The sequence below is a fragment of the Pseudomonas sp. GV105 genome, assembly GCF_003058185.1.
Classification (GTDB): Bacteria; Pseudomonadota; Gammaproteobacteria; order Pseudomonadales; family Pseudomonadaceae; genus Aquipseudomonas; species Aquipseudomonas veronii.
On record NZ_QBUF01000004.1, the window covers coordinates 340,581 to 398,251 of the forward strand.

Sequence of the window (57,671 nt, forward strand, 5' to 3'; positions counted from 1 at the left end):
CCAGGGCGTCTGCGCCACGGCGGCGGGCAGGCCTGGCAGGTTCACGCAGAGCATCAAGGTGCCCGACCACACCATGTAGCACGCCAGGGTCAGCGGGCTGTAGCGGTGGGCACAGTGTTTCTGGATGGCGAAATACACGCTCCATGACACCGCCGCCAGCAGGATCAACAGCCCACGCGGGTCGATGTCGCCCACGCCCTGCTCACCCCAGATCACCACCAGCACGCCAAGCAACCCCAGCAACACACAGCTCCAGCGCCAGACACTGACCCGCTCCCTCAAGCCAAAAAACGCGATCAGCACACTGAACAGCGGCGCCGACTGCGCCAATACACTGGACGCCGCCGCCGTGACCCATTGCTGCCCATAGTTGAGGCAAGTGTGATGCAGGAACACCCCGAAAAAACCCAGCACCAGCAACCACGGCACATCTCGCAGGCGCGGCCGACCGATATCCAGCACCAACGCGACGCCGCCCATAAACACCGAGGCAATCAAAAACCGCAGCAACGCCAGTTGACCCGGACTGTAGCTGCGCAGCCCCATGTGTACGCCAATCGGCGAATAGGCCCAGCAGAGGATCACGCTGGCGATGACTAGCGTAAGCTTTAGGCGTGACGGGGAATTCATCAACGGCATCCAGAAACAGAGAAGGAATGCCGCCAGTCTTGGCCGGGTCACGCCGTAGGACAATTAAGCGTTTCTGACTTCTGAAATCAGTGGAACTGAGCAATGGAAATGGCCCAACTGAAGATGGTGCGAGCCGTGGCGCAAACCGGCAGCGTGGCTCAGGCCGCGGCGCAATTGCATTGCGTGCCGTCGAACATCACCACGCGCATCAAACAGCTGGAAAGCGAATTGGGCACGCCGCTGTTCATCCGTGCCGGACGCGGGCTGGCGATCAGCGCCGCCGGTGAAATCTTCCTCGATTACTGCGAACGCATCCTGGCCCTGGTGGACGAATCCAAACGCGCGGTGGACGCCAACGCTATCCCGCGGGGCACCTTGCGGATCGGCGCGGTGGAGTCCTGCGCCAGCGGCCGCCTGCCACCGCTGCTGGCGGAATACCATCGACGCTACCCCGACGTCAGCCTCGAACTGGTGACCGGCGCCTGGGGCCAACTGCTCGACGACCTGCAACACCACCGCCTGGACGTGGCGCTGGTGGCCGCCGGCAACAAACGCTCCAAGCTCGAAAACAGCGTGGTCTACAGCGAACGCCTGGTGCTGATCGCCAGCGCCTGCAGCGCACCGATCAAGCGTGCCGAGGACCTGGCAGGGCGTACCCTGCTCGTCTGGCCGCCTGGCTGCCCTTATCGCGCCGCCTTGGAAAACTGGGTCAAGCCCCATGACTTCAAGCCGACCATCGCCAGCTATGCCAGTTGGGGCACGATCATCGGCTGCGTCAGCGCGGGGATCGGAGTGGCGCTGGCGCCGGAGGGCATTCTGGCGCGCTATGAGCAGGCCAATCAGCTGGCGTCATACCGGTTCGAAGAACTGGCGGCCGTGGATAACCTGCTGTTCTGGCACAAGGACACCCAGCGACATCTGGCCCGTGATGCATTCGCAGGGCTGCTGCGCGAAACCTTCGGCCAACCCTGAGCGAACATCAGCTTTTCGGGGCAGCCAATCGCGCGTACTGATCCTGGCTGATCCAGCCGATGAACGACCGATCCTGAGCATTGACGAACTCGACCTGGGCCCAGCCGTCCTTGAACGCCAGCACGCCGACCACATCCCCTTTGACGATATACGCACGCTTGGCCGCCTTGGCGCCCGGGGTCTTCAGCAAGTAGGCCTTGTCGGCGGACACGGTCACCAGGCCGATCCATGGCTTGTTGGCAGTCTGGCTCAGGTCCAGGCCGGTGGCGATTTCCGGCATCAACACACTGACGCAACCGGGATGCTGACGACCCTGTTCGACGGTCAGGGTCACGCCGTCGGACGAAGGCGCCACGCTGCCGGGGTAGGCATCGTCAAGCCAGGTGGTCAACGCGTCGGGCTGGCCCTGCAGGTAGAATGCGCAACCACGGGTCACGCCCTCGCCCAGTTCTTCGGCGTAGAAACCTTCGACCTGATGCTCGGGCGTCACCGCCAGCATCAACCCTTCGTACTTGCCCGAATGCAACACAGCGGAACCGGCGAATACCGGCGCCACGGCACACCACGACAACACACCCATCGCGAGATAACGGATCATCTTATTTTTTCCTCTCAAGTGCGTCGTAGGCTTTTTTCATGAGGTCATCATAGTTGCCGTAGTCCTCGCCGTTATAGTTACGGGCCATGGCGGTAAAGTCTTTGGCTTTCATGGCTTTCATCAATGCCGGGCTGTGGCTGCACAAGGCGAGGAAAGCCTTTAGTTGATTACCGGCATTAACTTTTAATGCGGCAACGAACTCAAATACGCTTGTGTAACCGCATGCCGCGAAATTGAACCCCATGATCTGAAACATGCCCCATGACGCCGACATCAAGGCAGCTTCCTGATTCAGCGCAAATGCGGTGGCCATGGTTTCCCAGGCCTTGATCTGATCCTTGTTATTGACCTGCCACTGCGGCCCGGCCTTTCTGACGTAGGGGTACGACAGCAGCGGGTGCGCCTGGTCGTAGATACGCTTGGTGTACTTGCGAAACTGGTGCCCCTCAAAGGCGATCACCGGCAACTTGGCCGGGCCGAACCCGGAACGCCCACCCGATTCCACGGTGGCAAAGGCCCTGATGATATTGACGGAAATACCATTGCCCAACTGCGTAGCGGCGTTCTGGAAGTCGCTATCGCTCAGGGTCATGCCCCCGTCGCACGTGGCCTGAAGTATCAACTGCCGATTGCGCCGCTCGGCCTCGACCATCGCGCGCATGCGGTCCAGGTACACATTGACCGTGGCCTGCACCGCATCGCCGCTGTTGCTGCCGAACACATTGAGAAAGCTCGGGATACGCATCGTCGGGAAGGCCTTTACCGGCACCTTCACCGCTTCCTCGATCAGGCTGTTGAACGTGCGGCCGGTGGGGTCGATCACGCCATCGGGATGGGCGTACTTGAGATGACGGAACTGATACTGGCTGATGCACTGCACCAATTGGCCGTCGCACTTGCCGTTTTCAGCCAACGGAAACCCCATCTTGGGGATGATCAAATTGAATAAATACTGAATGCACTGAACATCGGCGGGCAAGTTACGGGCTTTACCGGGCGCGCCAACTGAAGCACTGATAAGACGGGGTAACCCTTGCAGGCTTTTCATCACAGACATCCTTGTTAGTTAAAGAAGTGATAGCACTTCAATATCAAATCAGCACCATTGTCATACTCTGAAACAAGTGGCCGGCGGAAACTAACAAGGTGGTTTGAGGTTGTCCAGCAGGGCTTTTTAACGGTGTGAAATAGCCGTCATACGCTGCGCAGTAAAACAACGGCAGATGACTGAAAAGAAGCTGGAAGGATGTGAAACAGAAGAGGTACGGCAAGGAGGAGCGTTATGGAGGCAACCCCACCAGCCACACCCCGGCACACAATGTTCCCGCTGTGGCTGCTGCCTTCCGGCTCTGACCAGGTTCACGGGTAATCGTTGCGGGGGGACCGATGGGGTCACCATAACGACGCTGGCCTCTCGGCAAGCCGCGCCATTGTACCGATCTGATCGGAAGTTACAACCGTTAGTACGGGATTAAAAAATGAAGAGGTTCAAGCACTTGCCCTAACCGTCCGGATCTCTCCTTCATGCCTGTGCCTGCAGGGCCTCATCCGCCCTGCCGCCCTCTTCCTGGATGACCAGGTGAATGAAGTGCAGCTTGGCGATCACTGCCGGTGGCAGTACGAAGGGGTAGAAATCCGGCTGGCCCATGGCGCGGGACAGTTCGTTGAGCATGCCGGCCAGTTCGATCCAGGCGTTGACGAATGACAGGAACGCCGCGCCGCCGGGGTGTTCGGGGTCGTAGAGGGTGGCGCGGGGGAACGGCTGGTAATCCAGGTCCATTTCGCGGGCGCTCATGCCGAAGCCCAGGGCGGTGTCGACGGCGTCCATCATGTGCAGATAATGCGCCCAGGTTTCGGCCCAGTCTTCCCAGGGGTGCATGGTGGCGTAGGCGCTGACGCAGGTGTGGTGCCAATCCGCGCGCGGGCCGTTCTGGTAGTGCTGGTCGAGGGCGTCGGCGTAACTGGCGCGTTCGTCGCCGAACAGGTGGCGAAACGCTGGAAGCCAGTGGCTGTTGGCGATCAGCCGATCCCAATAGTAATGGCCGACTTCATGGCGAAAGTGGCCGAGCAAGGTGCGGTACGGCTCGCGCATCTGCACGCGGATTTTTTCGCGGTGGGCGTCGTCGGCTTCCTTGATGTCGAGGGTGATCAGGCCGTTGGCATGGCCGGTGGTCGGCGCATTGCCTTCCAGGTCGATGCCGACGAAGTCGAAGGCCAGGCCGTTGTCTTCGTCGACGCTTTTGGGCACGACCTGCAGGCCCAGGCTGATCAGTTGCGCCACCAGCCGGCGCTTGGCGGTCTCGACCTTGCCCCAGCGCTCGGGGTTTTCTGCGATCGACAGGTCGGGAATGGTGCGATTCAGGCTGCACGCCACGCACAGCGCGGCGGTGCTGTGGGCGGGAATCAGCCAGTTGCAGGCGGCCGGGCTGTCGAGGTTGGCGCAGCGGCGGAAAGCGCCGGCGTCGGGGTTGTCGTCCAACAGCCAAGTGTCGACGACCGGGCCCGCGTGCAATGAAGACAGGCGGCTTTGTTGCGGTGGGTAGCCGAGCAGCGCCGAGCAGGCCAGGCATTGGCTGTTGCGAAAGAACAACGACTGGCCACACCGGCACTGCCAGACCTTGCTGTTGCGCGAGGATTCGGCCATGAACGGTGCGGCGATGCGCGAACTGAGTTGCTCGAAGAAGCGGTACATGGCGATCTCTCCCGGGGTGACGAAGACTAGATCATTTCGCGCCCGGGATCGTTCCACTTTCTTCGAAGGGCCGCTTCGCAGCCCAGCGGGAGCAAGCGCCCGCGCCACAAGAAGTTGTCAGACAGTGATGTTGTGCCGAGCCAGAAAGTCCACGAAGGCGTCTTCGTCCAGAACCTTCAGGCCCAGTTCGCTGGCCTTGGCCAACTTCGAACCGGCACCCGGCCCGGCCACCACGCAATAGGTTTTCGCCGACACCGAACCGGCCACCTTGGCGCCGAGGCTTTCGAGCTTGTCCTTGGCCACGTCGCGGCTCATCCGCTCCAGCGAGCCGGTCAGCACCCAGGTGTGCCCCGCCTCCGGCAAACCTTCGATCACTTTTTTCGCGCTCTGCCAGTGCATGCCGAATTCCTCGAGTTGCTGCTCGATGGCCAGGGCACGCTGGGCGTGGTCGGGGTTATCGAAGAACTCGCGCACGGCCTTGGCCTGCTTCTCGGGCAGCGCCTGGCGCATATCGAGCCAGTCGGCCGTGATCACGCCTTCGAGGGAGCCGAACTTGTCCGCCAGTTTCTGCGCGGCGCCGGGGCCGACGCTGGGCACGTTGAGTTTGTCGAGCAAACCGCCGAGGGTGGTGCTGGCGGCGAACTCCGCGGCCAGGTCGCCTTGGTCCTGCAGTTGCAGGCCGCACTTGTCCGGCGCCAACAGCGCGCCGATCACGTCCTGGTTGTGGCGGTCTTCAAAGAAGCTGTGGATCTCGTGCGCCACTTCCAGGCCCACGTCCGGCAGGTACGTCAGCACTTCCGGCAAAGCGCGCTGCACGCGCTCCAGGGACGCCAGGGAGCGCGCCAGCACCTTGGCGGTCTCCTCGCCCACATCGGGAATGCCCAGGGCGTAGATGAAACGTGCCAGGGTCGGCGTCTTGCTGTGTTCGATGGCGCTGATCAGCTTCTTGCTGGAGACATCGGCGAAGCCTTCCAGGTCGATGATCTGTTCGTACTTGAGCATGTACAGATCCGCCGGCGAGGCGATGAGTTTTTCGTCGACCAATTGCTCGATGGTCTTGTCGCCCAGGCCGTCGATGTCCATCGCCCGGCGCGAGACGAAATGGATAATCGCCTGCTTGAGCTGCGCCCCGCAGGCCAGGCGACCGACGCAGCGGTACACCGCGCCTTCGCTGACGGTTTCCTTGCCCTTGCTGCGCTTGACCAGTTGCGTGCGCTCGACGTGGGAGCCGCACACCGGGCAGCTTTCCGGGATATGCACCGCGCGGGCGTGTGCCGGGCGGCGCTCGGTGACCACCGAGACGACCTGCGGGATCACGTCCCCGGCGCGGCGGATGATCACCGTGTCGCCGATCATCAGGCCCAGCCGCGCCACTTCATCCATGTTGTGCAGGGTGGCGTTGGACACGGTCACACCCGCGACCTTGACCGGTTTCAGACGCGCCACCGGGGTGACGGCGCCGGTGCGGCCGACCTGGAATTCCACGTCGAGCAGCTCGGTCAACTCTTCCATGGCCGGGAATTTGTGCGCGATCGCCCACCGCGGCTCGCGAGCGCGGAAACCCAGTTCGCGCTGGGAGGCAATGCTGTTGACCTTGAACACCACGCCGTCGATTTCATAGGGCAGGTTGCTACGCCGCTCGCCGATATCGCGGTAGTAGTCCAGGCATTCCTGGATGCCCTTGGCCAGTTTCAGCTCATGACTGATCGGCATGCCCCACTTCTGCAACTGCTGCAAATTGCCGATGTGGGTGTCGCTGATATCCGCCGTCACCTGGCCAATGCCATAGCAGCAGAACTCCAGCGGGCGGCTGGCGGTGATTTTCGAATCCAGCTGGCGCAGGCTGCCGGCGGCGGCGTTGCGCGGGTTGGCGAAGGTCTTGCCGCCGACTTCCAGCTGCGAGGCGTTCAGGCGCTCGAAACCGGCCTTGGACATGAACACCTCGCCGCGCACTTCCAGGGTCGCCGGCCAACCACTGCCGTGCAGCTTCAACGGGATATTGCGCACGGTACGCACATTCACGCTGATGTCTTCGCCGGTGGTGCCGTCGCCCCGGGTGGCGCCGCGCACCAGTTCGCCGTTCAGATACAGCAGGCTGACCGCCAGGCCATCCAACTTCGGCTCGCAGCTGTATTCCACCGCAGCACCGCCGCCAAACAGGTCGCCGGCCGGCAGGTCGAGGCCTTCGGTCACCCGGCGATCGAACTCGAGCATGGTGGTTTCATCGAAGGCGTTGCCCAGGCTGAGCATCGGAATCTCATGCTTGACCTGGGTGAACGCCGACAACGCCGCACCGCCGACCCGCTGCGTCGGCGAATCACGCGTGACCAGCTCCGGATGCTCGGCCTCCAGGGCCTTGAGTTCCTGGAACAAGCGATCGTACTCGGCGTCCGGGACGCTCGGCTCGTCGAGGACGTAATAACGGTAGTCGTGCTGATCCAGTTCAGCGCGCAATTCGAGGATGCGGGTGTGGGCGGCGGTCATGGGTGTTCTCTCATAAAGCAAAAGAGCAGCCGAAGCTGCTCAAATGTTGGTGCGCTTATTCTATCGACAACGCTTGAGGCCAAACCTCAGCGTTTCTGTGTCAGGGCGCGACGCTCGAACTCGACGATGCGCTGACGGTAGTGTTCGATGGTCTGGGCGGTCAGGACGCTGCGCTGATCGTCCTTCAGTTCGCCGTTGAGCTCCTGGGACAGCTTGCGCGCTGCGGCAACCATCACGTCGAAGGCCTGTTTCGGATGACGCGGACCCGGCAGGCCGAGGAAGAAGCTCACGGCCGGGGTGCTGAACAGGTCGATGTCGTCCAGGTCGAAGGTGCCCGGCTTGACCGCGTTGGCCATCGAGAACAGCACTTCGCCATTACCGGCCATGCTTTCGTGGCGGTGGAAGATATCCATCTCGCCAAAGCGCAGGCCGCTTTCCAGGATGTTCTGCAACAGTGCCGGGCCCTTGAAGCCAGCGGCGTCGCGGCAGATCACGCTGATCACCAGGACTTCTTCGGCGGCCGGCTGATCGTTCACCGACTGGCGCGGCGCACTCTTGGCCGGGCTCTCGTCAGGGAAATCGTCATCGCGGCTGCTGAAGCTCGGGCCGTCGTCCACGCCCAGGTTCAGGTCGCCCTGATGCGGCTCGGCGGCGGCGGCACTGCCACGTTTGCCACGCTTGGAGGACGGCTCGCGGGCTTCGCGCACAGGGGCGCTCATGGACGGCAAGTCATGTTCGTCCAGTTGCGGTTCCTTGTGGGTATCCAGCACACGGGGCGGCCCCAGCAGCTCGGCGCTGCCGTCGTCGTCGGGCAAGTTGGACAGGTTGCGGTCCAGACGGAACTTGAGCTTGCCCTTGCCGCCGCGCATACGGCGCCAGCCATCAAAAAGAATACCGGCAATGACAATAATGCCGATGACGATCAGCCACTCGCGCAGACCGATTTCCATGTAATCCCGTGCCTCTAATAAAAAATGCTGAAAAATAAGGGGTTTAGCACCGTGCAAACCGCTTTAAAACGTGGCGCCAACTCTATGTTCTGACTGACGTTTTGCCCACGCATACGAAAAATTGACATTAAACTAGCACGACCAAAGATAACTTTACACCGTCTGTCAAAATGCCTTGAACAAATATGCCAATTTGCCACTTTCGTCAGACCGGTAAACCGCCCTACATCGCGCTGATAATCTTCGTTGCCGGCATGGCTCAGGAATCCACCATCGCCATCGCCTCTTCGACATCCACCGCCACCAATCGCGAACAGCCCGGCTCGTGCATCGTCACCCCCATCAACTGATCCGCCATTTCCATGGCGATCTTGTTGTGGGTGATATAGATGAACTGCACGGTCTGGGACATCTCTTTGACCAGGCGTGCGTAACGTCCAACGTTAGCGTCATCCAGTGGCGCGTCAACTTCATCGAGCATGCAGAACGGCGCCGGGTTCAACTTGAAGATGGCAAACACCAGGGCCAATGCGGTCAGGGCTTTTTCGCCGCCGGACAACAAATGGATGGTGCTGTTCTTCTTGCCCGGAGGCCGCGCCATGATCGTTACCCCTGTATCGAGTAGATCTTCGCCCGTCAGTTCCAAGTAAGCGCTGCCGCCACCGAAAACTTTTGGGAATAACGCCTGTAAACCGCCGTTAATCTGATCAAAGGTATCTTTGAAGCGGTTGCGGGTTTCCTTGTCGATCTTGCGGATCACGTTTTCCAGGGTGTCCAGGGCTTCCACCAGATCGGCGTCCTGGGCGTCCAGATAACGTTTACGCTCGGACTGTTGCTGGTATTCGTCGATGGCAGCGAGGTTGATCGCACCGAGTCGCTGGATACGCGCGGCAATCCGCTCAAGTTCTTCTTCGGCGTCTTTCTCGTTGGCCTGGGCGGTCAGGGTGTTGAGCACGCCGTGCAGGTCGTAGCCGTCTTCGAGCAGTTGGTCCTGCAGGGTTTTGCGCCGCACGGTCAGGGCCTGCCATTCCATGCGCTGTTGCTCGAGCTGGCCGCGAATCAGTTGGGATTGCTGCTCGGCCTGGGTGCGGCGTTTTTCCGCGTCGCGCAGTTCGCGGTCGGCGTCTTCCAGGGCGATTTGCGCGGTCTTGAGTTCTTCGTCGACGGTCATGCGCTTGTCGAGCAGTTCTTCGAGCTTGAGCCGCAACTCTTCCAGGGGCGCTTCGCCCTCCTCCAGGTTGAGGCTCAGTTGCTCACGCTTTTCGGTCAGGCGCTCGGACTGCATCTCCAGGCGCTCCAGGGCCTGGCGCGTGGAATCGTGCTGGGCACGCAGGGAGCCGAGGCGCACCGCCAACTGGTGGGCGTGGTCCTTGTGCTGGCGCGCTTCCTGGCGGACGCGGTCGAGGCGTTCGCGCAGGCTGTCGCGCTGGGCCAGCAGCAATTCGCGCTGCTCGGTGTCGACGGCCATGCTGTCGAGGGCTTCCTGCAATTGCAGGCGCGCCTCGCCGATCTGTTCGTGTTCGAGGGCGCGCTGCTCGCCCATCTCGGCCACTTCTTCGTCGAGGCGAGTGCGGCGCAGGGTCAGTTGCTCGACCTTGGCCTTGCTCGCCGACAACTGGGCTTTCAATTCGCCCTGCTGGCGCGCTTCGTCCTGCAACAGGCGGCGCAGGTGTTCGCGGCCGGTCTCTTGCTGGCGCTGGGTGGCGCGCAGGGTCTGCAGTTCGGTTTCCAGGCTTTCCAGGGTGGCTTCGCGCTCTTCACGCTCGGCGATCAGCTTGACGATTTCCTGGCCACGGGCCAATACGCCACTTTCCGCCTCACTGGCGCGGCGCACCCGCAGGAAGTGGCGGCCGACCCAATAGCCGTCGCGGCTGATCAGGCTTTCGCCGGCGCCCAGTTGACCGCGCTGGGCCAGCGCCTGCTCCAGGGATTCCACCGGCTTGACCTGGCCCAGCCACGGCGCCAGGTCAAGTGCGGCCTCGACTTTATCCAGCAGGCTGCCCGGCACGCGCGCGCCATCGGCGGCGGGGCTGAGCAAGCGCAGATCGCCCTGGGCAAAACCGGCCAGGTCGAAGCCGGCAAAATCATCCACCAGCACCGCTTGCAGGTCGGCGCCGAGCACGGTTTCCACCGCCAACTCCCAACCGGCCTCGACCTTCAAGCCCTCCGCCAGACGCGGGCGTTCGGCCAAGTGCTGGTCACGCAGCCATTCGGCGGTGCCGGTGCCAGGGTCCAACGCGGCCTGCTGCAAGGCTTCGAGGGACGCCAGGCGCCCGTTGAGCCGCTGCAGATCGCCTTGGGCCTGTTGCTGGGCCTGGGTCGCCTGTTGCAGTTGCTGACGCAATTGCTCCAGGCGCTCCACTTGCTGTTCTTCGCTGGCTTCCAGCTCTTCGAGGGTCATTTCGCTTTCGGCGAGTTGCTCGCTCAGCTCCAGGATCGCCGCGTCTTCCGGGTCGGCGGCGAGCAGCACGCGCTCTTCCTGCAAGCGACGCTGGCGCTCGGCCAGGCGCTCCATGCTGGTTTCCAGTTGCTGGATGCGCGACTGCTGCACCTCGGCCTGGCGGCGCGGTTCGGCGGAGCGCAGGTTGAAGGTGTCCCACTGCTCCTGCCAGCCGTGCATGGTGGTCTCGGATTCTTCCAGAGTGGCGACGGCTTCTTCGGCAGCGGCGCTGGTGATTTCCTGTTCGGGGGTGAGCATGTCCAGCTCTTCGCCGAGGGTCAGCAGCAAGGTGCGGTCGTGGCCAAGGTGGGACTCGGTCTCCAGGCGCGCGCGCTCGGCTTCCTTCAGATCGTCCTGCAACTGGCGCAGACGTTGCTGGCCGTGCTGGATGCTCTGCTCAACCCGGGCGATGTCGCCGCCCACCGAATAGAAGCGGCCCTGCACCAGATTGAAGCGCTCGGACAGGTCATGATGCCCGTCGCGCAGGCGCTCGATGCTGGCGTCGGCGTTGCGTTGTTCGGCCACCAGGGCTTCGAAGCTGATTTCCTGGGTGCCGATGATCGCTTCACGCTGGCCGACCTGATCGTTCAGCGCCTGCCAGCGCAGGGCCGACAGTTGTGCCTTGAGCTGACGCTCTTCGCCCTTGTATTCCTGATACTTCTCGGCGGCCTGGGCCTGGCGGTGCAGGCGCTCCAACTGGCGCTCCAGCTCTTCGCGCAGGTCGGTCAGGCGGGCGAGGTTTTCATGGGTGCGGCGGATACGGTTTTCGGTCTCACGACGGCGCTCCTTGTACTTGGAGATGCCGGCAGCTTCTTCGATAAAGTTACGCAGGTCTTCGGGCTTGGCTTCGATCAGCTTGGAGATCATGCCCTGTTCGATGATCGAGTAGCTGCGCGGGCCAAGGCCGGTGCCGAGGAAGATATCGGTGATGTCCCGACGGCGACACTTGGTGCCGTTGAGGAAGTAACTGTTCTGGCTGTCGCGCGTCACTTTGCGGCGGATGGAAATTTCCGCGTAGGCCGCGTATTCGCCGACCAGGGTGCCGTCAGAGTTGTCGAACACCAGTTCGATGCTGGCCTGGCTCACCGGCTTGCGACTGGTGGAGCCGTTGAAGATGACGTCGGTCATCGACTCGCCACGCAGGTTTTTTGCCGAGCTCTCGCCCATCACCCAGCGCACGGCATCGATGATGTTCGACTTGCCGCAGCCATTGGGCCCGACCACCGCCGCCATGTTACTGGGGAAGTTCACCGTGGTCGGGTCGACGAAGGATTTGAACCCCGCCAGTTTGATGCACTTGAGCCGCACGCTTAGGCGTCCGCCAACGCAGCGATCACCAGCGAGCAACTGCGCTGGCCGTAGGCCGACAGCACCAGGCGAATCTGCGGCAAGTCACGGGCGAGCACGGCGGCGAGCAATTGCTCGAACAGCGCGAGGTATTCGCTCATGGAGGCCTTGCGTTGATCCAGGGCCAGGTAATAGGCGCGGTTCATCGCCGGCTGCAGGTTCTCGACGGTTTCCTGCAAATACGGATTGTTGGCGAAGGGGTACGCGGCACGCATCACATTGAAGCTTTCTGCGACGAAGGCGCGGATGTCCTGGCGTTCGAAATTGCTCACCAGGCGCTGCTGGATCTGCACGAACGGCGCCATGTCGGCCTGGGTCTGCCAGCCCTGCGCCACCGCATTGCCGAGCAGGATGTACAGCTCGGCCATCAACGTACACAGGCTCTGCACCTTGTGCGCGGTGAGTTCGGTAACGTGAGCGCCACGGCGCGGCAGGATCGCGATCAGGTGGCGACGTTCGAGGATCAGCAAGGCTTCACGCACGGAACCGCGGCTGACATTGAGTGCCAGCGTGACCTTCTGTTCCTGGATCCGTTCCCCAGGCTTGAGATCGCCGCGAATGATACGTTCGGCGAGGTGGTGAGCGATTTGCTCGGCGAGACTGTCCGGCGCCTTGAACGTCATGTTTTCCCTTCAAAATCTTCTATCGATACAAGCGCGCCAGTGTAGCGCAAATGCCCGCTGATGGCGCTCGGCCCACCTTCAAGAATTTGGCATGAAATAAGCAGCGATGAACCGCCAGAAGCCCCCAAAAACGCCGGTTCCAGAAGACTGGACCATAATTGATAGGGTTGTGACCGTATTTTCTTGACCTTTAGGTCAGAAAATCATTGACCGAAAAGTCAGACATGACTAGATTCGGCGCAAAGCGGTTAACAACAATAATGAGTCTGTGAGGCCTTCCGTGATCCAGTTTTTACTTAACCAGGAACTCCGTAGCGAGCACGCCCTGGACCCCAACCTGACCGTGCTCAACTACCTGCGCGAGCATGTGGGCAAACCCGGCACCAAGGAAGGCTGTGCCAGCGGCGATTGCGGCGCCTGCACCGTGGTGGTCGGCGAACTGCACAGCGATGAGCAGGGCGAGCGGATTCGCTATCGCAGCCTGAATGCGTGCCTGACGTTCGTGTCGTCGTTGCACGGCAAACAGTTGATCAGCGTCGAAGACCTCAAGCACCAGGGCCAACTGCACAGCGTGCAACAGGCGATGGTGGAGTGTCACGGTTCGCAATGCGGCTTCTGCACCCCCGGTTTTGTGATGTCGTTGTTCGCCCTGCAAAAAAACAGCGACGCGCCCGACCGCGACAAAGCCCATGAAGCCCTGGCCGGCAACCTGTGCCGCTGCACCGGCTATCGCCCGATCCTCGCCGCCGCCGAACAGGCCTGCTGCAACAAACCCCAGGATCAGTTCGACAGCCGCGAGGCCCAGACCATCGCCCGCCTCAAGGCTATCGCGCCGACGCACACCGCTGAACTCAACAGCGGCGACAAACGCTGCCTGGTGCCGCTGACCGTCGCCGACCTGGCCGACCTCTACGACGCCTACCCCCAGGCCCGCCTGCTGGCCGGTGGCACCGACCTGGCGCTGGAAGTCACGCAGTTCCACCGCACGCTGCCGGTGATGATCTACGTCGGCAATATCGACGAGATGAAGCGCATCGAGACGTTCGACGATCGCCTGGAAATCGGCGCTGCCGCCGCCCTCTCCGATTGCTACACCGCGTTGCGCCACGAATACCCGGACTTCGGCGAACTGCTGCAGCGCTTCGCCTCCCTGCAAATCCGCAACCAGGGCACCCTGGGCGGCAACATCGGCAACGCCTCGCCGATCGGCGATTCGCCGCCGCTGCTGATCGCCCTCGGCGCGCAGATCGTGCTGTGCAAGGGCAACGTCCGTCGCACCCTGGCGCTGGAAGATTACTTCATCGACTACCGCGTCACCGCACGCCAGGACAGCGAGTTCATCGAGAAGATCATCGTGCCCAAGGGCCACACGGGGTTCCGGGCGTACAAGGTATCCAAGCGCCTGGACGACGACATTTCCGCGGTGTGCGCGGCGTTCAACCTGAAGATCGACGACGGTGTGATCAGCGACGCCCGCGTCGCCTTCGGCGGTATGGCCGCCACGCCCAAACGCGCACAGCACTGCGAAACCGTGCTGATCGGCGCGCCCTGGAATGCCGCCACCGTGGAGCACGCCTGCGCCGCCCTGGCCGAGGATTTCACCCCGCTGTCGGACTTTCGCGCCAGCAAGGAATACCGCCTGCTCAGCGCGCAGAACCTGCTGCGCAAATACTTCATCGAGCTGCAAACGCCGCACATCGAAACTCGGGTGACCGCTTATGTCTAACCATCACGCCGTGGCAAAAACCCAGGCCGAACTGGCCGAGCTGTTTGCCCAGGATCTGACCTCCGGCGTCGGCCGCAGCGTCAAGCACGACAGCGCCGCCAAGCACGTATCCGGCGAAGCGCAGTACATCGACGACCGCCTGGAATTCCCCAACCAGTTGCACCTGTATGCGCGCCTGTCCGACCGCGCCCACGCCAAAATCCTCAACATCGATACCGCGCCCTGCTACGCCTTCGACGGCGTGCGTATCGTCATCACCCACGAAGACGTGCCGGGGCTCAAAGACATCGGCCCGCTGCTGCCGGGTGATCCGCTGCTGGCCATCGACACCGTGCAGTTCGTCGGCCAGGTGGTGCTGGCCGTGGCCGCCCGCGACCTGGAAACCGCGCGTAAAGCGGCGCTGGCCGCAGTGATCGAATACGAAGACCTGGAGCCGGTGCTCGACGTGGTCGAGGCCTACCGCAACCAGCATTTCGTGCTGGACAGCCACACCCATCAACGCGGCGATTCGGCAACGGCGCTGGCGGCCGCGAAGCATCGCATCCAGGGCACGCTGCATATTGGCGGCCAGGAACACTTCTACCTGGAAACCCAGATTTCCTCGGTGATGCCCACCGAAGACGGCGGCATGATCGTCTACTGCTCCACGCAAAACCCCACCGAGGTGCAGAAGCTGGTGGCCGAAGTGCTCGACGTGTCGATGAACAAGATCGTCGTCGACATGCGCCGCATGGGCGGTGGTTTCGGCGGCAAGGAGACTCAGGCCGCCAGCCCGGCGTGCCTGTGTGCGGTGGTCGCGCGCCTTACCGGGCAGCCGACCAAGATGCGTCTGCCGCGCGTCGAAGACATGCTGATGACCGGCAAGCGCCACCCCTTCTATATCGAATACGACGTCGGCTTCGACGACAGCGGGCGCTTGCACGGCATCCAGCTGGAGCTGGCGGGTAACTGCGGCTGTTCGCCAGACCTGTCGAACTCGATTGTCGACCGCGCCATGTTCCACGCCGACAACGCGTATTACCTGGGCGATGCCACGGTCAACGGCCATCGCTGCAAGACCAACACCGCGTCCAACACCGCCTATCGCGGCTTCGGCGGCCCGCAAGGGATGGTCGCCATCGAAGAAGTCATGGACGCCATCGCCCGTCATCTGGCCCTCGACCCGTTGGCGGTGCGCAAGGCCAACTATTACGGCAAGACCGAGCGCAACGTCACCCACTACTATCAGACCGTCGAGCACAACCTGCTCGAAGAGATGACCGCCGAGCTTGAGGCCAGCAGCCAATACGCCGAGCGCCGCGAAGCGATCCGCCGCTACAACGCGCACAGCCCGATCCTGAAAAAAGGCCTGGCGCTGACCCCGGTGAAATTCGGCATTTCCTTCACCGCCAGCTTCCTCAACCAGGCCGGCGCGCTGATCCATATCTACACCGATGGCAGCATTCACCTGAACCACGGCGGCACCGAGATGGGCCAGGGCTTGAACACCAAGGTCGCGCAAGTGGTGGCCGAGGTGTTCCAGGTGGACATCGACCGTGTGCAGATCACCGCCACCAACACCGACAAGGTGCCCAACACCTCGCCGACCGCCGCCTCCAGCGGTGCCGACCTGAACGGCAAGGCCGCGCAGAACGCCGCCGAAACCATCAAGCAACGCCTGGTGGAATTTGCCGCGCGCCACTACGCGGTGAGCGAAGCGGACGTGGCATTCCACAACGGCCATGTGCGCGTGCGCGAGCAGATACTGAGCTTTGAAAGCCTGATCCAGCAGGCGTATTTCGCCCAGGTGTCGTTGTCGAGCACCGGCTTCTACAAGACCCCGAAAATCTTCTACGACCGCAGCCAGGCGCGCGGTCGGCCGTTCTACTACTTCGCGTTCGGCGCGGCCTGCTGCGAAGTGATCGTCGACACCCTGACCGGCGAATACAAGATGCTGCGCACCGACATCCTCCACGACGTCGGCGCATCGCTGAACCCGGCCATCGACACCGGCCAGGTCGAAGGCGGCTTTATCCAGGGCATGGGCTGGCTGACCATGGAAGAGCTGGTGTGGAACGACAAGGGCAAGCTGATGACGAACGGTCCGGCCAGCTACAAGATTCCGGCCGTGGCCGACATGCCCTTGGATTTGCGCGTGAAGCTGGTGGAAAACCGTAAGAACCCGGAAGACACGGTGTTCCATTCCAAGGCCGTGGGTGAACCGCCGTTCATGCTCGGGATTGCCTCGTGGTGCGCGATCAAGGATGCGGTGGCGAGCCTAGGTGACTATCGCCACCAGCCGAACATCGATGCGCCGGCGACGCCTGAGCGGGTGTTGTGGGGCTGTGAGCAGATGCGGAAGTTGGGGGCTGCGAAGGCGGTTGAGGCTGAAACCGAGATGGCTTCGCTGTAAATCGAGGTGCTGCCATCGGGGGCAAGTCGAATCGTCGCACCGCCCCTCCCACATTTTTGATCTGTGAATACATTCAAGTGTGGGAGGGGGCTTGCCCCGATGACGGTAGAACTGACAACAGAAATGTTGAGGTAGACATGAACAACTGGATCAGCGCCCTCGCCAACCTGCAAAACCAGGGCGAACCCTGCGTGCTGGTGACCATCATCGAAGAGCTCGGCTCCACGCCGCGCAATGCCGGTTCGAAGATGGTCATCAGTGCCGCACACACGTTCGACACCATCGGCGGCGGGCACCTGGAATACAAAGCGATGCAGATCGCCCGCGACATGCTCGCCCGCGGCCAGCAACACACCCATCTGGAGCGCTTCAGCCTCGGCGCGAGCCTGGGCCAGTGCTGCGGCGGCGCGACCGTGCTGCTGTTCGAACCCATGGGCCAGGTGCAGGCACAGATCGCCGTATTTGGCGCCGGCCACGTCGGCCGCGCCCTGGTGCCGTTGCTGGCGAGCCTGCCGTGCCGGGTGCGCTGGATCGATTCGCGCGAGCAAGAGTTCCCGGAATACATCCCACAAGGCGTGCGCAAAATCGTCAGCGAAGAACCGGTCGACGAAATTGCCGACCTGCCCGTAGGCAGTTACTGCATCGTGATGACCCACAATCACGCGCTGGACCTGGAACTCAGCGCCGCCCTGCTCAAGCGCAATGACTTTGCCTACTTCGGCCTGATCGGTTCAAAGACCAAGCGCGTCAAGTTCGAACACCGCCTGCGGGATCGCGGCGTCGACGCCGCACAACTGCAACGCATGCGCTGTCCCATGGGCCTTAGCGAAGTGAAGGGCAAATTGCCGGTGGAAATCGCCATCTCCATCGCCGGCGAAATCATCGCCACCTATAACGCCCATTTCGGCCAGCACACCGCGAGCGCCGAACCCATTGCCCAACTGCTGCCGGCTTCGCGTCGCAGCCAAGCTATCTAAATTGAGATCACCATGCCTTCGACTCGCAAAGCCTACCGCGCCGCCATCCTGCACAGCCTCGCCGACCCCGCCGAAGTGGGGATCGAGGCGTCCTATGAGTATTTCGAAGACGGCCTGCTGGTCATCGACAACGGCCGGATCAGCGCCCTGGCCCACGCCCACGACCTGCTGCCGCACCTGCCCGCCGAGGTCGAAATCACCCACTACCAGGACGCGCTGATCACCCCCGGGCTGATCGATACGCATATCCACCTGCCGCAAACCGGCATGGTCGGCGCTTATGGCGAACAGTTGCTGGACTGGCTCAACACCTACACCTTCCCCTGCGAACGCCAGTTCGCCGACAAGGCCCATGCCGAGGACGTCGCAGAGATTTTCATCAAGGAACTGCTGCGCAACGGCACCACCACCGCGCTGGTGTTCGGCAGCGTGCATCCGCAATCGGTGCAGGCATTCTTCGAGGCCGCCGAAAAACTCGACCTGCGCATGATCGCCGGCAAGGTGATGATGGACCGCAACGCCCCCGACTACCTGACCGACACCGCCGAATCCGGCTACCAGGAGAGCAAGGCGCTGATCGAACGCTGGCACGGCAAGGGCCGCCTGCACTATGCGGTGACGCCGCGCTTCGCACCTACCAGCACGCCGCAGCAATTGGCGCTGGCCGGGCAACTGCTGGGCGAATACCCCGACCTGTACATGCAGACGCACATCAGTGAGAACAAGCAGGAAGTCGAGTGGGTCAACGAGCTGTTCCCCGAGCGCAGCGGCTACCTGGATGTGTACGACCACTACCAGCTATTGGGCGAACGCTCGGTGTTTGCCCACGGCGTGCATCTGTGCGATGACGAATGCGCGCGGTTGGCGCAGACCGGCTCGGCAGTCGCATTCTGCCCGACCTCGAACCTGTTCCTCGGCAGCGGGCTGTTCAACCTGCCGATGGCCGAGAAGCACAAACTCAACGTGGGCCTGGGCACTGACGTCGGCGGCGGCACCAGCTTCTCGTTGCTGCAGACGTTGAACGAAGCCTACAAGGTCATGCAACTGCAAGGCGCGCGACTGAGCCCGTTCAAGTCGCTGTACCTGGCCACCCTGGGCGGTGCGCGGGCGCTGCGGTTGGAGGACAAGATCGGCACGTTGCAGCCGGGTACCGATGCGGACTTCCTGGTGCTGGACTACAACGCCACGCCACTGCTCAGCTATCGCATGAAGCAGGCCAAGGACATTGCCGAGAGGTTGTTTGTATTGATGACGTTGGGGGATGACCGGGCGGTGTTGCAGACCTATGCGGCCGGTAATCTGGTCCACCAACGCTAAGTTCAGATATGCCACAAACCCAAATGTGGGACGGGGGCTTGCCCCCGATTGCAGTGGTTCAGTCAAAGCATCCAGTGACTGATACACCGCAATCGGGGGCAAGCCCCCTCCCACATTTTTTGATCGGGCTTAGAGTTTGACCGACGAACGCCCCGGCTTCTTGCTCTGCAACAAATGCGAGAACACCGCATGCAAATCATCCGACGCGCTTTCCTCGTCGAGGTTGAGCTTGCTGTCGATATGATCCATGTGATGCATCATCAAATTCACTGCCAGCGCCGCGTCCCGGGCTTCGATCGCATCGATCAACTGGCTGTGTTCATCGTAGGAACAGTGCGAGCGGTTGCCGCTTTCGTACTGCGCGATGATCAATGAGGTCTGGGACACCAGGCTGCGCTGGAAGCTGATCAGCGGCGCGTTCTTCGCCGCTTCGGCCAGCTTCAGATGGAATTCGCCGGAAAGGCGGATACCGGCACCGCGATCGCCGCGGGAGAAGCTGTCGCGTTCGTCGTTGACCATCTGCCGCAACTCGGCCAACTGCTCCGCCGTGGCGTGCTGCACCGCCAGCTCCGTGATCGCCCGCTCGACCAGGCGCCGGGCCAGGAACACCTGGCGCGCTTCTTCGACACTCGGGCTGGCCACCACCGCGCCGCGATTGGGCCGCAGCAGTACCACGCCTTCATGGGCCAGGCGCGACAGCGCGCGGCGAATGATGGTGCGGCTCACGCCAAAGATTTCGCCGAGTGCCTCTTCGCTCAATTTGGTACCGGGTGCCAGGCGTTGTTCGAGAATCGCCTCGAAGATATGCGCGTAGACGATATCGTCCTGGGTTCCGCTGCGGCCGGTCTTGCTGGCTCGCGGTTGTTTCTTGAGAGGTTGCAACTGTTCGTTCATGGGCACTCGGATCGGGAGAACGGCGGCGAATTAACGGTAATACGGCAACAAAGAGGCGCTGGCAAGTATCAGCTAAAATCAGCGCACATTGTACACAACCCCATACGCCAACACACTGTACGGCTGTTTGCGAGCCCGGCTGTATTGCAATGAGTCGTTACGTTTGAGTTTAGGCTTGAATCTGCGCCTTCACTGGCAAACTCCCAGGTAAAAGGAACACCTCGCCATGACCGACGCCACCCAAGCGCCCTTGCGCCCACTGGCCGACACTTCTCCCTCGGCCATCGTCGCCGGTTTCATCGCCATGATGACCGGCTATACCAGCTCCCTGGTGCTCATGTTCCAGGCCGGCCAAGCCGCCGGTTTGACCAGCGCGCAGATTTCCTCGTGGATCTGGGCGATTTCCATCGGCATGGCGGTGTGCAGCATCGGCCTGTCCCTGCGCTACCGCACACCGATCACCATTGCCTGGTCGACACCCGGCGCAGCGCTGTTGATCACCAGCCTCGGCGGCGTCAGTTACGGCGAAGCCATCGGCGCCTACATCACCTGCGCGGTGCTGGTGACGCTCTGCGGGCTGACCGGCAGCTTCGAAAAACTGGTCAGACGCATCCCGGCGTCGCTGGCGGCGGCCTTGCTGGCGGGGATTCTGTTCAAGATCGGCAGCGAGATTTTCGTCGCCGCGCAGCATCGCACCGGCCTGGTGCTGGGGATGTTTTTCACCTACCTGCTCATCAAACGCCTGTCGCCGCGGTATGCGGTACTCGCCGCGCTGGTGATCGGCAGCGTGCTGTCCGGGCTGATGGGGCTCCTGGATTTCAGCGGCTTTCACCTGGAAGTGGCAACGCCGGTCTGGACCACACCGCACTTCTCGCTGGCGGCGACCATCAGCATCGGCATCCCGCTGTTCGTGGTAGCGATGACCTCGCAAAACATGCCGGGCGTCGCAGTGTTGCGCGCCGACGGCTATAACGTGCCAGCGTCGCCGCTGATCACCGTCACCGGCCTGGCCTCGCTGGTGTTGGCGCCGTTCGGCTCCCACGGCATCAACCTGGCGGCGATCAGTGCGGCGATCTGCACCGGGCCCCACGCCCATGAAGACCGTAACAAGCGCTACACGGCGGCAGTCTGGTGTGGCGTGTTCTACGGCATTGCCGGGGTGTTCGGCGCCACATTGGCGGCCTTGTTCGCAGCATTGCCCAAGGAACTGGTGCTGTCGATTGCGGCGTTGGCGTTGTTTGGCTCGATCATCAATGGCTTGAGCATCGCCATGAATGAGCCGAAGGAACGGGAAGCGGCGCTGATCACCTTTATGGTCACCGCGTCAGGCTTGACGTTGTTTTCCATCGGGTCGGCGTTCTGGGGGATCGTGGCGGGGGTGTTGACGCTGCTGATTCTGAACTGGCGCAAGGCATAAAAAAACGGCGACCCTCAGGTCGCCGTTTTGTTTAGTATCACTTAGCCGCGTTGATCGGCTTTTCCGGATACCACACGTCCATCAACGGGCTGACTTCAGCCTTGGTCAGCTCGGAACGGGTTTTCAGCCAGGCGTCAACGGCAGCACGCTGCGCTTCGGAGACCGAGCCACGCTTCTGCAGGCAAACCAGACCGTAGTCATCGCCGCCGACATAGCCCAGACCGTTGGCTTCCATGGCTTCTTTGATGAATGCTTCGAGGAAAGCGTCGATAGCTTCTTCACTCAGGCCTTCGTTGAAGTCCAGGTTCAGTTCGAAACCCAGCTCTTGAAATTCATCAACGCACAGTTTTTTGCGCAGACGCTGGGAACGGTTAGTCGCCATTGGAACAATCCTCATAAGTAATAACGGGCGGCACTTTAGCAGCTTAAGGCAGCGATTGCCCGACTCTCTGGGACAGGCGGCGAAATGCCTGGAAAAAAAACCCCGATTAGCAGCTATCGTTCAGCTACAAGTGGTTCCAGCTTGGGGCATAATGCCGACACTTTCATGACTACTGAGGGATTTTCTTACATACCCCTCGCCTTTTTCACCCTCCTCAGCAGTAGGGTTTTATTCCTTATGATCAAATCTTTGCGTCCATTGCTCCTTGCCGGCGTTCTCCTGCCGCTGGCTTTTTCCGCCACCGCCGCCCCGATCAATAACACCCTGCCACCCAACGTTGCACAGGCCCTGCAGAAGGCCAAGTTGCAGAACACCGCATTGTCCCTGGTGATGCTGCCGTTGAACGGCCCCGGCACCCCCACCGTCTTCAATGCCGACGTCTCGGTGAACCCGGCCTCCACCATGAAGCTGGTCACCACCTACGCAGCCCTGGAAATGCTCGGCCCCAACCACCAGTGGAAGACCGAGTTCTACACCGACGGCACCCTCAGCGGTGGTGTATTGCGCGGCAACCTGTACCTCAAGGGCGGCGGCGATCCCAAGCTGAACATGGAAAAACTCTGGCTGCTGATGCGCGACCTGCGGGCCAATGGCGTGCAGCAAGTCACCGGCGATCTGGTGCTGGACCGTAGCTTCTTTATCCCGCCGCAACTGCCGGAATTCAATGACGACGGCAATGACGAGAACAAACCGTTCCTGGTCAAGCCCGATGCCTTGCTGGTCAACCTCAAGGCCCTGCGCTTCGTGACCCGCAACGATTCGGGACGCGTGATCGTGTCGGTCGAGCCGCCGATCGCCAGCATTCGCATCGACAATCAGGTCAAGGCGTCCAACGCCAAGCAATGTACCGGCGACGTGCGCTACAACCCGGTGACGGCGGCGGATGGCAGCATCACCGTGACCGTCAGCGGCCAGTTGGGCGATGGCTGCAGCTCGCAGACCTACTTGTCGTTGCTCGACCACGCCACGTACACCGCCGGCGCCGTGCGGGCGATCTGGCAGGAGTTGGGCGGCACCATCCAGGGCCGTGACATCCAGGCACCGGTGCCCAAGGACGCCAAGGTACTGGCGCGGGCCTTCTCGCCGGACCTGGCGGAAATCATCCGCGACATCAACAAATACAGTAACAACACCATGGCCCAGCAGTTGTTCCTGAGCCTGGGCGCGCAGTTCCGCAACGACGCCGACGGCGACGATGCCAAGGCCGCGCAACGCGTGGTACGCCAGTGGCTGGCGAAAAAAGGCATCACCTCACCGCACCTGGTGATGGAGAACGGTTCGGGCCTGTCCCGTGCCGAACGCGTCAGCGCGCGTGAGATGGCGGCCATGTTGCAAGCCGCGTGGAGAAGCCCCTACGCCGCGGAATACATCAGCTCGATGCCAATCGCCGGCACCGACGGCACCATGCGTAAACGTCTGAAGACCACCGCCATGCGCGGTGAAGCCCACGTCAAGACCGGTACCTTGAACACCGTGCGCGCCATCGCCGGGTTCAGCCGCGACAACAACGGCAATACCTGGGTGGTGGTGGCGATCCTCAACGATCCGAAGCCGTGGGGTGCGTCGTCGGTGCTCGACCAGGTGCTGCTGGACCTGTACCGCCAGCCAAAGCTGGCGGCAGCGGCGCCAGTCCTCTAGACACCGCCACAACCTGTGGGCAAACCCGCGCCCACAGGTTGTGTACGACCTCGACATTCACACCGGCAAGCGTTCCGCTTCGACTCGATCCCTGCCCGCCTGCTTGGCCACGTACACCGCCGAATCCGCGCGCAGCAGTAACCCGTCGATCCCCTCATCGACCCGCCAACTGGCCACCCCGAAGCTGGCGGTGACGACTCCCACCGTCCCCATCGGCGCATCGCGCAGCGCCCGCCATAGCTCCATCGCCAAACCGTAGGCCTGGGCGCCGTCGGTGTTGGGGCACAACACCATGAACTCCTCGCCACCCAGGCGACAGAACACATCGGTGCGGCGCAGACGCTGGCTGATGCGCTTGCACAGTTCCTGCAACACCCCGTCGCCGACCGCATGGCCGTACTGGTCGTTGATACGCTTGAAGTGATCGATATCCAGCATGATCACCGACAACGCCCCCGAGGTGCGATTGAGGCGGACCATCTCAGCCTTGAGACGATCCTGGAAATACCGACGGTTATGGATCCCGGTGAGGGCATCGGTGATGGACAGCGCGCGCAGTTCTTCTTCCACGCGCTTGAGATCGGAAATGTCCGACACATAGCCATGCCACAGCGTACCGCCGCCCGGCAGTTCTTCCGGCGTGGCCTCACCGCGGATCCAGCGCAGGCCCCGTTGCGGCAGTTGCACGCGGTACTCTTCGCGCCAGTGGCTCAATTGCAGCGCGGATAAGCGGATCGACGCACGCACCCGCTCGACGTCCAGCGGGTGGATGCGCTCCAAGACCTGCGTTGCATCCCGTTGCAGCACCCCTGTGTCGATCTCATAGATATCGCGCATGCCATCACTGGCGTAGACAAACCGCCACTTGTCCTGGGGTTCCAGAGTGAATTGGAAGATCCCGCCCGGGACATGGGCGCTGAGCTTTTTCAGCAGACGGTCGCGCACGGCCAGGGCCTCATAGGCGCGTTTTTGCTCGGTGACATCCAGGTACATCGCCAGGTGCCCGACCCATAAGCCATGGTCATCCAACAACACGGTGCCCAACATATTCACCGTCAAACGGCTGCCATCCTCGCGCACCAAGGTCCACTCGCGCGCCTCGTGCGGGCTGCCCGGGCTCTCCACCAGCATCGCCTGGCTCGGCGGGATTCGCCGGCCCAATGCAATGCTCAGACTCGCCGCACGCACATCCAGCTCCGCCGCCACATGCAGGCTCTCCAGGGTCGAGCGGCCGAGTATGTGCTCGGCCTTGAACCCCAGCATCTGCTCGGCACCGGCGTTGAAGGTGTTGATCACGCCGTGCAAGTCGGTGGCAATGATCGCAACCTGCGTCGCGGCGTTCAGCACACTGCGTAACTGGCCATGGGCGCTGCGCAGTTCCTGCTCGCGCAGGCGTAGCTGCACGGTACGCTGCTCCACCAGTTTCAAGGCGCGCTGACGCTGGCTGACCAACATATAGAGCAAGACACTGAGCAACAGGCTGAAGAGCCCGCCCACGGCCAGGATCGGGACCAACGACGAGCCGTTGCCCTGTTCGAACACCTGGCTGGGGCGCAGGTTCAGGGCGTAGACATGATCGCCGAGGGTGAGGCGACGCGCGGCGATCAGATCGCTGTCGGCCAGGGCATTGCTGGATTCGTACAACAGGCGCCCTTGCTGGTCGGAAGTGTCGACGATCTGCGTCACCAGATTATCGCGATCCGACTTGGGCAAGCCGTCGGCCATCAACTGGCGCATGCTGATCACGGCCATCACAAAGCCGTAGGGTTCTGTTCCGCCCGGGGAGACGACCGGCGCGACCAATAACACCCCGGTGGCATAGGCCGGTTCCACCCCCACCAACTGCATGGGCTGGGACACGGCCAGCTTGCCGCTCGCTTGTGCGCGCTCCAGGGTCGAGCGCCGCAGCGGCTGGGCCAGCAGGTCAAAGCCCAGCGGCGAACCGAGCAGGCTTCGGGTCTGGCTGTACAGGACCGGCACGTATTCATCGCGCTCCACCGCCGGGGCCAACTCACCGCGTGAATTCAGTTCCCGTATGCTGAACGGCAGACCGCGCTGGCGCGATACGTCCTGTTCAAACTGAGCGCGCTGATCACGCATAACCCGCGGCGCCCAGGCATAGGCCCGGGAACGCAGCAGCAAAGGCTGGGCAAAACCGTCGAACTCGTCGCGGGACACATCATTGGAATTGACGAAGAAGCGTTGCAGGCTGGTCAGGCGTTGCTCCTGGTCCTCGAAACGCTCCTGCAGACGGGTGAATCGCTCATTGACCAACAGCTGGAAACGCTGGCGCCCCTGCTGTTGATAGAGATCGGATGTCGCCCAGGCGACGATGATCGTCAAAGCGCTACCGCCCAGAAACACCACCAATGCCATCAACCAAGCCGATACCTGCTCATTGATAAAACCTAGGATCTTCGGGCGAACGGCTTGCAACGGCATAGGCAACACTCACAACGCCAGCGTGTGGGGGATCACTTTGGCCGGACATTTAGTTATAGCGAGCGGCCCTCCGTTTGACCAGCGTAAAAAAGCCGCAAGACCGGATAATTCCAGGCTTGCGGCTGATGGGTGGAGCAATCAGCGAGCAGTGATTTTCCAGGCCCGATGGATCTTCGCGTTACGCGCAAAATCCGGATCGAGGGTCTTGTCGCTGATTTCCTCGACCGCGTAGCGTTCGCTGAGGTTGTCCTCAAGCACGAACTTGCGGAAGTTGTTCGAGAAGTACAGCACGCCGCCCGGTGCCAGGCGCGCCATGGCGAGGTCGAGCAGTTGCACGTGGTCGCGCTGCACGTCGAAGATCCCTTCCATGCGCTTGGAGTTGGAGAAGGTCGGCGGGTCGATGAAGATCAGGTCGAACTCATCGCGACTGGCTTCCAGCCACGCCATCACATCACCCTGCTCCAGGCGGTTCTTGTCGGAGAAACCGTTGAGGGAGAAGTTGCGGCGCGCCCAGTCCAGGTAGGTCTTGGACAGGTCGACGCTGGTCGTGGTGCGCGCGCCGCCCTTGGCCGCATGCACGCTGGCGGTGGCGGTGTAGCAATACAGGTTGAGGAAACGCTTGCCGGCCGCCTCTTTCTGGATACGCATACGCATCGGCCGGTGGTCGAGGAACAGGCCGGTGTCGAGGTAGTCGGTGAGGTTGACCAGCAGCTTCACGCCGCCTTCGCTGACCTCGGTAAACTTACCCTGGGCGCTCTGGCGTTCGTACTGCTTGGTGCCGCTCTGACGCTCGCGGCGCTTGACCACCACGCGGCTCTTGTCGATGTTCAGCGCCTGGGGAATGGCCGCCAATGCGTCGAACATGCGCGCGGAGGCTTTTTCCGGGTCGATGGATTTCGGCGCGGCGTATTCCTGCACGTGGACCCAATCGTGATACAGGTCGATGGCCATGGAATATTCCGGCATGTCGGCATCGTAGACGCGGTAGCAATCCACGCCCTCACGCTTGGCCCACTTGCCCAGTTGCTTGAGGTTCTTTTGCAGGCGGTTGGCAAACATCTGCCCGCCTTCGCTCAGGCGCGCCTGTTCGACCACAGGGGCCGGCGCCGGTGCAGGTTTGATCGGGTTGCCGTTCTTGTTGTACTGACGCTCTTGCGGCTCGGTCGGGGCCTGGTCGTAGGCGGCTTGTTCACGTTCGGCCTGGCGCTGCTCCGGGGTGCGGCGCTCGCCGGTGACGAACTGGTCCGGGTTGACCTTGATCAGCAGCAATTTGCACGGCAAAGCGCCGTTCCAGAACGAATACTGCTTGTGACTGCGGATGCCCATGCGCTTGCCCAGGTCCGGCGCGCCGGTGAACACCGCCGCCTCCCAGCCCATGCACGCCTGGCGCAGACGCTCGCCGAGGTTCTGGTAGAGGTACAACAGGCTCGCTTCGTCGCCCAGCCGCTCGCCGTAGGGCGGGTTGCAGATCACCAGGCCTTTCTGGTTCTGGTCCGGGCGCGGCTCGAACGTGCCGACTTCGCCCTGGTACACCTTGATCCAATGGCTGAGACCGGCACGCTCGATGTTGTTGCGAGCAGGCTGGATCAAGCGCGGATCGGCTTCGTAGCCACGAATCCACAACGGCGGCTTGTTCATGCCGATGGCAGCGCGCTCGCTGGCCTCGGTGTGCAGTTTCTTCCACAACGCCGGGACGTGACCGAGCCAGGTGGTGAAACCCCACAGTTCGCGATTGAGGTTGGGCGCCATATCGGCGGCGATCATCGCGCCTTCCACCAGGAAGGTGCCGACGCCGCACATCGGGTCGGTCAACGCGCCGCCTTCCGCAGCGATGCGCGGCCAGCCGGCACGGATCAGGATGGCTGCAGCGAGGTTTTCCTTCAACGGTGCCGCGCCCTGCTGCAGGCGGTAACCGCGCTGGTGCAGGCTGTGGCCGGACAGGTCGAGGGAGAGAATCGCTTCGCCACGGTCCAGGCGCAGGTGGATGCGCAGGTCCGGGTTGATCTTGTCGATGGACGGACGCTCGCCGGTCGGGGTGCGCAGCTTGTCGACAATCGCATCCTTGACCTTCAGCGCGCCGAAGTGGGTGTTGTCGATGCCCGAGCCGTGACCGCTGAACTCCACCGCCAGGCTGCCGTCCGGGACCATGTGATCGGCCCAGTCGATATCCAGCACGCCATGGTAGAGGTCTTCGGCGTCCTTCATCGGGAAGCGCTTGAGGACCAGCAACACGCGGTTGGCCAGGCGCGACCAGAGGCACAGGCGGTAGGCGGTTTCCATGTCGGCCATGCCGCGCACGGCCGAGGTGTGCTCGCGGGCTTCCTCAAGGCCAAGCCCGACGGCTTCCTCGATCAGCAGGCCTTCGAGGCCCTTGGGGCAGGTGAGGAAGAGTTCAAAACGGTCCGACATGGGCAATCCAGGCTTTTCAGCAATAAATGAACGGGCGACGCATCGCCGGCTCGGTTTTCAATCAAGCACTTTTCTTGAAGAGTGCCCGCGTGGCACGAATGTGCCGTCCCACCCCGTCTGGCGGGCCTGTGGGCCTTGATTGACGGGGCAGAGAGATAAGTTATGCAACAAAAAGAAATATTCAGACCCTTCGTCGAATAATAACCGACTGCAACGGGCGGGCTTTTTCAGCAAGGGATTAAGCCATTCTCTTCGTAAGGCACATCATAGCCGGCTTTGCCCAATAAAAGGGGCGAAAAGCCATCCCAGCTTATGGCTATAACATCGTTATTGTTACGTGCTTATGACAAAACGATCATTGAATCCATGTGACCTATTGGTTAGAACTCAACACAGGTCAGCGCCACAACGGCACTGGCACATTGGCTCGCCACGCCGGCAGCGGGCCGCACCAACGGCAGAAAAACTCTGCCCGGCCTCAGACGAGGCCGAAGGATATCAAGACAGTCAACAAGTGAGGGAAACACCCTATGAGAAGACTTAAGCGTGATCCGTTGGAAAGAGCATTTTTACGCGGATATCAATACGGCGTTCATGGCAAATCCCGTGAGCTTTGCCCATTTACTCTACCGTCGGTACGCCAAGCCTGGATCAACGGCTGGCGAGAAGGACGCGGCGACAACTGGGACGGTATGACAGGCACTGCGGGCATCCACAGACTCAACGAACTTCACGCGGTCGGCTAATCAAGGGCATTCAATTCCGACACCAGCACGAATATAGCTAACGACTTAACCACGCACGCCCTATCCAGGCGGCGGGCTTCGGCCCAGGGGCTCCTCTTGAGGAGCCCTTTTTATTGGGCGTGTGTCAGGCCTTTTTGGGCAATGCCGCAATCGCGTCCACCGCCTCGCGAATCAGCGCCGGGCCTTTGTAGATAAAGCCGGAATACAGCTGCACCAGGCTCGCACCAGCGGCGATCTTCTCGGCCGCTTGCTTGCCTTCGGTGATACCGCCGACCGCGATGATCGGCAAACGCCCGGCCAGCTCGGCGGCCAGCACCTTGACGATGTGCGTGCTCTTGTCACGCACTGGAGCGCCCGACAAGCCGCCCGCCTCGTCGCCATGGGCCAGGCCTTCAACGCCGACACGGCTGAGGGTGGTGTTGGTGGCAATCACCGCATCCATGCCTGACTCCACCAGGGCCTGGGCGACCAGCACGGTTTCTTCATCCGTCATGTCCGGGGCGATCTTGATCGCCAACGGCACACGCTTGCCATGGCGCACGGCGAGGTCTTCCTGGCGCAGGCGCAAGGCTTCGAGCAATTGCTTGAGGGAGTCACCGAACTGCAGGCTACGCAGGCCCGGGGTGTTGGGCGAGCTGACGTTCACCGTGACGTAGCTGGCGTGGGCGTAGACCTTGTCCAGGCAGATCAGGTAGTCATCCACCGCGCGCTCCACCGGCGTATCGAAATTCTTGCCGATGTTGATCCCGAGGACGCCCTTGTACTTCGCCGCCTGGACCCGCGACAGCAGGTGATCGACACCGAGGTTGTTGAAGCCCATGCGGTTGATGATCGCCTCGGCCTCCGGCAGGCGAAAGATGCGCGGCTTGGGGTTGCCCGGTTGAGGGCGCGGGGTCACGGTGCCGATTTCGACGAAACCGAAACCCAACTGCGCAAAGCCATCGATGGCCGTACCGTTCTTGTCCAGGCCGGCAGCCAGCCCGACCGGGTTGGGAAAGTCGAGCCCCATCACCGAAACCGGCATTTTCGCCGGTGCCTTGCATACCAGGCCATTGAGCCCCAGGCGGCCACCGGCACCGATCAGGTCCAGGGACAGATCATGGGAAGTCTCCGGGGAGAGTTTGAACAACAGCTGGCGGGCCAGGGTATACATGGGCGGGCTAGACTCGGATGGCGGCGATAAGTGGCGGCGATTATAGCCGGGCTGGCGGCCTGCGTGCGAGGCGTGCCGCCCAATCGTCAGTAGCGATGCGCGACCAACGCTTCGTAACGGGCCCAGACCTTCTGTGCGTACTGCAAGCGCAACGCCTCACGCTGTGGACCAGGCCCCGGGCCTGCGTTATAGGCGCCGATGGCCGTCCAGTTATAGCCGAAGCGCTGAACGAACTCGGCAAGAATCGAGGCCCCGACCTCTATTGACAGGCACGGCTCACTCAACAGCCGGTCTTCGGTGATGCCTAGTTTGAGCAAGCGGGGCAAGTGAATGCTGTTGATCTGCATCAGGCCGATATCGCGGGTGCCGTTGCGATTGTTGTAATTCATCGCGCCCGCACGGTAACCCGACTCTACGGCGGCAATGGCCTGCAGCAATTCCGGCTCAAGATCGTAGCGACTGGCCACCTCGTCCCAACAATACGCCAGCGCCTTATTGCTGCCCATCAGCACCACCAGCAACAGGCCCTTGCGCCACGCATTGCGCATCCCGGGGCTACCTGCCACAGGCCGAACAAACATCGATAGGCTGCAACGAGGCGCGCTCGGCTGGCCGCACCGGGCATGTAAAGCGATAGCCCCTGCCATAGATCGTCTTGATAAACCCTTTGTCGGCGCGCAGATGTTTACGCAACGAATAAATGCAGCGTGTCAGCGATTCCTCCGACACCTCCCCCTGGCGCCAAGCCATTTCAAGCAAACAGTCTTTGGTCATCAGCGCACCACCGGACACCAACAACAAGCGCAGCACTTGCCATTCCTTGGGCGGCAACTGGATATCCGCGTCCTCGCCGGTCAAGCGTCCATCGCCATGCAGGGTCCAGCGGCCAAAGACCAGGGAAATCGTCATCCCTCCATCATTCACCACGGCCATACACACCTCTGCATCCAACCACTGACATTGAAATCCTGATTTCCAGAAATGGCGCATACGCCGACTGCACGACTATAAAAAAAGCCTCCCCGAGCCACCCTAGGAGAAAGCCCATATCAGCAGGGCTTTCCGGAATCGCCTTGTAAGAAATCTCACTGGAACTGATAACTAAGGCGATACCCACTCCTGGTAGACCTCAAGCAGCTCAACCCCCAGGCGGTCTTCCAACTGCACCAGCTCGCCCAGAGCCAGTAACTGACCGTTGACGCGCACTTCCACGCAATGGATGACCTCCGGTGCCAGCGGCAGCACTTTCCCCGGTGCAAACAACGCCAGCCGCTTGCGCGTGATCAGTTGTTCCTGCAAAAGAATTTCCAGATGCATGACGAGCGCCTACCTCATTGATCGACATCGCGAATCGACCGCACAAACGCACGGTGCACCCGTTCGTATTGCGGCTGAGTCAGCGGTGGCGGCCCGACGGTGCCATCCAGGGTCTTGAGCTCGTTGCCCACGGCCCGGGCCTGAATCACAAACAGCCGTACTTCGGCACGCTGGCCAGGCGCAGTGGCACGCCCCTGCGCATCAACATCCCGGCGAAACCCGCCCAACCACAGGCGTTTCCCCTGCGGCATCCGAACGACACTGCTGACGCTGACCCGCCCGACTGCGGTCATTTTCTGACGCCGCCCCGCCTCGCCCATCTGGCGGTCATCCTCAAGGCTCAGCAGCATCTCGATCTCGTTCGCCTCGGCAAACCGCGGCAACGCGCTGACCTGGGTGCCATAGCGTATGGGTTTCCAGTCGGTGCGAGCGACGGCGGGCCCCGGCACGTAGAGTGTGTGGTTATCCTGGAACACCGCAGGAACGTTCTCCTGGGTGAGAATCACCGGCAGTGTCACCACCCGCGCGCGCCGTCGTCGCTCCAGCACGGCGATCTGCGCCATCAGGCGATTGTCCTCCAACGGCTCCAGCACCCGGGTCGCCGAAGTTGATGTGTGGGTTTCCTCGGCCCAGGCCTGGTCGATTTTCTTCAGTTCGTCACGGTCCACGTCCACCAGCCACAGCGAAACCTCGATGGCGCGCTTGGGCACATCCAGCTCCGCCACCAATTGTTCGATAAAACGCACCTGGGCAGGCTTGCCCTTGATCAGCAGGCTGTTGGTATCCGGGTAAGGAATCACGGCCAGGCTCTTGTCGGCCAGCAAGCCGGGCGGCCGTTGCGCGGGGGCCTGTTGTTCGCGGGAAAGCACGGTCTCGATCAGCGACGCCATGCCCGGCACATTGACCTTTTCCTCGCCCATCACGTACTCGCGGTCCGCCACATGGGTATTGAGCACCTGCACCACGCCAAACGCCTGCTGGCCCACACGGAGCGCGGCCCGCTGGCGGTCCATCAATTGCGTAAGGTGCAGCACCTGGTCGACATAGTTCGCCGGCCCGGACACATAGAACATCCGGCCCCCGCTCTCCCGCAGCGGGTAGCGGGACTCATCGAGCCCCGAGCGACGCATGAACTCGCGCAGCCTTGAGACGGAAATATGCCGCAGCGTCACCGCCGAGCTCTTCGCTTCATCTGCTGCGTAGAGGTAGAGCACCTGCCCGTCGCTGTACCAGATCAGGTGATGCTGCTCGGCTACCGCCTCCAGCACCTGCTGCGCCCGGCTGAAATCGTAGGTTCCGTCAACGCGTTGCCGAGCCGCCGCCCGGCTGACAACGACCGGCAGGCCGAGAGGCAGCGACAACGCGCTGAAAAACGTGTGCAGGCTTTCGTCCCGCGCCTGGTAAGTCTCACCCCGGGCAGACGCACAGCCCAGCATCAACACCGCGTAAAACAGCCAGCGGCACAGCCGATGGGCGGCCATCGTTGTCGGAGAATCAGCGTACACCGTGGGGTTTCCTGGGCAGTCTGGCATAGGGAAGCGGCCATACTGAAAGCCTGTGGCGTTTCAATCTTGATGGAAAGTTGACGGCGTAGCGCGCCGTTCCGCCCGTGGCATGTGCCTTGCTATGCACTCTGTATCAGAGCGCGCGCCAACGTCGGAGCGGGCTTACGGACAAAGGCGTCGTTACCCGCAATGGCTCGCGCCGCCATCTGAGGGAGCGACGCTTTTTTTTGAACGAAAAGGTAGGTGTTGATGAACGATTCGGACGGCAACAGCCCGATAAACGACCCGCTGGCCTGGGTCAACGGCAGTGACGCCCCGGAAAAGAGCAGCCTCGACCTGGGCTTCATGGCCTTGAGCGACTGCGCCTCGCTGGTGGTCGCGGCCACCCAGGGCTTCGCGCAACCCTATGGCTTGACACTGAACCTCAAGCGTCAGTCGTCGTGGGCCAACCTGCGCGACAAACTGGTCAGCGGCGAACTGGATGCCGCCCACAGCCTGTATGGGCTGATCTACGCCGTACACCTGGGCATCGGCGGCGTGGCCGCCACCGATATGGCGGTACTGATGGGGCTGAACCAGAACGGGCAGAGCATCAACCTGTCCCACGACCTGCAACAGCAAGGGGTGGTCACTCCTGAGGCACTGGATCGCCACGTGCACCAAAGCCGAACAAAACTGACCTTCGCCCAGACGTTTCCCACAGGCACCCACGCCATGTGGCTGTATTACTGGCTGGCGAGCCAAGGTATCCATCCATTGCAGGATGTGAACAGTGTGGTGGTACCGCCGCCGCAAATGGTGGCGCACCTATTGGCCGGGCGCATCGACGGTTTTTGTGTCGGTGAACCCTGGAGCGCCAGTGCGGTGAAGCAGAACCAGGGCTTCACCCTGGCGACCAGCCAGGCGATCTGGCCGGACCACCCGGAAAAGGTGCTCGGCTGCACCCAAGCGTTCGTCGACCAATACCCCAACACCGCCCGCGTACTGGTGATGGCGATTCTGGAGGCCAGCCGCTTTATCGAGGCGAGCCAAGAAAACCGCCGTTCCACCGCGCAGCTGCTCAGCGCCCGCGAGTACCTCGACGCGCCACTCGACTGCATCGAGCCGCGTCTGCTCGGGACTTACGACGATGGGCTTGGCAACCAGTGGCAAGATCCCCACGCACTGCGCTTTTTCGCCGATGGCGAGGTGAACGTGCCCTACCTCTCCGACGGCATGTGGTTCATGACCCAGTTTCGCCGCTGGGGCCTGTTGCGCGAAGACCCGGACTACCTCGGCATTGCCCGCCAAGTGCAGCAACTGGAGCTGTATCGCCAGGCAGCCGATGCCGTCGGCGTCACCGCGAACGCCCAGGACATGCGCAGCAGCCAACTGATCGACGGCAAGATCTGGGATGGCTCCGCCCCCGCCGCCTACGCCCGCAGCTTCCGCCTGCATGCCCTGGCCGACCACACCAGCCGCCACGCCTTGCGCTGACAGGAGGACCGATATGTTGCGAATCCTGTTGATCAACGACACACCGCGCAAGGTCGGGCGCCTCAAGGCGGCACTGACCGAGGCCGGGTTTGAGGTGATCGATGAGTCGGGCCTGACCATCGATCTGCCTGCGCGCGTCGAAACGGTGCGGCCGGACGTAATCCTGATCGATACCGAGTCACCCGGCCGCGATGTGATGGAGCAAGTGGTGCTGGTCAGCCGCGACCGACCGCATCCGATCGTGATGTTTACCGACGAGCACGACCCGGACGTCATGCGCCAGGCCATCAAATCCGGCGTCAGCGCCTACATTGTCGAAGGTATCCAGGCCCAACGCCTGCAGCCGATCCTCGACGTGGCCATGGCCCGCTTCGAAAGCGACCAGGCTCTACGCGCCCAGCTGCAGGCCCGCGATCAACAGCTGGCCGAGCGCAAGCGCATCGAACTGGCCAAAGGCATGCTGATGAAAATGAAGAACTGCAACGAGGAAGAGGCCTACACCCTGATGCGCCGCCAGGCCATGAGCCGCCAGCAGAAACTGATCCAGGTGGCGGAGCAGATCATCGCCATGAGCGAGTTGCTGGGCTAACCCTCCTCGACAGCGGCTACGGCAGATTGGCCCAGGACTTGCTAAGTATTCAACACAGGTAACCAACGGCGGTTGCCCCTTCACGACAAAGACGTCGCACACCCGGTTTGCCCTCGCGGACCCGGTGGCGGCGTTTTTTTGTTTTGGCCCTTTGACACGGGGCCGGTGGGGCGGCCGTAGCCGGCTGTTCCATCACCAGGCCTTCTTACAAGACTCCCAACCGTTGAGGTGCGTGATGAAATCAAGCTTCTGGAAATCCGGGCACACCCCGACCCTGTTTGCCGCGTTCCTGTATTTCGACCTGAGCTTCATGGTCTGGTACCTACTGGGCCCGCTGGCGGTGCAGATCGCCGCCGACCTGCACCTGACCACGCAACAACGCGGTCTGGTGGTGGCGACCCCCATCCTGGCAGGCGCAGTGCTGCGTTTTCTGATGGGCATGCTGGCGGACAGACTCTCGCCCAAGACCGCCGGGCTGATCGGCCAGGTGATTGTGATCGCCGCACTCTTCGGCGCCTGGAAACTCGGCATCCACAGCTATGAACAAGCCCTGTTGCTGGGGCTGTGCCTGGGGATGGCCGGAGCGTCCTTCGCGGTCGCCCTACCGTTGGCGTCCCAGTGGTATCCCGCGGAGCACCAGGGCAAAGCCATGGGCATCGCCGGCGCCGGCAACTCGGGCACTGTGTTCGCAGCCATATTGGCACCGGTGCTTGCAGCGGCGTTCGGCTGGAGCAATGTGTTCGGTTTCGCCCTGATTCCGTTGATCCTGACCCTGATCATCTTCGCCTGGCTTGCGCGCAATGCCCCCGAACGCCCGAAGGCCAAATCCATGGCCGATTACTTCAAGGCCCTCGGCGACCGTGACAGCTGGTGGTTCATGTTTTTCTACAGCGTGACCTTCGGCGGCTTTATCGGCCTGGCCAGCGCCCTGCCCGGCTACTTCAACGACCAATACGGCCTGAGCCCGGTGACCGCCGGCTACTACACCGCCGCCTGCGTGTTCGGCGGTAGCCTGATGCGCCCACTCGGCGGCGCCCTGGCCGACCGATTCGGCGGGATTCGCACGTTGCTGGGCATGTACAGCGTGGCGGCGATCTGCATCGCTGCGGTGGGTTTCAACTTGCCCAGCTCCTACGCGGCCCTGGCACTGTTCGTCTGCACCATGCTCGGCCTTGGCGCCGGTAATGGCGCGGTGTTCCAGTTGGTGCCCCAGCGTTTCCGCCGCGAGATCGGCGTAATGACCGGCCTGATCGGCATGGCCGGCGGTATCGGCGGTTTCGCCCTGGCAGCAGGCATGGGTGCGATCAAACAAAGCACCGGCAGCTATCAACTGGCCCTGTGGTTGTTCGCCAGCCTTGGCGTACTGGCCTGGTTCGGCCTGCACGGCGTCAAGCGCCGCTGGAGAACCACCTGGGGCTCGGCTGCCGTGACCGCCGCGCGCGTCTGATGAGCCTGCACCTGAGCGTCGCCCAGGCCAGCGCCATCGGCCCGCGCGCCGAGAACCAGGACGCCCTGCGTGTGGTCACGCCCCTGGCGGAGCTGGCCGCGAGCAAGGGTTACCTGTGCGCCATCGCCGACGGTGTCAGCCAATGCGCCGACGGCGGTCTGGCCGCACGCTCGACCTTGCAGGCGCTGGCCCTGGACTATTACGCCACGCCGCAAACCTGGGGTGTGGCCCAGGCGCTCGAACGTCTATTGCTCGCGCAGAATCGCTGGCTGCGGGCCAATGGCGGTGGCCAGCCGTTGCTGACCACCCTCAGTGCCCTGGTGTTTCGCGGGCAACGCTTCACCTTGGCCCACGTCGGCGATTGCCGGGCGTATCGCTGGCTGGACGGCGAATTGCAGCGCATCAGCGAAGATCATGTATGGGAACAGCCGGGCATGCAGCATGTGCTCAAGCGCGCGCTCGGCCTGGATCAACACCTGGTGCTGGATTTTCTCGACGGCCAATTGCGCGAGGGCGAATGCTTCCTGCTGCTCAGCGACGGCGTGTGGGCGACTTTGGGTGATCACAGCATCAGTGCGATCCTGCGCGAGCAGACCGACCTCGATCTGGCGGTACACACCCTGGTCACCGCCGCACACCTGGCCGGCAGCCAGGACAACGCCAGTGCCCTGCTGGTACGCATCGATAAACTCGGCGCCGCGACCCTGGGCGACGCGCTGGTGCAATTGCAGCAATGGCCGCTGCCACCCGCGCTGAAAGCCGGGCAACAGTTCGAAGGCTGGCAGGTGGAAAGCGTATTGGCGCAGAGCCGCCAGTCGTTGCTGTACCGGGTCCGCGATGCCCAGCAGCAACCCTGGTTGCTGAAAACCCTGCCCCTCAGCCGTGACGATGACAACGACGCCGGTCAAGCCTTGCTGTCGGAGGAATGGTTTCTGCGGCGGGTGGCCGGGCGCGCGTTTCCTGAAGTCCACGCGGCCAGCGGGCGTCAGCACTTGTACTACGTGATGCGTGAATATCCGGGGCAAACCCTGGCGCAATTATTCCTGCAACAGGGCCCATTGCCCCTGGCGCAATGGCAATTCGTGGCCGAACGTTTACTGCGGGCGGTGGGTCTGTTGCATCGTCGGCAAATACTGCACCGTGACATCAAACCGGAGAACCTGCTGCTGGGTGACGATGGTGAGTTGCGCGTACTGGATTTCGGCCTGGCCTACTGCCCGGGTCTCTCCGAGGATCGCGCGCATGTACTGCCCGGCACACCAAGCTTTATCGCGCCCGAAGCGTTCCAGGGCGACCGTCCCACAGCCCAACAAGACTTATACAGCGTAGGTGTCAGCCTGTATTACTTGCTGACTGGGCATTACCCCTACGGTGAAATTGAGGCTTTCCAACGGCCCAGATTCACCCAACCGGTCAGCGCCAGCCGCTACCGCCCCGACCTGCCGGACTGGTTACCGCTCAGCCTCGAGCGCGCGGTGGCGGCTCAACCTGCACAACGCTATGAAACCGCCGAAGAATGGCTGCTGGTGCTGGAGCAGGCAGACCGACGGGAACTGAGTGTCCGCCCCCGGCCGTTGTTGGAGCGGGAACCCTTGAAGGTCTGGCGCACCCTGGGGTTGCTCTCGATGCTGATCAATCTGGCGCTTCTTTACTTACTCTTTCACCGCTGACGTCATCTCTAGACGAGGGAAAACACATGAACGCAAAAGTCTGGCTGGTGGGCGCGGGCCCTGGCGACCCGGAGCTGTTGACCCTCAAGGCGGTTCGGGCGATGAACTGCGCCGATGTGGTGCTGATCGATGATCTGGTCAACCCGCAGGTACTGGAACACTGCGCGGCAGCGCGGGTGATCACCGTCGGTAAACGTGGGGGCTGCCGCTCAACGCCGCAGGACTTCATCCACCGCCTGATGTTGCGCTACGCCCGCCAGGGCAAGTGCGTGGTACGGCTCAAGGGCGGCGACCCGTGCATTTTCGGGCGCGGTGGCGAAGAGGCGATGTGGCTGCGCGAACGCGGCGTCGAAGTCGAGTTGGTCAACGGGATCACAGCCGGGCTGGCGGGCGCGACGAACTGCGCGATTCCACTGACCTTGCGTGGTGTCAGCCGCGGCGTGACGCTGGTCACAGCGCACACCCAGGACGACAGCAGCCTTAATTGGCGCGCGCTGGCGGAAGGCGGGACGACGCTGGTGATCTATATGGGGGTGGCGAAGCTGGAAGAGCTTCGTCAGCAGTTGCTGGAAGGCGGGATGGCCGCGGATATGCCCGTGGCAATGATCGAAAATGCCTCATTGCCGCAGCAGCGGGAGTGCCGTAGCCATTTGTCGCAGATGCACGAGGATGCACAGGCGTTCGCCCTGAAGAGCCCGGCGATCCTGGTGATCGGCAGTGTCGCCGCCACCTCGCAAGCAGCGAACGTCGCAGCGGCAGCCAGCGCCTGAGGCAAACCCCAGGCGAAAAAAAACCCGGCCGAAGCCGGGTTTTTTTCTACTACTCAGTAATTACTGAGCAGCTTGAGCTTCAACAGCAGCTTCTACGCGACGGTTGATAGCGCGGCCAGCTTCAGTTGCGTTGTCAGCAACTGGGCGGGATTCGCCGTAACCTACCGAGCTAATGCGGCTAGGAGCTACGCCGTCTTTAACCAGGACTTGCTTAACAGCGTCAGCACGACGCTGGGACAGCTTCTGGTTGTAGGCGTCTGGGCCCACGGAGTCAGTGTGACCAGCCACTTCTACGTGGGTAGCTGGGTACTGCTTCATGAAGTCAGCCAGGTTTTTCACGTCGGCGTAGCTGTTAGGCTTAACCACGGACTTGTTGAAGTCGAACTTAACGTCCAGCTCAACACGAACAACGTTGGCAACCGGTGCTTCTGGCTCTGCAACTGGCTCTGGAGCTGGTGCTGGGGTAGGAGCTGGAGCAACTGCGCCAGCGTTACCGCCGAAGTTCACACCCAGGCCGACCAGTGCGGAGTAATCCCACTTGCCGTTGTCCAGTGCGTAGTCAGCTTCAACACCGGCACGAGCGTACAGGTTGTTGGTGAAGTAGTACTTCACGCCAGTACCAGCGATGAGCTGGGTAGTTTGGTCGCGACCGCTGTGGCCGTCAGCACGAACGTTGCCACGGCTCTGGTGACCGACACCGCCTTCTACGTATGGACGCAGGGAGTCGACGCCAGCTTGACCGAAGTGATACTGGGCCACGAGGCTGGTGGTATCGCCTTTGATCTTCTGGCTACCGGTACCGTCGTTCGAACGGGTGTGGTTGGTCTTGTCGTAGGACAAGTCCAACGACAGGTCGTCGGTCAGGAAATAACCAATGCGAGCGCCTGGGTTGAAGCCGTCTTCGATATGATTGACGCTATCGTTGTACTGCTTCTTGTAGAACAGCTCGCCTTCAACTGCGCCTTGGCCTTGTGCCAGAACGCCGAAAGAAGTAGCGGCAATAAGAGAACCAATGGCCAAGCCCAAGGTGTTTTTCAGTTTCATCCGTTAAATCCCCATCTGGTGATTGTAAAGCAGTCCCACAAACCGGGGGACAACTCGGCGACAAGTCTAACAGAACTTGCCTACACGTAAGAGATATTTGCCACGCACTAAGTTTCAGTCTCGCCCGCAAATTTCTCACGTAATTTATCAAGAGCACGTTTGTAACGCATTTTTGTAGCACTCAAACCCATATGCATGATGTCAGCGATTTCCTGAAATTCCAGCTCTGCGACAAAACGTAGCACCAGAATTTCGCGGTCAATCGGGTTCACATGCACCAACCAGCGATCAAGTCCGCCCTTCTCCTCGGGTGCCGGCGTCTTTTCTTCAGACGCCTCCTCAAGGGGGTCCAGACTCAAGGCGTCCATCAAGCGACGCTTTCGCCGTTCCTTACGATACTGCGTGATGCACTCGTTGTACGTGATGCTGTAGAGCCAGGTCTTGAACTTCGATTTGCCCTCGAAGTTCTTCAGGCCATACAACACCTTGAGCATCACTTCCTGACAGACATCATCCGCATCTCTATCGTTCCCTAAATACCTTGAACAAACGTTGAACAGAGTGCGTTGATATCTGCGCATCAATTCTTCATACGCGCGTGTTACGTGAAACAGCTCCGTGTGCGAGCGCGCGACCAACTCCTCATCAGAGAGCTCACGGGGGTCATAGCGCGTGGACAGCGTTTGGGCTTTATTCAAAACAAGTCGTGCCGACAGTCAGGTCAATGTCCGCCACAGCCCGGTCACCCGGGTTCGCGGCGGCGTACATTAGCAGGGTTTGCCGGGTTAGCGGCTACTGACCTGCTGCTCCAGGAGAATCCGATTGGACAGCGACACCAGGTCGCCGTCATCGGTCAGCACAGTTGTCTTGACCGTACCGATCTCCTCGATTTGCCCCTCGACCTCGCCCACACGCACGTGCTGCCCTACCTGATACAACTCACGCACATAGATTCCCGCCAGAATCTGACCGGCAATTTCCCGACTTCCCAGACCCATGGCCAGCGCAACGGCCAGACCAACGGTAATCAAAACAATCACAATCACGTGGTTGAGCAGGTCAGTCTTGACCTCCAACTGGCTGATCGCGACGGAAATACTGATGATGATCACGAGCCCCTGGGCGATTCGCCCCAGGCCTGCCGCGTAGTCCAGCCCGACCCCTTCAGCGGCCCCGCGTACCAACCCGTTGGCTAATTGTGCGAGCAAAACGCCGACGAGAAGCACCAGCGCGCCGCCGAATACCTTCGGCAAATACAGTGCCAGCATGTCCAGCGTAGCTGAAACTCGCTCAAGGCCAAGGGATTGAGCCGCAGAAACCAGAAAAATCAACAAAACGAACCAGTAAACGATCTTGCCGATCAAGGTCGAGATCGGCACTTGCAGCCCGGCGCGGCCGAGCAGCTTGGTCAGGCCGGTGCCTGCCATCAAACGGTCCAGACCGAGTTTGGCGAGCAGCTTGGACAGCAGGGTGTCGAGCAGCTTGGCCACGACAAAACCCAGCAATACCAGGACCAGCGCCCCAAACAGGTTGGGAATGAAATTCGCCACCTTGGTCCACAATGCGGTCATCGCGGTGACCAGGCTCTGGGTCCAGAGATCAAGTTCCATATTCAATCAGCCTTATCAGCAGTGCGAGCAAGAGGTTTACGACGGGAAACCGGCGAGACGTGGGCCGAACCATTGTTCAGGGCCATCATCAACGCCGGCAGCCAACGACCGAGCAGACCGAACAGATCCCCCGCCCCGACCTGACGGTTGGCGGTTTTCAACACGCGGCCCAGGCAGGCATCGTCATCCCGGTTGGATGGCGAAGCATTGAGCATGTCACGCAAAGACTGTTCGAACGGATCGTGCATAAAGACCTCTCGCAAGTGTTTTAAAAGACGAGGGTTAAATTCCTGAGGTCACATCGGCCCCTTCCTACGTTCAGGTCATATTCAGCTCAAACCCAGCGCAATCGTCGAAATAGCCACCATTGTCCGAGCGCCACCGAGACCATCAACAGGCAGGCAATCACAAATCCATAAGGGCTGGCGGAGAACGGTATGCCCCCCACATTGATACCTAACAAGCCGGTCAGAAAACTCATCGGCAGGAAGATCCCGGTGATGATCCCGAAGCGGTACATTGTACGGTTCATGCGTACGCTCAAGCGCCGATCTTCGGCCTCCAGCACAAGCCCCACGCGCTCCCGGGTCAATTCGAGTTCTTCCAGGTAGCGGGTCAGGCTGTTGTTCAATTCGTTCCAATAGTCGGCATCGTCATCACAGAACCACGACAATTTGATCCGCGTCAGTTGGGCAAAGATATCCCGCTGCGGCGCCAGGAATCGCTTGAGCCCGGCCGCTCGCCGACGGATCTGCAAAATGCTGCCATGCTCCGGGGTATACCGTTCGTCGGTATCGAGTTTTTCTTCCTCTACGTCGACGATTTCAGACAGGTCGGACACCAGGTCCTGGACTTTGTGCGTCAGGTACTGCGCCATATACAGGATGAGTTCAGACGCGGTTTTTGGCCCCTTGCCATCCGCCAACTGCACCAGCAACTCATCGGTGGCGCGCAACGGGCGCAAGCGCAGGGAAATCACCCGGCTGGCAGCGGCGAAGATACGCACCGAAACCATGTCTTCCGGCTCGGCGCCAGGGTTGAGGTTGACCCCGCGCAGGAACAGCAGGAGTTCCGCGTCCGGCAACGGCAACAGGCGCGGGCGGGTGTTCTCCTCCAGCAGCAGGTCACAGGCGAACTCACTCAAGCCACTGGCCTTGCGCAGCCAAGTCTGGGTTTGCGGGTGGCTGCGATCCCAATGCAGCCACAGGCTTTCCTGGGGCTGCAGTTGCAATTGGTCAAGCTCAGTTCGGGCAATCGAACGCGCACCGCCTTTACCATCCAGCACCAGGGCATGCACCAGGCCCCACTGCGCGTTTTCTTCCTCGAACATCCTCACCCCTGTCGGTTATTGCGGTTTATTCAGGCATTTTCAGCGGGCTGGGCGACACGATCACGCCATTATTGTCGGCGTAGATGTATTCACCCGGACGGAATGTCACACCGGCAAAGGTCACTGCCACGTTCAAGTCGCCAATGCCGCGCTTGTCAGTCTTCATCGGGTGGCTAGCCAACGCCTGCACGCCGAGGTCGGTCTGGGCGACGACGTCGACATCCCGGATGCAACCGTAGATCACCAGCCCTTCCCAACCGTTTTTCGCGGCTTTCTCGGCGATCATGTCGCCCAGCAGCGCGCGACGCAGGGAGCCACCACCGTCGACCACCAGCACCTTGCCGGCGCCTGGCTGGTCGGCCTGCTCCTTGACCAGGGAGTTATCTTCGAAGCATTTGATGGTGACGATCTCGCCGCCAAAGGAATCGCGGCCGCCGAAGTTGCTGAACATCGGCTCGGCCACCTGCACCAGTTCCGGGTAGGCGTCGCAAAGATCGGGAGTGACGTAGTGGTTCATTGAAAATTTCCTTTCTGTCAAAGACGTGTCTTTCGAAAGAGGCGCCGGCCGAAGCAGCAGCAAAACATCCCATCCGTTTCGCCGTTACGCAATAGCCACTGCGCGACTGAATATGACCAGAAGCATTTAACGCGTCATATCTTAGCCGCAACCAAAGACGAGCGAAACGCCCTTGGCAGAGCGCTGCGTCAAACTACGACCAATGCATCAGCCTGAGCACCCAACAATGGTGTCAGCGGATCTTTCAGCCATTGCGCCACCAACGGCCAGACCTCGGCCTGGGCCGCTTTGCTGACCAACATCTCCACATGCCCGAAATCCCCGGTAAAACCTTGTTGGCGCCCCAGGCGCAGGTATTGCCGCGGCGCCGAGCCGATTTGTTCGTACAGCTTGCGGCAGGCCCAGTCCGGGTCCTGCTGGTCGCCGGCGGCACTGACGACCAGCAGCGGCACGTCGACTTCCGCCAGGCCTTTCCACCAATCACGGCCGGCCTCGCCAAACCGGCCGAAGAGGCCATGCCAGCGCATGCTCTCGATCATTACGCCCACCGGCTCGTCCTCGGGGCCGCGCTTGAGCCGCGGGCCGGACAACTGGCCAAAGCGCTTCAGGAGCAAGCGAGCGCCCCACTCCAGCGGTGGAATTTTCAACGGCCAGTAGGTGCGACTGACCTGGCTGCCGAACAGCGCCACTGAAGCCACCGCCGGCGCACCGAGGTACTGGCCACCCAAGGCCGCCGCCAGGGTGGTGCCGCCCAGGGAATGCCCGATCCAGTGGGGAATCTGCGCGCTCTGTTCGCGCACGAACGCACCGATGGCCGGCAAATCGTAGCGGGCGTAGTCCGCGACCCGATTGCGGGTGTAGTCCTGATTGCGCTTGGACAGGCCGTGGCCGCGCATTTCCGGTATCCACACATCGAACCCCTGGCGTGCCAGGTAGGCGCCCAGGCCGACGCCTTTGGGCGAGTACCAGAAGCGCCGGTTGGAAAAGCTGCCATGTAACAAAATCACAGGGATGCCGCGGTTTTGCGCGACATCGGCCAGGCCCAGACGCGTCACGGCCAGCTCGACGGTGCCGTCGGGACTGTTGCCGGGTTTGAGCCGGTACACATCTTCACTCAGGTCGCCACGACGTTCAGCGCTGATCAGGGCGACGGGAAACAGGTTGCTGCTGCTTTGCATAATGCTCTTGCACAAAAAAGGGCGGCGTCCGGAAGGAGTTCCGCCCTGTACAGATAAGAATGCCGGCCAACCTGACGATTGACCGGCACTTTTGACGCGTCGACCTTAGGCGGACGCTTGGCCTTCCGCCAGGAAGAACCAGGTTTCCAGCACCGAATCGGGGTTCAGCGAGACGCTTTCGATGCCCTGTTCCATCAGCCATTTGGCCAGGTCAGGGTGATCGGAAGGGCCTTGGCCGCAAATGCCGATGTACTTGCCGGCCTTGTTACAGGCCTGAATGGCGTTGGCCAGCAGCTTCTTGACCGCAGGGTTACGCTCGTCGAACAGGTGCGCGATGATCCCCGAGTCGCGGTCCAGGCCCAGGGTCAGTTGGGTCAGGTCATTGGAGCCGATGGAGAAACCGTCGAAGAACTCCAGGAACTCTTCGGCCAGAATGGCGTTGGATGGCAGCTCGCACATCATGATCACGCGCAGGCCGTTTTCACCACGGGACAAGCCGTTTTCGGCCAGCAGGTCCACCACCTGGCTCGCTTCGCCCAGGGTACGGACGAACGGCACCATGATCTCGACGTTGGTCAGGCCCATCTCGTTGCGCACGCGCTTGAGGGCGCGGCACTCGAGTTCGAAGCAATCACGGAACGCTTCGCTGATGTAACGCGAGGCGCCACGGAAGCCCAGCATCGGGTTTTCTTCTTCCGGCTCGTAGAGCTTGCCGCCGATCAGGTTGGCGTATTCGTTGGACTTGAAGTCCGACAGACGCACGATGACCTTTTTCGGGTAGAACGCCGCGGCCAGGGTGCTGATGCCTTCCACCAGCTTCTCGACATAGAAGCCCACCGGGTCGTTGTAGCCAGCGATGCGCTTGTCGACGCTGTCCTTGATTTCCGGCGGCAGGCCGTCGTAGTTCAACAGGGCCTTGGGGTGGACGCCGATCATGCGGTTGATGATGAATTCCAGGCGAGCCAGGCCCACACCGGCGTTCGGCAGTTGCGCGAAGTCGAAGGCACGGTCCGGGTTGCCGACGTTCATCATGATCTTGAACGGCAGGTCAGGCATCGCATCGATGGAGTTTTGCTTGATGTCGAAGCCCAGCTCGCCTTCGAAGATAAAGCCGGTATCGCCTTCGGCGCAGGATACGGTCACACCCTGGCCATCCTTGAGCAGTTGGGTGGCGTTGCCGCAACCGACTACCGCAGGAATCCCCAGTTCACGGGCGATGATCGCCGCGTGGCAGGTACGCCCGCCACGGTTGGTGACGATGGCGCTGGCGCGCTTCATCACGGGTTCCCAGTCCGGGTCGGTCATGTCGGAGACCAGCACGTCACCGGGCTGGACCTTGTCCATCTCGGACACGTCCTTGATGATCCGCACCTTGCCGGCGCCGATGCGCTGACCGATGGCGCGGCCTTCCACCAGCACAGTGCCGGTTTCCTTGAGCAGGTAGCGTTCCATGACGTTGGCCGAAGTGCGGCTCTTCACGGTTTCCGGACGCGCCTGCACGATGTACAGCTTGCCGTCGTCGCCGTCTTTGGCCCACTCGATGTCCATCGGGCACTGGTAGTGCTTCTCGATGATCATCGCCTGTTTCGCCAGCTCGCTGACTTCAGCGTCGGTCAGGCAGAAGCGCGCGCGCTCGGCCTTATCCACGTCGACGGTTTTCACCGAGCGACCGGCCTTGGCCTCGTCGCCGTAGATCATCTTGATGGCCTTGCTGCCCAGGTTACGGCGCAGGATGGCCGGGCGACCCGCTGCGAGGGTGCCCTTGTGTACGTAGAATTCGTCCGGGTTTACCGCGCCTTGTACGACGGTTTCGCCGAGGCCGTAGGCGCCGGTGATGAACACTACGTCACGAAAGCCCGATTCGGTATCCAGGGTGAACATCACACCGGCGGTGCCGGTTTCCGAACGCACCATGCGCTGCACGCCGGCAGACAGGGCCACCAGCTTGTGGTCGAAACCTTGGTGTACACGGTAGGAAATGGCGCGATCGTTGAACAGCGAAGCGAACACTTCCTTGGCTGCGCGGATCACGTTTTCCACGCCGCGGATGTTGAGGAAGGTCTCCTGCTGGCCCGCGAAAGAGGCGTCGGGCAAGTCTTCGGCGGTGGCCGAGGAGCGCACGGCGACAGCCATGTCCGGGTTGCCGGCCGACAGCGTGGCGAACGCCGTGCGGATTTCTTCGTTGAGTTTCTCGGGGAACTCGGCTTCCATGATCCACTGACGGATCTGGGCGCCGGTCTTGGCCAGGGCGTTGACGTCATCGACGTCCAGAGCGTCCAGCGCGGCGTGGATCTGGGCGTTGAGGCCGCTCAGTTCGAGAAAATCACGGTAAGCCTGGGCGGTGGTGGCAAAACCACCTGGCACCGAGACGCCAGCGCCTGCAAGATTACTGATCATCTCGCCGAGGGATGCGTTCTTGCCCCCTACGTGCTCCACATCATGGACGCCGAGCTTATCGAGGGAAACTACGTACTCTACCAAGGTGATCTCTCCACTTTCTGTATTGGAAAAGCTCAGGACGCCGGCTGCTCAGTAGGAGCATTCGCCAGCGCTTGTGGCCTGGACCTGGAAAATAAGTGAGAATGCGGCCCACAGAGGGACGGCAAAATCGCGCCTATCATATCCAAGATTCGCCATCAGCTTAAGGCCCAGGGCTCAAATGAAACGATCTGCTTTCTTTATTTCCGACGGCACCGGCATCACAGCCGAAACACTGGGCCAAAGCCTGCTCGCGCAGTTCGAAAACGTTACTTTCGCCAAATTCACGCGGCCGTATATCGACAACGCGGATAAAGCGCGGGCCATGGTACAACAAATCAATCTGGCGGCAGAAAAAGACGGCTTTCGTCCGATCATTTTCGACACCATCGTCAATCAAGACATTCGTGAGATCCTTGCTACGTCCAATGGTTTCATGATCGACATTTTCTCGAGCTTCCTGGCGCCGCTGGAACAGGAGTTGAGTGAACATTCCTCCTATTCCGTCGGAAAGTCCCATTCCATTGGGCATAACTCCAACTACATGGAGCGTATCGAGGCGGTGAACTTCGCCCTCGACAACGACGACGGAGCCCGCACCCACTACTACGACAAGGCCGACATCATCCTGGTGGGCGTGTCGCGCTGCGGCAAGACCCCGACTTGTCTGTACATGGCCATGCAATTCGGCATCCGCGCGGCCAACTACCCGCTGACCGAAGACGACATGGAACACCTGACGCTGCCGACTGCCCTGCGCGCGCATTCGCACAAGCTGTTCGGGCTGACCATCGACCCGGACCGCCTGACGGCCATCCGCAACGAGCGCAAGCCCAACAGCCGCTACTCCAGCTATGCCCAGTGCGAATTCGAAGTGCGCGAAGTGGAAAATCTGTTCCGTCGAGAGAACATTGCGCACATCAATTCCACGCATTTCTCGGTGGAAGAGATCTCGGCGAAAATTCTGGTGGAGAAAGGCGTCGAACGCCGCTTTAAATAATCTGTTTGTCTGAACCGACACCATCGCGAGCAAGCCCGCGCCCACAGGAAAATGCATTCCAAAGGTGGGAGCGGGCGGGCTCACGATGAACGATAACTCGGCGAACCCGCCTAAAGGTGGAAGCGCCCACCGCCCTGCCCCAACGCAGTGGCCAGCGCATCAAACCCCGCCCGCAACAACTGATCATCTCCCGACGTATTGCAGATACTCGCCCGGATAAACTGCGGCACTGCGGTCTGCCCCACGGCAAACGCCTCGGCGGTGGCGATCAGGTAATTATTCTGCTTGAGTTCCGCCTCGATTTCCGACGCTCGCCAAGGCTCCGGGACTTCAATCCAGAAGTGCGGGCTATTGAGGTGCGTGCGGTATTCCAGGCCGGCCAACAGGCCCTGCACCAACGCCTTGCGTCGGCTGATCTCGTTGATCTGCTGGCGCAGCAGGTATTCCGCCGTGCCGTTCTCGATCCACTGGGTCGCCAACTCCAGGGTCACCGGCGTGGCCATCCAGCAGGTCGAACGCAGCGCCGCTGAAATACGGCTGACCAATGCCGGCGGCGCATGCACATAGCCGACACGCAGCCCCGCCGACACGGCCTTGCTCAAGCTGCTGATCAAAATCGTACGCTCGGGCGCGAAATAACTCAGGGGCGGCGGTCGGTCTTCCACCAGCACACCGTGGGCTTCATCCTCAAGAATCAGCAGGTTGTGCTCACGACAGACTTTGACCAGCGCCTCGCGGCGTGCGACCGATAACACGGCAGTGGTCGGGTTCTGGATGGTGGGCGTGCAGTACAACGCCGAAACCCTGTGATTGCGACAGACTTCATCGAGTGCCCCGGGCAGCACACCTTCGTCATCCATCTCCAGGCCGATCAGGCGCACACCGAGCATGCGCGCGGCGGTGATCAGCCCCGGATACGTCAGTTGCTCGGTGACCACCGTGTCGCCGGCGCGCAGCAGCGCCATCATCGCGCAGAGCAACCCGTGCTGGCCGCCGTTGACGCAAATGACCTGCTCGGGGATGGGATGAAAATCGCGCTGCACCAGCCACTGCGCGCCCGCTTCGCGGTAACGCGGCAGACCGGCGTCCGGCGTGTAGGCACTGATGTCCTGGAGAAACTTGGCGTTGGTCGACAGGGTCTGGAAACTCTGCGCCAGGAACACCGTCTCCTGCCCCGGAATATGCATGTTGCGGCTCATGTCGAAGTATTGGCGCGGCTCCTCGCTGAAGTTGCGGAAACCTTCATCCCGTTGGCGCTCCATCCCACGCTTGCGCACGAACGTGCCGTCACCTACCCGTGCCACCACCAACCCCAGGCGTTCCAGCTCGCCGTAGGCCCGGCTGATGGTGCCGATGGTCACCCCCAGATTGTCGGAAAGTACCCGATGGGGCGGCAGTTTCCGTCCCGGTTCAATCAAGCCCTCGAGGATGCCCCGTTCCATGACATCGGACAGGCGCTTGTACTTGACGCCCTGCCCATTGGACAACCCCTCACGCATAATTGACACCATGTCAATATTTGTTTTGACAGCCATCTTTAGCCCTAATAGTGTGCTTTTACGGGTTCAATCGCCGAAAAAAATAACTCATTACAAGTTCAATATAGAGTTCAATTCCGGCTCAGGGAAGCAATAAACGATGCCAATGTCCGCCGTTCTCGAAAACGCTGCAAAAACCAAAACTCAAAAACAGTGGTTGGCCGGCCTGGTGACCAGTGTGATGTTTCTCATCGTTTGCCTGAGTTGGGGTACCACTTGGCTCGGCATCAAAATCGCCGTGGAGAGCGTGCCGCCGCTGACCTCCGCCGGCTTGCGCTTCCTGATCGCGTTCCCGCTGTTCCTGTGTTTTGCCATGGTGCGCCGCGAGCCGATCCTGTTCCCCCGGGAAAGCCGTTGGTTCTTCGTGTTCGTGACCCTGTCCTACTTCAGCGTGCCCTATTACCTGCTCAACTACGGCGAAATGCATGTTTCGTCCGGCCTCACCGCGCTGCTGTTCAGTTGCATGCCGGTGTTCATCCTGATTTTCTCCGCGCTGTTCCTGCGCGAGCGCATCTACTTTTCCCAGGTGGTCGGCATCGGTATCGGCTTCGGCAGCCTTTACATGATCATCAGGAGCCAGGGCCTGCACCTGGACCACGCCGAGTTCTTCGGGGTACTGGCGATTCTGAGCGCCGCGATCATGCATGCCTTGTGCTACGTCATTACCAAGCAAAAAGGCAGCGCCATCAGCGTGATCACTTACAACACACTGCCCATCGGGATCGCCGGGCTGATGCTGTTCGTCGCCGGCCTGTGGTTTGAAACACCGACTTTCGAAGCCATCACCCTGCGTTCGTGGGGCGCCCTGTTCTACCTGGGCCTGGTCGCATCGGTGGGCGGGTTCATCGTGTATTTCATGCTGCTCAAGCGCCTGAGCCCGATCATCCTCTCGTTCGTGTTCATCATCTTCCCGGTGTTCGCGGTGATCATCGGCGCCTGGTACGAAGGCGTGGCGATTTCCCGCGACCTCATGCTGTATTCGGCCATTCTGCTGGCCGGTTTTGCGATCACCAAGTTGCCCATCGAAAAACTCATGGCCAAGAAAAATTGAGCCTCTTTGAACGCGAGAGAAACATGGACGTCCTCCGCCCAGAAGCCCTGGAACAGATCTATGCCCACGCCAGCCGCAGCTACCCCGAGGAATGCTGTGGCTTCGTCTTCGCCGACGGCAGCGTGTACCTGGGCCGCAATATCCAGAACGAGCTGCACCGCAAGAACCCCGAGATGTACCCGCGCAGCGCGGCCAACGGCTACACCTTTTCCGTGGCCGACACGCTGTTGCTGAACAAGGCACTTCGCAGCGACAACCCGGTGGTGGTGATCTACCACTCCCACCCTGACGTCGGTGCCTATTTCAGCGACGAAGACCAGGACAAGGCGCTGTTCATGGGCGAGCCGATCTACCCCGTCAGCTACCTGGTGGTGGATGTTCGCCAGGGCCAGGCCCTGGGCTCGAAGCTGTTTGCCTGGGATGGCAAGCATTTCGCCCTTCAACCCCTCAACGACCTGCACACGGAGTTGTCCATGAACGCTGTCTCTTTCCCCGACATTCTGGTTCGCGTGGCCAAGCTGCCGGAATCGACCCTTGAGGGCACCGGATCGACATTGCGCGAAGTCATTGAAAACCTCTGCGACAGCCACCCGCAGTTGCGTATGCACCTGTTCCACGAGAACAACAACCAGCTCAAGGAACACTTCCTCTTTACCGCCGAGGAAGCATTGATCGAGGCGGACGACCGGCTACCGGAAAAGGCCAGGATTGAAGTGTTGCTCGCCACCTCCGGCGGCATCGACGTCGACAGCCTGAGCAATGAAGAAGTGCAGCGTTACGTGCGCCATATCACCCTGCCCGGCGTCGGTCGCGAAGGCCAGTTGAACCTGAAAAAAGCCAAGGTGCTGATCATCGGCACCGGCGGCCTGGGCTCGCCCATCAGCCTGTACCTGGCGGCAGCCGGCATCGGCACCCTGGGGCTGGTGGATTTCGATGTGGTCGAGAGCAGCAACCTGCAACGCCAGATCGTCCACGGCAACAGCACCCTGGGCATGTCCAAGGTCGCGTCCGCCAAGCAACGCTTGCAAGACCTCAACAGCCACATCCAGATCAATGCCCATGACACCGCGCTGACCGCCGACAACGCCCTGGAACTGGTCGGCGCCTACGACCTGGTGATCGACGGCACCGACAATTTCGACACGCGCTACCTGGTCAACGACGCCTGCGTGCAGTTGGGCAAACCCCTGGTGTTCGGCGCCATCTACCGTTTCGACGGGCAGATCAGCGTGCTCAATTACAAAGGCGGGCCCTGCTACCGCTGCCTGTTCCCCAAGGCACCACCAGCGGAACTGGCGCCCAATTGCAGCGCTGGCGGAGTGATCGGCGTGCTGCCGGGGGTAGTCGGGATGATCCAGGCGACCGAGGCGATCAAGTTGCTGATCGGCATCGGCGAACCCTTGTCCGGCCGCTTGATGCGCTTCGATGCACTGGCGATGAAATTCAGCGAGATCCGCTTCAAGCGCCGCGCCGACTGCCCGTGCTGTTCGGAACTGCGCCACAGCGCACCCCTCGCGCCGACAGTCTGCGCCGACGCCGTACCGAGCAAGCCCAGCCTGGCCGAAGAGCGCTACATCAAGCCGCGGGTACTCAAACAACTGCTCGAACGCCACAGCAGCGCCGACGTGCTGCTGGACGTGCGCGACGCCAGCGAACTGGAGGTCTGCAAGTTGCCGGGCGTGGTGCATATCCCCCTCGCTGAACTGGACGGTCAGCTCGACAGCCTCAGCCGAGACAACACTCACTACCTGATCTGCTACGCCGGAACCCGCGCCGAGCAAGCGGCCAGCACCCTGCTGGCGGCCGGCTTCGCCAACACCAAAGTTCTGCAAGGCGGCATGAAACATTGGGTTCGCGACGTCGAACCCGATATGCCTTTGTACTGATCACGGCCCTGGGTAATGACCTGATGTTGCATAACTCAATTCTCGACGCCATCGGCCACACACCGATCGTGCGCCTGGCGCAGTTTTCCGAAGACCTCGGCATCGAGGTCTACGCCAAACTGGAATCGCTCAACCCCGGCGGCAGCCACAAGGCGCGCATCGCCTTGGGCATGATCCTCGACGCCGAGCGTCGCGGCGTGCTGATGCGCGACTCCGGGCAAACCATTATCGAACCCAGCGGCGGCAACACCGGCATTGGCCTGGTGATGGCTGGCAACGTGCTCGGCTACAAAGTGGTGCTAGTGATCCCGGATAACTACAGCCCCGAAAAGCAGAAACTGCTGCGCCTGTATGGCGCCAAGGTGGTGCTGTCGGACAGCCGCCTCGGCAACAATTCCCATGGCGAGAAATGCATGGAGTTGCAACTGGAAAACCCCAGCTACGTGATGCTCAACCAGCAACGCAACGGCGCCAACCCGCAGACCCACCGCGACACCACCGCGCCGGAGATCCTCAGCGCCTTCGGTGAGCAGCGCGTGGATTACTTCGTCAGCGGCATCGGCACCGGCGGCCATATCACCGGCATCGGCGAAACCCTCAAGGCCGCCTGGCCGGCCCTGCGCGTGATGGGCGTGGAACCGGAGGAATGCGACCTGCTGAAAAACCAGCACGCCCCCCACCATATCCAGGGCCTGTCGATCGGCTTGATCCCGAGCATCCTCAACCTGGACGTGCTGGACGGCATGCTCAAGGTGTCGCGCGTGGAATGCCTCGACATGATGAAACGCATCATGCGTACCGATGCCATCAGCCTGGGCCTGTCCTCGGCCGCCAATATGGTGGCCATCGCCAAGCTCGCCCCGGAGTTACCGCCCGAAACGGTGGTGTTGACCATGGTCTACGACAATGCCGACAGCTACCTGCCCAGTTTCGAATAACCGGTTATCCAACCATCCAGAATGCGGGGGTGCCTCCATGGGCGGCTTTATCGACATGCAACATCTGCACGATGAATTGCTTACCCACCTCATCAAGACCCTGACGCCCACGCAGATGAAGCAGCTGGAGCCGCACTTGGCGCCGTTGGTCCAGAGCGCCGCCCAGGCGGTGGCCGAGGACCTGATTGCCTACGCCTACCGCGACCCGGCGTCGCGCGGACGCGGCGAGTTGATCCTGGAATCCTATGCCTCGTTCAAGGCGGTGCTGTTCTACCGGCTGGCGCACCGGGTGTGGCATTTTCCCGACCAGACCAACGGGATGTTTTCGCGCATTGCCCTCAAGCTCAGCAACCAGGGCAAGATCCTCTCCGGCGCGGAGATTCACCCGGCAGCGCGCATCGGTCGGCGCTTTGTGCTCGACCATGGCTACGGCACGGTGATCGGTGAAACCTGCGAGATCGGCAACGACTGCTACATCCTCTGCGGCGTGACCCTCGGCGCTCGCGGCATCGCCAACAACCCCGACGGCAAGCGCCACCCGCGCCTGGGCAACAACGTCGAAATCGGCTCCGGCGCCCGCGTGCTGGGCTACGTGCAGATCGGCGACAACGTGTTCATCAGCCCAGCGTGCGTGATCACCCAGGACGTACCGGCGGGGACCAAGGTCAAGGTGGTCAACCAGATCCAATTGCAAAAGAACGACGAATCGGAGCACAGCAGCTACCTCGGCGCCTTCGCTCTCGATGAGCGCCTGCACGTGGTCGGCGAGATCAACGCCAACCACAAGGTCACGGTGCTGGACGCCGACTTTCACCCGTTGCAGGGGCTGATGCTCGAACCCACGGTGAAAGAACGCCATCACCTGCAATTTCGCCTGCGCCACATCGAAATGGGCGACCGCCTGCCACGCCTGCCGCTGAACCTGAAAGTCTGCGGGCCGGAATTTGAAATCACCCTGCTTTCCCCCCCTGGCTTGAGCGCAATGGTGCGTCACCTGCTGCAAGCCAGCCCATTGATTGTCGGAGGTTGAACATGTCTGTGCACACCATGGAAACCCTGGCGCTGTTTGACAGCGCGCCCTACCAGAACGCCTTCAGCGCCCGGGTGATTGCCGTCAGCGAACACGGCATCGCCCTGGAGCACACGCTGTTCTACCCTACCGGCGGCGGGCAACCCGGCGACAGCGGCCACTTCACCCTGGACGACGGCACGCGCGTGGACATCCTCGGCACGGTGCGCGACCCGGTGCAGCGCTCGATCATCTGGCACCAGGTGGAACACTGTCCCGAGCAGTTGAGCGCCGGGGTCCAGGTGGATGCCAGCCTCGATTGGGAACGGCGCTACCAGCACATGAAAATGCACACCTGCCTGCACCTGCTGTGTTCGCTCATCGACGCCCCGGTCACCGGCTGCAGCATCAGCGCCGACAAAGGGCGACTGGATTTCGACCTGCCGGAAATGACCCTGGACAAAGACAGCATCACCCGCGATATCAACGCGCTGATCGAACAGGCTCATCAGGTGAAAACCCTGTCGATGCCCGCGTCGGAGTACGCAACCCTGCTGCAGATCACCCGCACCCAAGCGGTAGCTCCGCCCGTGATCCAGGGCTCGGTGCGCGTAATTGAAATTGCCGGAATCGATATCCAGCCATGCGGCGGCACCCATGTGATCAACACCGAAGAAATCGGCCGGGTGTTTTGCGAGAAGATCGAGAAGAAGAGCAAGCATAACCGTCGGGTTATTTTGCGCTTTGAATGAATGTTCAGCAGAACGGGGTCGATGCAGGTGCGGGCTTACCGCCCCACATTGACCCGTTTTTCTATCGCTGAACTTAACCCTTCAGCGCTTTGATCTGGTTATTCAGCTGCTCGATTTGCTTCTGCAGTTCGGAAATCACCTTGGAAAATTCAGCCATCATCTGGTCGATGCGTGTGCGAAGTTGCTCATTGTCGCGTGCGAGATCCTCGAGGGTACGAGGCGCCTGGTTTGATTCATCGGACCGGGCCGACGGGTTGCTTTCGTTGGACTGCGCCGCGCCTTGCTTGCCTTGGCCCGAAGAAGCCCCCTGATTGGCCTGACCCTGACCCTGACCCTGCGCCGCGCCTTGCTTGCCTTGACCGGAAGAAGCACCCTGATTGGCCTGCCCCTGACCCTGCCCCTGACCCTGCGCTGCGCCTTGCTTGCCCTGGCCGGAAGAAGCACCCTGATTGGCCTGACCCTGACCCTGCGCCGCGCCTTGCTTGCCTTGACCGGAAGAAGCACCCTGATTGGCCTGCCCCTGACCCTGCGCTGCGCCTTGCTTGCCCTGACCGGAAGAAGCTCCCTGATTGGCCTGACCCTGACCCTGACCCTGACCCTGACCCTGCCCCTGCGCTGCGGGAGGCATCCGGGTCTGGGGAGTATCCGCGCCCAACCTCTTACTCAAATCACCGATCTGGTCTTGAAGCCCTTTAACGACCGAATTGAAACCGGACTCCAACTTATTGAGCCTATCGCCCAGTTGCTTATTTTCGGCAGTCAAGCGCTCAAGGGAGGGAGGAGCATCCCGCCCGGCCCCTTGTGTATTGTCCATACGGCCGCGCGCTTCAGGCGACGTGCCGTTCTGCTTCGCCGCAGGATCACCACGAGTACTGGGGTTCGACGGTGCCGCCTCTTTTCCAGACGCTGCCTTCACCTTGGGGTGCTGCGCAAGCTGGTTCACTTGCTCCTGAAGCTTCATGATTTGCGGCGTTAACTTGGCGACCATCTGATCATATTTTTCGGCCAACTGTTTGTTCTGGCCAGAGAGGTGTTCCAGATGAGCGGGTACCGCGTTTTTTGCCGCAGACGACGCCTTGGCCAGAGGACTGTCAGGTACTCTGAGGCTCTCGTCGGCGCGACGGAGCCTGGCGTTCGGCGACATGTCATAGCCGACGGTGTTGGGCATTGGCGGGCGATTGTTTACGCTATTCATAAAAGGGCCTTTTCAGATTCAGGTGTTTGATCCACAAGCATCGCTTGCCAGATGACCCGCGCCTGCAGGGCATCTGACACCTGATTGGCTTCTATCTGAAAACGGTTCCGAAGATGTAGGACGCATCAATCGCAAAGTATGTCTGTGTCAAAACCTGCCCTTCGCGAGCGTGCGCAACCACGGCGCGTTCATATCACCCATAAATCCACAAAGCGATTCACCGGCGTGGCTTCAAGCCGCGCCTGATCCTTGCACAACGCAAAAATCTCGGCACTGCGCTGGGCCGTAAAGCGCGTCGCCAGGTTGGCCTTGAACTTGTCTTCCAGCAACGGAATACCGTCCACCCGGCGCCGACGATGCCCAATCGGGTACTCCACCGCGACCTGCTCGGTGTGGGTGCCATCGTTGAAGAACACCTGCACCGCATTGGCGATGGAACGTTTGTCCGCCTCCAGGTATTCGCGGCTGTAGCGGGGCTCTTCGACGATCACCATCTTTTCGCGCAGCTCGTCGATGATCGGGTGCGCAGCGTGGAACTCATCTTCGTACTGCTCGGCCACCAGCGTGCCGAAGGCCAGCGGCACGGCGGTCATGTATTGCAGGCAGTGATCGCGGTCGGCCGCATTGGCCAATGGGCCGACCTTGGAAATGATCCGAATCGCCGACTCATGGGTAGTGATCACGATGCGTTCGATGTCGTGCAGGCGATCCACAACCTGCGGGTGCAAGGTCACCGCAGCTTCGCAGGCGGTTTGCGCGTGGAACTCGGCGGGAAAGCTGATCTTGAACAGCACGTTTTCCATCACATAGGTGCCGTAGGGTTGGGACAGGCTGAAGGTGCGCTTGTCTTCGGGCTTGAGCGCCAGGTCCTTGTTGGTGTGACTGAACAGCACATCGTAGAAGCCCCATTGCGGCGCGCTCAACACCCCGGGGATGCCCATCTCGCCGCGCAGCGCGATGTCTGCCAACCGCACACCGCGACTGGAGGCATCGCCCGCCGCCCAGGATTTGCGCGAACCGGCATTCGGTGCGTGCCGATAGGTGCGCAATGCCTGACCGTCGACAAAGGCGTGGGACAGCGC

At 61.5% G+C, this 57,671-nt stretch carries 47 protein-coding genes and 1 other RNA gene (2 of these 48 cut by a window edge); 19 read left to right on the forward strand and 29 right to left on the reverse strand.

Annotated features, from left to right (window positions below; all coding sequences use genetic code 11):
• On the reverse strand, nucleotides 1–630 hold the 5' portion of the coding sequence (locus tag C8K66_RS10040; RefSeq protein WP_108524733.1) for a DMT family transporter. 336 nt of this gene lie to the left of the window's left edge; 630 of the gene's 966 nt are visible here — the first part of the coding sequence; it begins with the start codon at nucleotides 628–630; the stop codon falls past the left edge of the window.
• Nucleotides 631–732: 102 nt separating this feature from the next.
• On the opposite strand from C8K66_RS10040, the gene C8K66_RS10045 reads away from it, so the two are divergent.
• Nucleotides 733–1,602, forward strand: a complete 870-nt coding sequence (locus C8K66_RS10045) for a LysR family transcriptional regulator (protein ID WP_108524735.1) — start codon at nucleotides 733–735, stop codon at nucleotides 1,600–1,602.
• A gap of 7 nt (nucleotides 1,603–1,609) precedes the next feature.
• Here C8K66_RS10045 and C8K66_RS10050 read toward each other — a convergent pair whose 3' ends face one another.
• The 8 genes from C8K66_RS10050 to C8K66_RS10085 all read right to left on the reverse strand — a co-directional run bounded on the left by C8K66_RS10050 (nucleotide 1,610) and on the right by C8K66_RS10085 (nucleotide 12,736).
• Nucleotides 1,610–2,200: a hypothetical protein gene (locus tag C8K66_RS10050; protein WP_108524737.1), complete on the reverse strand. Its 591-nt coding sequence runs from the start codon at nucleotides 2,198–2,200 to the stop codon at nucleotides 1,610–1,612.
• A 1-nt stretch (nucleotide 2,201) separates the two neighbouring features.
• On the reverse strand, nucleotides 2,202–3,248 hold the full coding sequence (locus tag C8K66_RS10055; RefSeq protein ID WP_108524739.1) for an N-acetylmuramidase family protein: 1,047 nt from the start codon (nucleotides 3,246–3,248) through the stop codon (nucleotides 2,202–2,204).
• A 244-nt stretch (nucleotides 3,249–3,492) separates the two neighbouring features.
• Nucleotides 3,493–3,589: signal recognition particle sRNA small type (gene ffs, locus C8K66_RS10060), an RNA gene on the reverse strand.
• Between the two features lie 133 nt (nucleotides 3,590–3,722).
• A complete protein-coding gene (locus C8K66_RS10065; RefSeq protein ID WP_108524741.1) occupies nucleotides 3,723–4,892 on the reverse strand; it encodes a putative zinc-binding metallopeptidase in 1,170 nt (389 codons plus the stop codon).
• 117 nt (nucleotides 4,893–5,009) lie between these two features.
• Complete coding sequence (gene ligA / locus C8K66_RS10070) at nucleotides 5,010–7,376, reverse strand: NAD-dependent DNA ligase LigA (protein WP_108524743.1); 2,367 nt, start codon at nucleotides 7,374–7,376, stop codon at nucleotides 5,010–5,012.
• Between the two features lie 86 nt (nucleotides 7,377–7,462).
• A complete protein-coding gene (gene zipA, locus C8K66_RS10075; protein ID WP_017845234.1) occupies nucleotides 7,463–8,326 on the reverse strand; it encodes a cell division protein ZipA in 864 nt (287 codons plus the stop codon).
• Nucleotides 8,327–8,585: 259 nt separating this feature from the next.
• Entirely contained in the window at nucleotides 8,586–12,074 is a 3,489-nt protein-coding gene (gene smc / locus C8K66_RS10080; protein WP_108524745.1) for a chromosome segregation protein SMC, read from the reverse strand.
• A 2-nt stretch (nucleotides 12,075–12,076) separates the two neighbouring features.
• Nucleotides 12,077–12,736 carry a GntR family transcriptional regulator gene (locus C8K66_RS10085; RefSeq protein ID WP_017845232.1) on the reverse strand — a complete coding sequence of 220 codons (660 nt, stop codon included), beginning with the start codon at nucleotides 12,734–12,736 and terminating at the stop codon, nucleotides 12,077–12,079.
• 280 nt (nucleotides 12,737–13,016) lie between these two features.
• Here C8K66_RS10085 and xdhA point away from each other — a divergent pair, with 280 nt between their 5' ends.
• The 4 genes from xdhA (at nucleotide 13,017) to guaD (ending at nucleotide 19,148) form a co-directional block, all read left to right on the forward strand.
• Nucleotides 13,017–14,462 (forward strand): xanthine dehydrogenase small subunit, encoded by a 1,446-nt coding sequence (gene xdhA / locus C8K66_RS10090; RefSeq protein ID WP_108524747.1) that lies wholly within the window; start codon nucleotides 13,017–13,019, stop codon nucleotides 14,460–14,462.
• On the forward strand, nucleotides 14,455–16,854 hold the full coding sequence (gene xdhB / locus C8K66_RS10095; RefSeq protein WP_108524749.1) for a xanthine dehydrogenase molybdopterin binding subunit: 2,400 nt from the start codon (nucleotides 14,455–14,457) through the stop codon (nucleotides 16,852–16,854). The genes xdhA and xdhB overlap by 8 nt, the downstream gene beginning before the upstream one ends.
• Before the next feature lie 137 nt (nucleotides 16,855–16,991).
• Nucleotides 16,992–17,831, forward strand: a complete 840-nt coding sequence (gene xdhC / locus C8K66_RS10100) for a xanthine dehydrogenase accessory protein XdhC (RefSeq protein WP_108524751.1) — start codon at nucleotides 16,992–16,994, stop codon at nucleotides 17,829–17,831.
• 12 nt (nucleotides 17,832–17,843) lie between these two features.
• The gene (guaD, locus tag C8K66_RS10105; RefSeq protein ID WP_108524753.1) at nucleotides 17,844–19,148 is read left to right on the forward strand and encodes a guanine deaminase; all 1,305 of its coding nucleotides are present in this window, start codon (nucleotides 17,844–17,846) and stop codon (nucleotides 19,146–19,148) included.
• A 129-nt stretch (nucleotides 19,149–19,277) separates the two neighbouring features.
• On the opposite strand, the gene C8K66_RS10110 is transcribed toward guaD, so the two are convergent.
• Complete coding sequence (locus C8K66_RS10110) at nucleotides 19,278–20,042, reverse strand: GntR family transcriptional regulator (RefSeq protein ID WP_046382440.1); 765 nt, start codon at nucleotides 20,040–20,042, stop codon at nucleotides 19,278–19,280.
• A gap of 226 nt (nucleotides 20,043–20,268) precedes the next feature.
• Between C8K66_RS10110 and C8K66_RS10115 the strand changes: the two genes are divergently transcribed.
• Nucleotides 20,269–21,459, forward strand: a complete 1,191-nt coding sequence (locus C8K66_RS10115; protein ID WP_046382439.1) for a benzoate/H(+) symporter BenE family transporter — start codon at nucleotides 20,269–20,271, stop codon at nucleotides 21,457–21,459.
• A 37-nt stretch (nucleotides 21,460–21,496) separates the two neighbouring features.
• Here the strand turns inward: C8K66_RS10115 and C8K66_RS10120 are convergent, their stop codons facing one another.
• Nucleotides 21,497–21,841 (reverse strand): YggL family protein, encoded by a 345-nt coding sequence (locus C8K66_RS10120; protein ID WP_046382438.1) that lies wholly within the window; start codon nucleotides 21,839–21,841, stop codon nucleotides 21,497–21,499.
• A 237-nt stretch (nucleotides 21,842–22,078) separates the two neighbouring features.
• Between C8K66_RS10120 and dacB the strand changes: the two genes are divergently transcribed.
• The gene (gene dacB / locus C8K66_RS10125) at nucleotides 22,079–23,539 is read left to right on the forward strand and encodes a D-alanyl-D-alanine carboxypeptidase/D-alanyl-D-alanine-endopeptidase (RefSeq protein ID WP_046382437.1); all 1,461 of its coding nucleotides are present in this window, start codon (nucleotides 22,079–22,081) and stop codon (nucleotides 23,537–23,539) included.
• 57 nt (nucleotides 23,540–23,596) lie between these two features.
• Here the strand turns inward: dacB and C8K66_RS10130 are convergent, their stop codons facing one another.
• Entirely contained in the window at nucleotides 23,597–25,981 is a 2,385-nt protein-coding gene (locus C8K66_RS10130; protein ID WP_108524755.1) for a diguanylate cyclase, read from the reverse strand.
• Between the two features lie 138 nt (nucleotides 25,982–26,119).
• Nucleotides 26,120–28,390 carry a bifunctional 23S rRNA (guanine(2069)-N(7))-methyltransferase RlmK/23S rRNA (guanine(2445)-N(2))-methyltransferase RlmL gene (gene rlmKL / locus C8K66_RS10135; protein ID WP_017845222.1) on the reverse strand — a complete coding sequence of 757 codons (2,271 nt, stop codon included), beginning with the start codon at nucleotides 28,388–28,390 and terminating at the stop codon, nucleotides 26,120–26,122.
• 530 nt (nucleotides 28,391–28,920) lie between these two features.
• Between rlmKL and rmf the strand changes: the two genes are divergently transcribed.
• On the forward strand, nucleotides 28,921–29,136 hold the full coding sequence (gene rmf / locus C8K66_RS10140; protein WP_002553055.1) for a ribosome modulation factor: 216 nt from the start codon (nucleotides 28,921–28,923) through the stop codon (nucleotides 29,134–29,136).
• 124 nt (nucleotides 29,137–29,260) lie between these two features.
• On the opposite strand, the gene C8K66_RS10145 is transcribed toward rmf, so the two are convergent.
• From C8K66_RS10145 to sctC, 5 genes are all read right to left on the reverse strand, one after another.
• The gene (locus C8K66_RS10145; protein WP_108524757.1) at nucleotides 29,261–30,289 is read right to left on the reverse strand and encodes a quinone-dependent dihydroorotate dehydrogenase; all 1,029 of its coding nucleotides are present in this window, start codon (nucleotides 30,287–30,289) and stop codon (nucleotides 29,261–29,263) included.
• A gap of 86 nt (nucleotides 30,290–30,375) precedes the next feature.
• Nucleotides 30,376–30,837 (reverse strand): transglycosylase SLT domain-containing protein, encoded by a 462-nt coding sequence (locus C8K66_RS10150; protein WP_108524759.1) that lies wholly within the window; start codon nucleotides 30,835–30,837, stop codon nucleotides 30,376–30,378.
• Nucleotides 30,838–30,844: 7 nt separating this feature from the next.
• Complete coding sequence (locus tag C8K66_RS10155; protein ID WP_057003808.1) at nucleotides 30,845–31,222, reverse strand: winged helix-turn-helix domain-containing protein; 378 nt, start codon at nucleotides 31,220–31,222, stop codon at nucleotides 30,845–30,847.
• A 168-nt stretch (nucleotides 31,223–31,390) separates the two neighbouring features.
• Nucleotides 31,391–31,606 (reverse strand): FliM/FliN family flagellar motor switch protein, encoded by a 216-nt coding sequence (locus C8K66_RS10160; RefSeq protein WP_017845218.1) that lies wholly within the window; start codon nucleotides 31,604–31,606, stop codon nucleotides 31,391–31,393.
• 14 nt (nucleotides 31,607–31,620) lie between these two features.
• Nucleotides 31,621–33,087: a type III secretion system outer membrane ring subunit SctC gene (gene sctC / locus C8K66_RS10165; RefSeq protein WP_108524761.1), complete on the reverse strand. Its 1,467-nt coding sequence runs from the start codon at nucleotides 33,085–33,087 to the stop codon at nucleotides 31,621–31,623.
• A 273-nt stretch (nucleotides 33,088–33,360) separates the two neighbouring features.
• Between sctC and C8K66_RS10170 the strand changes: the two genes are divergently transcribed.
• The 5 genes from C8K66_RS10170 to cobA all read left to right on the forward strand — a co-directional run bounded on the left by C8K66_RS10170 (nucleotide 33,361) and on the right by cobA (nucleotide 39,063).
• Complete coding sequence (locus tag C8K66_RS10170; RefSeq protein WP_108524763.1) at nucleotides 33,361–34,587, forward strand: CmpA/NrtA family ABC transporter substrate-binding protein; 1,227 nt, start codon at nucleotides 33,361–33,363, stop codon at nucleotides 34,585–34,587.
• A gap of 13 nt (nucleotides 34,588–34,600) precedes the next feature.
• Nucleotides 34,601–35,176 (forward strand): ANTAR domain-containing response regulator, encoded by a 576-nt coding sequence (locus C8K66_RS10175; RefSeq protein WP_046382429.1) that lies wholly within the window; start codon nucleotides 34,601–34,603, stop codon nucleotides 35,174–35,176.
• A 235-nt stretch (nucleotides 35,177–35,411) separates the two neighbouring features.
• The gene (locus C8K66_RS10180) at nucleotides 35,412–36,623 is read left to right on the forward strand and encodes a NarK/NasA family nitrate transporter (RefSeq protein WP_017845214.1); all 1,212 of its coding nucleotides are present in this window, start codon (nucleotides 35,412–35,414) and stop codon (nucleotides 36,621–36,623) included.
• Entirely contained in the window at nucleotides 36,623–38,293 is a 1,671-nt protein-coding gene (locus C8K66_RS10185) for a bifunctional protein-serine/threonine kinase/phosphatase (protein WP_108524765.1), read from the forward strand. The genes C8K66_RS10180 and C8K66_RS10185 overlap by 1 nt, the downstream gene beginning before the upstream one ends.
• 26 nt (nucleotides 38,294–38,319) lie before the next feature.
• Complete coding sequence (gene cobA / locus C8K66_RS10190) at nucleotides 38,320–39,063, forward strand: uroporphyrinogen-III C-methyltransferase (protein WP_108524767.1); 744 nt, start codon at nucleotides 38,320–38,322, stop codon at nucleotides 39,061–39,063.
• A 60-nt stretch (nucleotides 39,064–39,123) separates the two neighbouring features.
• On the opposite strand, the gene C8K66_RS10195 is transcribed toward cobA, so the two are convergent.
• The 8 genes from C8K66_RS10195 to ppsA form a co-directional block, all read right to left on the reverse strand.
• Nucleotides 39,124–40,107 carry an OmpA family protein gene (locus C8K66_RS10195; RefSeq protein ID WP_046382426.1) on the reverse strand — a complete coding sequence of 328 codons (984 nt, stop codon included), beginning with the start codon at nucleotides 40,105–40,107 and terminating at the stop codon, nucleotides 39,124–39,126.
• A gap of 107 nt (nucleotides 40,108–40,214) precedes the next feature.
• The gene (gene sigX / locus C8K66_RS10200) at nucleotides 40,215–40,805 is read right to left on the reverse strand and encodes an RNA polymerase sigma factor SigX (protein ID WP_046382425.1); all 591 of its coding nucleotides are present in this window, start codon (nucleotides 40,803–40,805) and stop codon (nucleotides 40,215–40,217) included.
• A gap of 87 nt (nucleotides 40,806–40,892) precedes the next feature.
• On the reverse strand, nucleotides 40,893–41,717 hold the full coding sequence (locus C8K66_RS10205) for a mechanosensitive ion channel domain-containing protein (RefSeq protein ID WP_017845209.1): 825 nt from the start codon (nucleotides 41,715–41,717) through the stop codon (nucleotides 40,893–40,895).
• A gap of 2 nt (nucleotides 41,718–41,719) precedes the next feature.
• Nucleotides 41,720–41,965 (reverse strand): hypothetical protein, encoded by a 246-nt coding sequence (locus C8K66_RS10210; protein WP_005790375.1) that lies wholly within the window; start codon nucleotides 41,963–41,965, stop codon nucleotides 41,720–41,722.
• An 86-nt stretch (nucleotides 41,966–42,051) separates the two neighbouring features.
• Nucleotides 42,052–43,047 carry a zinc transporter ZntB gene (locus tag C8K66_RS10215; RefSeq protein WP_017845208.1) on the reverse strand — a complete coding sequence of 332 codons (996 nt, stop codon included), beginning with the start codon at nucleotides 43,045–43,047 and terminating at the stop codon, nucleotides 42,052–42,054.
• Between the two features lie 25 nt (nucleotides 43,048–43,072).
• Nucleotides 43,073–43,564 carry a ribonuclease E activity regulator RraA gene (gene rraA / locus C8K66_RS10220; protein WP_017845207.1) on the reverse strand — a complete coding sequence of 164 codons (492 nt, stop codon included), beginning with the start codon at nucleotides 43,562–43,564 and terminating at the stop codon, nucleotides 43,073–43,075.
• A 188-nt stretch (nucleotides 43,565–43,752) separates the two neighbouring features.
• A complete protein-coding gene (locus C8K66_RS10225) occupies nucleotides 43,753–44,742 on the reverse strand; it encodes an alpha/beta fold hydrolase (RefSeq protein WP_108524769.1) in 990 nt (329 codons plus the stop codon).
• Nucleotides 44,743–44,847: 105 nt separating this feature from the next.
• A complete protein-coding gene (gene ppsA, locus C8K66_RS10230; RefSeq protein WP_026139809.1) occupies nucleotides 44,848–47,223 on the reverse strand; it encodes a phosphoenolpyruvate synthase in 2,376 nt (791 codons plus the stop codon).
• Nucleotides 47,224–47,401: 178 nt separating this feature from the next.
• On the opposite strand from ppsA, the gene C8K66_RS10235 reads away from it, so the two are divergent.
• Nucleotides 47,402–48,220 carry a pyruvate, water dikinase regulatory protein gene (locus C8K66_RS10235; protein WP_046382423.1) on the forward strand — a complete coding sequence of 273 codons (819 nt, stop codon included), beginning with the start codon at nucleotides 47,402–47,404 and terminating at the stop codon, nucleotides 48,218–48,220.
• Between the two features lie 110 nt (nucleotides 48,221–48,330).
• Here C8K66_RS10235 and C8K66_RS10240 read toward each other — a convergent pair whose 3' ends face one another.
• Nucleotides 48,331–49,755 (reverse strand): PLP-dependent aminotransferase family protein, encoded by a 1,425-nt coding sequence (locus tag C8K66_RS10240; RefSeq protein ID WP_026139808.1) that lies wholly within the window; start codon nucleotides 49,753–49,755, stop codon nucleotides 48,331–48,333.
• Nucleotides 49,756–49,915: 160 nt separating this feature from the next.
• Between C8K66_RS10240 and C8K66_RS10245 the strand changes: the two genes are divergently transcribed.
• From C8K66_RS10245 to C8K66_RS10265, 5 genes are read left to right on the forward strand one after another with little or no spacing between them, the layout of a single operon-like run.
• Nucleotides 49,916–50,809, forward strand: a complete 894-nt coding sequence (locus C8K66_RS10245) for a DMT family transporter (protein ID WP_162231523.1) — start codon at nucleotides 49,916–49,918, stop codon at nucleotides 50,807–50,809.
• 23 nt (nucleotides 50,810–50,832) lie between these two features.
• Nucleotides 50,833–52,695 (forward strand): molybdopterin-synthase adenylyltransferase MoeB, encoded by a 1,863-nt coding sequence (moeB, locus tag C8K66_RS10250; protein WP_046382421.1) that lies wholly within the window; start codon nucleotides 50,833–50,835, stop codon nucleotides 52,693–52,695.
• 23 nt (nucleotides 52,696–52,718) lie between these two features.
• The gene (locus tag C8K66_RS10255) at nucleotides 52,719–53,633 is read left to right on the forward strand and encodes a PLP-dependent cysteine synthase family protein (protein ID WP_017845200.1); all 915 of its coding nucleotides are present in this window, start codon (nucleotides 52,719–52,721) and stop codon (nucleotides 53,631–53,633) included.
• A 37-nt stretch (nucleotides 53,634–53,670) separates the two neighbouring features.
• Entirely contained in the window at nucleotides 53,671–54,663 is a 993-nt protein-coding gene (locus tag C8K66_RS10260; RefSeq protein ID WP_046382420.1) for a serine O-acetyltransferase, read from the forward strand.
• Between the two features lie 2 nt (nucleotides 54,664–54,665).
• Nucleotides 54,666–55,394 (forward strand): alanyl-tRNA editing protein, encoded by a 729-nt coding sequence (locus C8K66_RS10265; protein ID WP_104902640.1) that lies wholly within the window; start codon nucleotides 54,666–54,668, stop codon nucleotides 55,392–55,394.
• Between the two features lie 73 nt (nucleotides 55,395–55,467).
• Here the strand turns inward: C8K66_RS10265 and C8K66_RS30985 are convergent, their stop codons facing one another.
• Both C8K66_RS30985 and prpD read right to left on the reverse strand, forming a co-directional pair.
• Nucleotides 55,468–56,589 (reverse strand): DUF4200 domain-containing protein, encoded by a 1,122-nt coding sequence (locus tag C8K66_RS30985; protein ID WP_178087545.1) that lies wholly within the window; start codon nucleotides 56,587–56,589, stop codon nucleotides 55,468–55,470.
• Between the two features lie 188 nt (nucleotides 56,590–56,777).
• On the reverse strand, nucleotides 56,778–57,671 hold the 3' portion of the coding sequence (prpD, locus tag C8K66_RS10275) for a 2-methylcitrate dehydratase (RefSeq protein WP_108524771.1). The gene runs 591 nt beyond the window's last position; 894 of the gene's 1,485 nt are visible here — the last part of the coding sequence; its start codon lies beyond the right edge, outside the window; its stop codon occupies nucleotides 56,778–56,780.

Bases quoted from the DNA above. Each gene is read 5' to 3' on its own strand.
- C8K66_RS10045 (WP_108524735.1), top strand. From the start codon at position 733: ATGGAAATGGCCCAACTGAAGATGGTGCGAGCCGTGGCGCAAACCGGC.
- C8K66_RS10050 (WP_108524737.1), bottom strand. From the start codon at position 2,200: ATGATCCGTTATCTCGCGATGGGTGTGTTGTCGTGGTGTGCCGTGGCG.
- C8K66_RS10055 (WP_108524739.1), bottom strand. From the start codon at position 3,248: ATGAAAAGCCTGCAAGGGTTACCCCGTCTTATCAGTGCTTCAGTTGGC.
- C8K66_RS10065 (WP_108524741.1), bottom strand. From the start codon at position 4,892: ATGTACCGCTTCTTCGAGCAACTCAGTTCGCGCATCGCCGCACCGTTC.
- ligA (WP_108524743.1), bottom strand. From the start codon at position 7,376: ATGACCGCCGCCCACACCCGCATCCTCGAATTGCGCGCTGAACTGGAT.
- zipA (WP_017845234.1), bottom strand. From the start codon at position 8,326: ATGGAAATCGGTCTGCGCGAGTGGCTGATCGTCATCGGCATTATTGTC.
- C8K66_RS10085 (WP_017845232.1), bottom strand. From the start codon at position 12,736: ATGACGTTCAAGGCGCCGGACAGTCTCGCCGAGCAAATCGCTCACCAC.
- xdhB (WP_108524749.1), top strand. From the start codon at position 14,455: ATGTCTAACCATCACGCCGTGGCAAAAACCCAGGCCGAACTGGCCGAG.
- xdhC (WP_108524751.1), top strand. From the start codon at position 16,992: ATGAACAACTGGATCAGCGCCCTCGCCAACCTGCAAAACCAGGGCGAA.
- guaD (WP_108524753.1), top strand. From the start codon at position 17,844: ATGCCTTCGACTCGCAAAGCCTACCGCGCCGCCATCCTGCACAGCCTC.
- C8K66_RS10110 (WP_046382440.1), bottom strand. From the start codon at position 20,042: ATGAACGAACAGTTGCAACCTCTCAAGAAACAACCGCGAGCCAGCAAG.
- C8K66_RS10115 (WP_046382439.1), top strand. From the start codon at position 20,269: ATGACCGACGCCACCCAAGCGCCCTTGCGCCCACTGGCCGACACTTCT.
- C8K66_RS10120 (WP_046382438.1), bottom strand. From the start codon at position 21,841: ATGGCGACTAACCGTTCCCAGCGTCTGCGCAAAAAACTGTGCGTTGAT.
- dacB (WP_046382437.1), top strand. From the start codon at position 22,079: ATGATCAAATCTTTGCGTCCATTGCTCCTTGCCGGCGTTCTCCTGCCG.
- C8K66_RS10130 (WP_108524755.1), bottom strand. From the start codon at position 25,981: ATGCCGTTGCAAGCCGTTCGCCCGAAGATCCTAGGTTTTATCAATGAG.
- rlmKL (WP_017845222.1), bottom strand. From the start codon at position 28,390: ATGTCGGACCGTTTTGAACTCTTCCTCACCTGCCCCAAGGGCCTCGAA.
- rmf (WP_002553055.1), top strand. From the start codon at position 28,921: ATGAGAAGACTTAAGCGTGATCCGTTGGAAAGAGCATTTTTACGCGGA.
- C8K66_RS10145 (WP_108524757.1), bottom strand. From the start codon at position 30,289: ATGTATACCCTGGCCCGCCAGCTGTTGTTCAAACTCTCCCCGGAGACT.
- C8K66_RS10150 (WP_108524759.1), bottom strand. From the start codon at position 30,837: ATGCGCAATGCGTGGCGCAAGGGCCTGTTGCTGGTGGTGCTGATGGGC.
- C8K66_RS10155 (WP_057003808.1), bottom strand. From the start codon at position 31,222: ATGGCCGTGGTGAATGATGGAGGGATGACGATTTCCCTGGTCTTTGGC.
- C8K66_RS10160 (WP_017845218.1), bottom strand. From the start codon at position 31,606: ATGCATCTGGAAATTCTTTTGCAGGAACAACTGATCACGCGCAAGCGG.
- sctC (WP_108524761.1), bottom strand. From the start codon at position 33,087: ATGGCCGCCCATCGGCTGTGCCGCTGGCTGTTTTACGCGGTGTTGATG.
- C8K66_RS10170 (WP_108524763.1), top strand. From the start codon at position 33,361: ATGAACGATTCGGACGGCAACAGCCCGATAAACGACCCGCTGGCCTGG.
- C8K66_RS10175 (WP_046382429.1), top strand. From the start codon at position 34,601: ATGTTGCGAATCCTGTTGATCAACGACACACCGCGCAAGGTCGGGCGC.
- C8K66_RS10180 (WP_017845214.1), top strand. From the start codon at position 35,412: ATGAAATCAAGCTTCTGGAAATCCGGGCACACCCCGACCCTGTTTGCC.
- C8K66_RS10185 (WP_108524765.1), top strand. From the start codon at position 36,623: ATGAGCCTGCACCTGAGCGTCGCCCAGGCCAGCGCCATCGGCCCGCGC.
- cobA (WP_108524767.1), top strand. From the start codon at position 38,320: ATGAACGCAAAAGTCTGGCTGGTGGGCGCGGGCCCTGGCGACCCGGAG.
- C8K66_RS10195 (WP_046382426.1), bottom strand. From the start codon at position 40,107: ATGAAACTGAAAAACACCTTGGGCTTGGCCATTGGTTCTCTTATTGCC.
- C8K66_RS10205 (WP_017845209.1), bottom strand. From the start codon at position 41,717: ATGGAACTTGATCTCTGGACCCAGAGCCTGGTCACCGCGATGACCGCA.
- C8K66_RS10210 (WP_005790375.1), bottom strand. From the start codon at position 41,965: ATGCACGATCCGTTCGAACAGTCTTTGCGTGACATGCTCAATGCTTCG.
- C8K66_RS10215 (WP_017845208.1), bottom strand. From the start codon at position 43,047: ATGTTCGAGGAAGAAAACGCGCAGTGGGGCCTGGTGCATGCCCTGGTG.
- rraA (WP_017845207.1), bottom strand. From the start codon at position 43,564: ATGAACCACTACGTCACTCCCGATCTTTGCGACGCCTACCCGGAACTG.
- C8K66_RS10225 (WP_108524769.1), bottom strand. From the start codon at position 44,742: ATGCAAAGCAGCAGCAACCTGTTTCCCGTCGCCCTGATCAGCGCTGAA.
- C8K66_RS10235 (WP_046382423.1), top strand. From the start codon at position 47,402: ATGAAACGATCTGCTTTCTTTATTTCCGACGGCACCGGCATCACAGCC.
- C8K66_RS10240 (WP_026139808.1), bottom strand. From the start codon at position 49,755: ATGGCTGTCAAAACAAATATTGACATGGTGTCAATTATGCGTGAGGGG.
- moeB (WP_046382421.1), top strand. From the start codon at position 50,833: ATGGACGTCCTCCGCCCAGAAGCCCTGGAACAGATCTATGCCCACGCC.
- C8K66_RS10255 (WP_017845200.1), top strand. From the start codon at position 52,719: ATGTTGCATAACTCAATTCTCGACGCCATCGGCCACACACCGATCGTG.
- C8K66_RS10260 (WP_046382420.1), top strand. From the start codon at position 53,671: ATGGGCGGCTTTATCGACATGCAACATCTGCACGATGAATTGCTTACC.
- C8K66_RS10265 (WP_104902640.1), top strand. From the start codon at position 54,666: ATGTCTGTGCACACCATGGAAACCCTGGCGCTGTTTGACAGCGCGCCC.
- C8K66_RS30985 (WP_178087545.1), bottom strand. From the start codon at position 56,589: ATGAATAGCGTAAACAATCGCCCGCCAATGCCCAACACCGTCGGCTAT.